The 50,951-nt window shown below is 40.3% G+C and carries 54 protein-coding genes; 27 read left to right on the top strand and 27 right to left on the bottom strand.

From position 1 onward, the window contains the following. Positions 1 to 81 precede the first annotated feature (81 nt). The gene (locus CSV64_RS17105; protein ID WP_368665181.1) at positions 82 to 342 is read right to left on the bottom strand and encodes an IS3 family transposase; all 261 of its coding nucleotides are present in this window, start codon (positions 340 to 342) and stop codon (positions 82 to 84) included. Positions 343 to 685: 343 nt separating this feature from the next. Continuing rightward, positions 686 to 955 (bottom strand): helix-turn-helix domain-containing protein, encoded by a 270-nt coding sequence (locus CSV64_RS17100; protein ID WP_099662683.1) that lies wholly within the window; start codon positions 953 to 955, stop codon positions 686 to 688. 249 nt (positions 956 to 1,204) lie between these two features. Here CSV64_RS17100 and CSV64_RS13765 point away from each other — a divergent pair, with 249 nt between their 5' ends. The 6 genes from CSV64_RS13765 to CSV64_RS13740 all read left to right on the top strand — a co-directional run bounded on the left by CSV64_RS13765 (position 1,205) and on the right by CSV64_RS13740 (position 6,985). Then, positions 1,205 to 1,957, top strand: coding sequence for an ABC transporter ATP-binding protein (locus tag CSV64_RS13765; RefSeq protein WP_099635162.1), 753 nt, complete (start codon positions 1,205 to 1,207; stop codon positions 1,955 to 1,957). Next, entirely contained in the window at positions 1,950 to 3,569 is a 1,620-nt protein-coding gene (locus tag CSV64_RS13760; protein ID WP_099635163.1) for an ABC transporter permease subunit, read from the top strand. Before CSV64_RS13765 ends, CSV64_RS13760 begins: the two co-directional genes overlap by 8 nt. Before the next feature lie 13 nt (positions 3,570 to 3,582). After that, positions 3,583 to 4,560, top strand: a complete 978-nt coding sequence (locus tag CSV64_RS13755) for an extracellular solute-binding protein (RefSeq protein WP_233190489.1) — start codon at positions 3,583 to 3,585, stop codon at positions 4,558 to 4,560. A 21-nt stretch (positions 4,561 to 4,581) separates the two neighbouring features. Next, positions 4,582 to 5,673, top strand: coding sequence for a 2-aminoethylphosphonate--pyruvate transaminase (gene phnW, locus CSV64_RS13750; protein WP_099635160.1), 1,092 nt, complete (start codon positions 4,582 to 4,584; stop codon positions 5,671 to 5,673). Further along, on the top strand, positions 5,673 to 6,488 hold the full coding sequence (phnX, locus tag CSV64_RS13745) for a phosphonoacetaldehyde hydrolase (protein ID WP_099635159.1): 816 nt from the start codon (positions 5,673 to 5,675) through the stop codon (positions 6,486 to 6,488). Before phnW ends, phnX begins: the two co-directional genes overlap by 1 nt. Before the next feature lie 152 nt (positions 6,489 to 6,640). Beyond that, on the top strand, positions 6,641 to 6,985 hold the full coding sequence (locus tag CSV64_RS13740; RefSeq protein ID WP_099635158.1) for a DUF6568 family protein: 345 nt from the start codon (positions 6,641 to 6,643) through the stop codon (positions 6,983 to 6,985). Positions 6,986 to 7,046: 61 nt separating this feature from the next. Here the strand turns inward: CSV64_RS13740 and CSV64_RS13735 are convergent, their stop codons facing one another. The 6 genes from CSV64_RS13735 to CSV64_RS13710 all read right to left on the bottom strand — a co-directional run bounded on the left by CSV64_RS13735 (position 7,047) and on the right by CSV64_RS13710 (position 11,737). After that, positions 7,047 to 7,682 carry a precorrin-2 dehydrogenase/sirohydrochlorin ferrochelatase family protein gene (locus tag CSV64_RS13735; protein WP_099635157.1) on the bottom strand — a complete coding sequence of 212 codons (636 nt, stop codon included), beginning with the start codon at positions 7,680 to 7,682 and terminating at the stop codon, positions 7,047 to 7,049. Further along, positions 7,663 to 8,424, bottom strand: coding sequence for a sirohydrochlorin chelatase (locus CSV64_RS13730; protein WP_099635156.1), 762 nt, complete (start codon positions 8,422 to 8,424; stop codon positions 7,663 to 7,665). The genes CSV64_RS13735 and CSV64_RS13730 overlap by 20 nt, the downstream gene beginning before the upstream one ends. Beyond that, the gene (cobA, locus tag CSV64_RS13725) at positions 8,421 to 9,197 is read right to left on the bottom strand and encodes a uroporphyrinogen-III C-methyltransferase (RefSeq protein WP_099635155.1); all 777 of its coding nucleotides are present in this window, start codon (positions 9,195 to 9,197) and stop codon (positions 8,421 to 8,423) included. The genes CSV64_RS13730 and cobA overlap by 4 nt, the downstream gene beginning before the upstream one ends. A 12-nt stretch (positions 9,198 to 9,209) precedes the next feature. Continuing rightward, positions 9,210 to 9,806, bottom strand: a complete 597-nt coding sequence (gene cysC, locus CSV64_RS13720) for an adenylyl-sulfate kinase (protein ID WP_099635154.1) — start codon at positions 9,804 to 9,806, stop codon at positions 9,210 to 9,212. 11 nt (positions 9,807 to 9,817) lie between these two features. Then, entirely contained in the window at positions 9,818 to 10,960 is a 1,143-nt protein-coding gene (sat, locus tag CSV64_RS13715; RefSeq protein WP_099635153.1) for a sulfate adenylyltransferase, read from the bottom strand. Between the two features lie 69 nt (positions 10,961 to 11,029). Further along, positions 11,030 to 11,737 carry a phosphoadenylyl-sulfate reductase gene (locus CSV64_RS13710; protein WP_099635152.1) on the bottom strand — a complete coding sequence of 236 codons (708 nt, stop codon included), beginning with the start codon at positions 11,735 to 11,737 and terminating at the stop codon, positions 11,030 to 11,032. 701 nt (positions 11,738 to 12,438) lie between these two features. On the opposite strand from CSV64_RS13710, the gene CSV64_RS13700 reads away from it, so the two are divergent. Then, a complete protein-coding gene (locus tag CSV64_RS13700; protein ID WP_099635150.1) occupies positions 12,439 to 13,155 on the top strand; it encodes a YebC/PmpR family DNA-binding transcriptional regulator in 717 nt (238 codons plus the stop codon). A 39-nt stretch (positions 13,156 to 13,194) separates the two neighbouring features. On the opposite strand, the gene CSV64_RS13695 is transcribed toward CSV64_RS13700, so the two are convergent. Further along, positions 13,195 to 13,569 carry an SLAP domain-containing protein gene (locus CSV64_RS13695; protein WP_099635149.1) on the bottom strand — a complete coding sequence of 125 codons (375 nt, stop codon included), beginning with the start codon at positions 13,567 to 13,569 and terminating at the stop codon, positions 13,195 to 13,197. Between the two features lie 221 nt (positions 13,570 to 13,790). Between CSV64_RS13695 and CSV64_RS13690 the strand changes: the two genes are divergently transcribed. The 3 genes from CSV64_RS13690 to CSV64_RS13680 all read left to right on the top strand — a co-directional run bounded on the left by CSV64_RS13690 (position 13,791) and on the right by CSV64_RS13680 (position 16,249). Continuing rightward, a complete protein-coding gene (locus CSV64_RS13690) occupies positions 13,791 to 14,258 on the top strand; it encodes a low molecular weight protein-tyrosine-phosphatase (protein WP_099635148.1) in 468 nt (155 codons plus the stop codon). Beyond that, the gene (locus CSV64_RS13685; protein ID WP_099635147.1) at positions 14,255 to 14,956 is read left to right on the top strand and encodes an RluA family pseudouridine synthase; all 702 of its coding nucleotides are present in this window, start codon (positions 14,255 to 14,257) and stop codon (positions 14,954 to 14,956) included. The genes CSV64_RS13690 and CSV64_RS13685 overlap by 4 nt, the downstream gene beginning before the upstream one ends. A 75-nt stretch (positions 14,957 to 15,031) precedes the next feature. Further along, on the top strand, positions 15,032 to 16,249 hold the full coding sequence (locus CSV64_RS13680) for a carboxylate--amine ligase (protein WP_099635146.1): 1,218 nt from the start codon (positions 15,032 to 15,034) through the stop codon (positions 16,247 to 16,249). Positions 16,250 to 16,297: 48 nt separating this feature from the next. Here the strand turns inward: CSV64_RS13680 and CSV64_RS13675 are convergent, their stop codons facing one another. After that, positions 16,298 to 18,031, bottom strand: coding sequence for a methyl-accepting chemotaxis protein (locus tag CSV64_RS13675; RefSeq protein WP_233190488.1), 1,734 nt, complete (start codon positions 18,029 to 18,031; stop codon positions 16,298 to 16,300). Between the two features lie 281 nt (positions 18,032 to 18,312). On the opposite strand from CSV64_RS13675, the gene CSV64_RS13670 reads away from it, so the two are divergent. Both CSV64_RS13670 and CSV64_RS13665 read left to right on the top strand, forming a co-directional pair. After that, a complete protein-coding gene (locus tag CSV64_RS13670) occupies positions 18,313 to 19,356 on the top strand; it encodes a lipid II:glycine glycyltransferase FemX (protein ID WP_099635144.1) in 1,044 nt (347 codons plus the stop codon). Between the two features lie 38 nt (positions 19,357 to 19,394). Continuing rightward, on the top strand, positions 19,395 to 20,576 hold the full coding sequence (locus tag CSV64_RS13665; protein ID WP_099635143.1) for a DEAD/DEAH box helicase: 1,182 nt from the start codon (positions 19,395 to 19,397) through the stop codon (positions 20,574 to 20,576). Positions 20,577 to 20,745: 169 nt separating this feature from the next. On the opposite strand, the gene map is transcribed toward CSV64_RS13665, so the two are convergent. The 3 genes from map to CSV64_RS13650 form a co-directional block, all read right to left on the bottom strand. Then, complete coding sequence (map, locus tag CSV64_RS13660; RefSeq protein WP_099635142.1) at positions 20,746 to 21,495, bottom strand: type I methionyl aminopeptidase; 750 nt, start codon at positions 21,493 to 21,495, stop codon at positions 20,746 to 20,748. Positions 21,496 to 21,589: 94 nt separating this feature from the next. After that, a complete protein-coding gene (locus CSV64_RS13655) occupies positions 21,590 to 21,931 on the bottom strand; it encodes a magnetosome magnetite crystal formation protein family (protein WP_099635141.1) in 342 nt (113 codons plus the stop codon). Positions 21,932 to 22,032: 101 nt separating this feature from the next. Then, complete coding sequence (locus tag CSV64_RS13650; RefSeq protein ID WP_099635140.1) at positions 22,033 to 22,770, bottom strand: hypothetical protein; 738 nt, start codon at positions 22,768 to 22,770, stop codon at positions 22,033 to 22,035. A gap of 231 nt (positions 22,771 to 23,001) precedes the next feature. Between CSV64_RS13650 and CSV64_RS13645 the strand changes: the two genes are divergently transcribed. Continuing rightward, complete coding sequence (locus CSV64_RS13645; RefSeq protein ID WP_099635139.1) at positions 23,002 to 23,547, top strand: GNAT family N-acetyltransferase; 546 nt, start codon at positions 23,002 to 23,004, stop codon at positions 23,545 to 23,547. A gap of 716 nt (positions 23,548 to 24,263) precedes the next feature. Here CSV64_RS13645 and CSV64_RS13640 read toward each other — a convergent pair. The 3 genes from CSV64_RS13640 to CSV64_RS13635 all read right to left on the bottom strand — a co-directional run bounded on the left by CSV64_RS13640 (position 24,264) and on the right by CSV64_RS13635 (position 26,431). Continuing rightward, positions 24,264 to 24,842 (bottom strand): beta-class carbonic anhydrase, encoded by a 579-nt coding sequence (locus CSV64_RS13640; protein WP_099635138.1) that lies wholly within the window; start codon positions 24,840 to 24,842, stop codon positions 24,264 to 24,266. Between the two features lie 108 nt (positions 24,843 to 24,950). Beyond that, positions 24,951 to 25,091 carry a hypothetical protein gene (locus tag CSV64_RS16770; RefSeq protein WP_199168577.1) on the bottom strand — a complete coding sequence of 47 codons (141 nt, stop codon included), beginning with the start codon at positions 25,089 to 25,091 and terminating at the stop codon, positions 24,951 to 24,953. A gap of 107 nt (positions 25,092 to 25,198) precedes the next feature. Next, positions 25,199 to 26,431, bottom strand: a complete 1,233-nt coding sequence (locus tag CSV64_RS13635; RefSeq protein WP_099635137.1) for an aminopeptidase — start codon at positions 26,429 to 26,431, stop codon at positions 25,199 to 25,201. Between the two features lie 184 nt (positions 26,432 to 26,615). On the opposite strand from CSV64_RS13635, the gene motA reads away from it, so the two are divergent. Further along, positions 26,616 to 27,425: a flagellar motor stator protein MotA gene (gene motA, locus CSV64_RS13630; protein WP_099635136.1), complete on the top strand. Its 810-nt coding sequence runs from the start codon at positions 26,616 to 26,618 to the stop codon at positions 27,423 to 27,425. After that, positions 27,409 to 28,176, top strand: coding sequence for a flagellar motor protein MotB (gene motB, locus CSV64_RS13625; protein WP_099635135.1), 768 nt, complete (start codon positions 27,409 to 27,411; stop codon positions 28,174 to 28,176). The genes motA and motB overlap by 17 nt, the downstream gene beginning before the upstream one ends. 29 nt (positions 28,177 to 28,205) lie before the next feature. On the opposite strand, the gene CSV64_RS13620 is transcribed toward motB, so the two are convergent. Both CSV64_RS13620 and CSV64_RS13615 read right to left on the bottom strand, forming a co-directional pair. Next, positions 28,206 to 28,427, bottom strand: coding sequence for a DUF1128 domain-containing protein (locus tag CSV64_RS13620; protein WP_099635134.1), 222 nt, complete (start codon positions 28,425 to 28,427; stop codon positions 28,206 to 28,208). A gap of 74 nt (positions 28,428 to 28,501) precedes the next feature. Then, complete coding sequence (locus CSV64_RS13615) at positions 28,502 to 29,857, bottom strand: alanine/glycine:cation symporter family protein (protein ID WP_099635133.1); 1,356 nt, start codon at positions 29,855 to 29,857, stop codon at positions 28,502 to 28,504. A gap of 223 nt (positions 29,858 to 30,080) precedes the next feature. Here CSV64_RS13615 and CSV64_RS13610 point away from each other — a divergent pair, with 223 nt between their 5' ends. Continuing rightward, positions 30,081 to 30,521, top strand: a complete 441-nt coding sequence (locus tag CSV64_RS13610) for a hypothetical protein (RefSeq protein WP_099635132.1) — start codon at positions 30,081 to 30,083, stop codon at positions 30,519 to 30,521. 35 nt (positions 30,522 to 30,556) lie between these two features. Beyond that, entirely contained in the window at positions 30,557 to 31,507 is a 951-nt protein-coding gene (locus tag CSV64_RS13605; protein ID WP_099635131.1) for a YihY/virulence factor BrkB family protein, read from the top strand. 41 nt (positions 31,508 to 31,548) lie between these two features. Here CSV64_RS13605 and CSV64_RS13600 read toward each other — a convergent pair whose 3' ends face one another. The 5 genes from CSV64_RS13600 to CSV64_RS13580 all read right to left on the bottom strand — a co-directional run bounded on the left by CSV64_RS13600 (position 31,549) and on the right by CSV64_RS13580 (position 38,151). Continuing rightward, entirely contained in the window at positions 31,549 to 33,453 is a 1,905-nt protein-coding gene (locus CSV64_RS13600) for a heavy metal translocating P-type ATPase (RefSeq protein ID WP_099635130.1), read from the bottom strand. Positions 33,454 to 34,264: 811 nt separating this feature from the next. Continuing rightward, the gene (locus CSV64_RS13595; RefSeq protein ID WP_099635129.1) at positions 34,265 to 35,797 is read right to left on the bottom strand and encodes a fumarate hydratase; all 1,533 of its coding nucleotides are present in this window, start codon (positions 35,795 to 35,797) and stop codon (positions 34,265 to 34,267) included. A 24-nt stretch (positions 35,798 to 35,821) separates the two neighbouring features. Further along, complete coding sequence (locus tag CSV64_RS16765) at positions 35,822 to 35,992, bottom strand: SE1561 family protein (RefSeq protein ID WP_099635128.1); 171 nt, start codon at positions 35,990 to 35,992, stop codon at positions 35,822 to 35,824. A gap of 353 nt (positions 35,993 to 36,345) precedes the next feature. Then, complete coding sequence (gene pdaA, locus CSV64_RS13585) at positions 36,346 to 37,146, bottom strand: delta-lactam-biosynthetic de-N-acetylase (RefSeq protein WP_099635127.1); 801 nt, start codon at positions 37,144 to 37,146, stop codon at positions 36,346 to 36,348. Between the two features lie 105 nt (positions 37,147 to 37,251). Then, positions 37,252 to 38,151, bottom strand: coding sequence for a TIGR01777 family oxidoreductase (locus tag CSV64_RS13580; protein WP_099635126.1), 900 nt, complete (start codon positions 38,149 to 38,151; stop codon positions 37,252 to 37,254). Positions 38,152 to 38,244: 93 nt separating this feature from the next. Here CSV64_RS13580 and recX point away from each other — a divergent pair, with 93 nt between their 5' ends. Together recX and CSV64_RS13570 are read left to right on the top strand one after the other, a co-directional pair. Continuing rightward, on the top strand, positions 38,245 to 39,057 hold the full coding sequence (gene recX, locus CSV64_RS13575) for a recombination regulator RecX (RefSeq protein WP_099635125.1): 813 nt from the start codon (positions 38,245 to 38,247) through the stop codon (positions 39,055 to 39,057). Continuing rightward, entirely contained in the window at positions 39,047 to 39,379 is a 333-nt protein-coding gene (locus CSV64_RS13570) for a YfhH family protein (RefSeq protein ID WP_099635124.1), read from the top strand. The genes recX and CSV64_RS13570 overlap by 11 nt, the downstream gene beginning before the upstream one ends. Positions 39,380 to 39,417: 38 nt before the next feature. On the opposite strand, the gene CSV64_RS13565 is transcribed toward CSV64_RS13570, so the two are convergent. Then, positions 39,418 to 40,401, bottom strand: a complete 984-nt coding sequence (locus CSV64_RS13565; protein WP_099635123.1) for a metal-dependent hydrolase — start codon at positions 40,399 to 40,401, stop codon at positions 39,418 to 39,420. Between the two features lie 97 nt (positions 40,402 to 40,498). Here CSV64_RS13565 and mutY point away from each other — a divergent pair, with 97 nt between their 5' ends. From mutY to CSV64_RS13545, 4 genes are all read left to right on the top strand, one after another. Beyond that, entirely contained in the window at positions 40,499 to 41,545 is a 1,047-nt protein-coding gene (mutY, locus tag CSV64_RS13560) for an A/G-specific adenine glycosylase (RefSeq protein ID WP_099635122.1), read from the top strand. A gap of 72 nt (positions 41,546 to 41,617) precedes the next feature. After that, entirely contained in the window at positions 41,618 to 41,932 is a 315-nt protein-coding gene (locus CSV64_RS13555) for a gamma-type small acid-soluble spore protein (protein ID WP_099635121.1), read from the top strand. A 194-nt stretch (positions 41,933 to 42,126) separates the two neighbouring features. Next, entirely contained in the window at positions 42,127 to 42,675 is a 549-nt protein-coding gene (gene ntdP / locus CSV64_RS13550) for a nucleoside tri-diphosphate phosphatase (protein WP_099635120.1), read from the top strand. Positions 42,676 to 42,723: 48 nt separating this feature from the next. Beyond that, positions 42,724 to 44,469, top strand: coding sequence for an ABC transporter ATP-binding protein (locus tag CSV64_RS13545; protein ID WP_099635119.1), 1,746 nt, complete (start codon positions 42,724 to 42,726; stop codon positions 44,467 to 44,469). Between the two features lie 129 nt (positions 44,470 to 44,598). On the opposite strand, the gene CSV64_RS13540 is transcribed toward CSV64_RS13545, so the two are convergent. After that, the gene (locus CSV64_RS13540) at positions 44,599 to 45,678 is read right to left on the bottom strand and encodes an FUSC family protein (protein WP_099635118.1); all 1,080 of its coding nucleotides are present in this window, start codon (positions 45,676 to 45,678) and stop codon (positions 44,599 to 44,601) included. A gap of 74 nt (positions 45,679 to 45,752) precedes the next feature. After that, positions 45,753 to 47,039 carry a glutamate-1-semialdehyde 2,1-aminomutase gene (locus tag CSV64_RS13535; protein ID WP_099635117.1) on the bottom strand — a complete coding sequence of 429 codons (1,287 nt, stop codon included), beginning with the start codon at positions 47,037 to 47,039 and terminating at the stop codon, positions 45,753 to 45,755. Between the two features lie 170 nt (positions 47,040 to 47,209). On the opposite strand from CSV64_RS13535, the gene bcp reads away from it, so the two are divergent. The 3 genes from bcp (at position 47,210) to perR (ending at position 49,189) form a co-directional block, all read left to right on the top strand. Next, positions 47,210 to 47,683 (top strand): thioredoxin-dependent thiol peroxidase, encoded by a 474-nt coding sequence (gene bcp / locus CSV64_RS13530; protein ID WP_099635116.1) that lies wholly within the window; start codon positions 47,210 to 47,212, stop codon positions 47,681 to 47,683. A gap of 12 nt (positions 47,684 to 47,695) precedes the next feature. Next, entirely contained in the window at positions 47,696 to 48,640 is a 945-nt protein-coding gene (locus CSV64_RS13525; protein WP_099635115.1) for a D-2-hydroxyacid dehydrogenase, read from the top strand. A gap of 102 nt (positions 48,641 to 48,742) precedes the next feature. Then, positions 48,743 to 49,189, top strand: a complete 447-nt coding sequence (gene perR, locus CSV64_RS13520) for a peroxide-responsive transcriptional repressor PerR (RefSeq protein ID WP_099635114.1) — start codon at positions 48,743 to 48,745, stop codon at positions 49,187 to 49,189. 41 nt (positions 49,190 to 49,230) lie between these two features. On the opposite strand, the gene CSV64_RS13515 is transcribed toward perR, so the two are convergent. After that, complete coding sequence (locus CSV64_RS13515; RefSeq protein WP_099635113.1) at positions 49,231 to 49,587, bottom strand: YgzB family protein; 357 nt, start codon at positions 49,585 to 49,587, stop codon at positions 49,231 to 49,233. A gap of 159 nt (positions 49,588 to 49,746) precedes the next feature. On the opposite strand from CSV64_RS13515, the gene CSV64_RS13510 reads away from it, so the two are divergent. After that, entirely contained in the window at positions 49,747 to 50,610 is an 864-nt protein-coding gene (locus CSV64_RS13510) for a nucleotidyltransferase-like protein (protein WP_368665184.1), read from the top strand. Positions 50,611 to 50,951 lie beyond the last annotated feature (341 nt).

Genomic DNA, 50,951 nt, shown 5'->3' with positions numbered 1-50,951 from the left:
TTTCTCCATTATACATATCCATAATGGGGCTAAGATAGAGTTTTCGACCATCGGAACACTTGAATTCTGTAATATCCATTATCAATTTTTGATAGGGAATCGACGTATTGAAACGACGGTGAATTCGGTTCTTTGCCACGGTTGCGATCGTTCCTTTATATGAGCGATACCCCGTGATTTACGAATGAATTTGTCATCTTTCGCTCCGAGTTTACGAATGATCCGCTGCACTTTTTTATGATTTACTATAACTCCACGATTCCTTAACTCCAATTGAATCCTGCGGTAGCCATAATTACCATCGTGTTCATCAAAAATAGATTGAATGGTTTCTTCGAGCACTTGATTTGGATTATTTCGTTTCAATTGTTTGACATGATAATGTTAGAAGACTCAGGAATGCCTAGAATTTGAAGGACATCCTTCAATCGAAATTCTTCTTTGAGTTCGAATGATACCGCTGTTTGTGCTTTTCGGGATAGCCGTCGGGATCCATCTGAAAAGCCTTTAACTTTCTACCTCTAAACGCAAGAGTTCATTCTCTCTTTCTAATTTCTGTTCACGCGTCATCTCTTCCTGTAGAGCAGGCTGTGTACTTTTAACGTTCTTCACTTTGTCTGACACGGTTGGCCGTCCTTTCGGTTGGTCCTAGGGCTTCCTCACCGCCTTCAAGGAATTTCCTTTTTCATGAAGAGATCATCGATGGATTGGTTAGCCCGAAGTGAAGTGCCGTTTCTGACCGCGAAGCGCCTGTCCTTTTCATAAAGCTTAGTACATCCAGCTTGAATTGAACAGGATAAACTTCACGGATTTTCCTTCTAAATAATCCTTCCACACCGTATCTTTTATAAGCGTTCACCCAATTCCTTATCTGTATATCCGCTTTCACGCCATACTTTTTAGCCAATGTCTTATAGCCGGATCGTCCATCGAGATATTTTTGAAAAAGCTTCAGCTTAAACTTTCGCTAAATTTAACCATAAGAATACATCCCCAAATTTAGATTGTAGCTCTAACTTTTGGGGGGCATATCATATACCTTTGGATTTATGTACTATTCAGAGTCGCGTCTTATTTATGTCATACACAAGCACCCATCTTCTAATCGAATCATTACAAAGGTTTACACAATGTTTACAAAGACTCCGTCGTGCCTTAACAATCACTAGATATACTAAGGATGTGTATAGGGGAGGTGAGTCGTTTGCTGAGATTACAAAATATAAGCAAACAGTATGAAGACAAAGTCGTTCTCGAGAATATCAATTTGGATATTCAAGCTGGAGAAATCGTCTCGTTATTAGGTCCAAGTGGAAGTGGAAAATCAACTCTACTGCATATTATTTTAGGGTTAACGACGATGGACAGTGGAAAAATCCTTTTTGCTAATAAGGATTTAAGCAATGTATCGATGAAGGATCGTGGATTCAATATCGTATTTCAGGATTATGCACTCTTTCCTAATTTGACCGCTTACGAAAACATTGTATACGGATTAAGAAATAGGAAAGATCTCGTGACTAAAGAAGAACTTCAGGAGTACATAGAATTCTTAGGCCTAGAACCTCACTTAACAAAAAAGATTGGTGAATTATCAGGCGGACAAAAGCAACGAGTGTCTATTGCACGTACATTGGTGATGAAACCTAAAATCTTATTACTAGATGAACCGTTAAGTGCGTTGGACGGTGTGATTAAAGAGTCCATTAAAAAGCGTATTCAATCAATCGCAAAAGAATTTAACTTAACGACTATCATTGTGACACATGATCCTGAAGAAGCCTTAACGATGTCCGATAAGATTTTAATCATTAACGAGGGGACAATTGCCCAGTACGGTACACCGCAGCAAATTATCAATCAGCCAAGCAATGAATTCGTTAAATCGTTTATTTTGAAACAATTACATATTAAGAGACAAAATATTTATGATTTGTTCAGTGAAAAATATGCCTAATAGAAAACCGGCAATACGGGTGATCTTTATTGCAATCTCACTCTTTTTTATCGCTTTTTTAGTCGCTCCCCTAGGTATTTTGTTTTTTCGTTCTTTTGAAACTGCTGAAGGATTTAAACTTACGAATTATCTTTCGGTCCTGTCAAATAAAGAACTAATGGAATCCTTCGGGAACAGCATTAAAATTTCAAGTTTGACTGCTGTCATTACAACCGTTTTAGCATTCACTTTAGCTTACGCGGTAAATTGTACAAGAATCTATAAGCCTTTAAAAGTTGCAATTAAAGTGGGCATACTTCTTCCTATGTTGTTGCCTACGATTACTTATGGATTCGCGATTATCTATTCATTCGGTAATGAAGGGCTGCTAACAAAAATCATCGGTCAACATCTGTTTACGATTTATGGATTTAACGGGCTGCTCATCGGCTATATCATTTACACTTTGCCTGCAGCCTTTCTATTAATCAATAACTCATTTAAATACATTGATAAAAAGTTTATCGTCGTTTCTAAGCTAATGGGCGATGGTACACTTAGAAGTTTTAAAAACACTATTGTTCGTCCGTTACTAGGTACTATAGGCGGCGCTTTTATCTTATCCTTTATTTTGAGTTTTACGGATTTTGGAATTCCGGCTTCAATCGGCGGGACGTATTCTGTTGTGGCAACGCAGTTATATCAAGTGATGCTTGGTGCAATCCCAGACTTTAATAATGGTGCTGTCATTGCAGTTCTGATGTTAGTTCCGGCAGTGTTCGGAATACTGTTTTTAAATTATCTTGAAAAACTCAACTTTCATTATGACAAGACTTCAAGCATTGAATTATTCTCGCATAAAGGCAGAGACATAGGATTTGGTTTTGTTTCAACGATTATTTTAGGAAGTATGCTTTCGGTTTTTGCCGTAATGTTCATTGCGCCGTTTTTAGTAAGTTTTCCTTATGATCTTACATTTACATCTAAGCATTTAATCGATGCATTCGAATCAAGTAGTTTACTTACAGTTTATAAAAACTCATTATTTGTTGCTTTATTCACGGCAATCATCGGAACAACGGTGGCATTTAGTTCGGCGGTACTCAATGTTCGTACAGCCGTAAAAGGGAAAGCGACGATCGACATCATTTCAATGATGACGAACACGGTTCCGGGGATGGTGCTCGGCTTATCGTATTTACTATTTTTCAATAACAGCAGTTTAAAAGGAACCTTTCTCATTATTATTATCTGTAATTTAGTCCATTATTTCACTACACCTTATTTAATGGCAAAAAATGCTTTATCGAAGATGAATCCTTCGTGGGAAACGACTGGCGCGTTATTAGGAGATAGTTGGTTGAAGACGATTTATCGAGTCATTCTTCCTAATGCATCGTCAACGGTAATTGAAATGTTTAGCTATTACTTTATCAATTCAATGGTCACGATTAGTGGGATTATCTTTTTAGTAACAGCGAAAACCTCGCTCGTTGCGAGCAAAATTAAAGAATTGCAATACTTTGCAGAGTTTAATGAGATTTTCATTTTATCTTTGTTAATATTCGCGACCAACCTATTTGTAAAATTGCTTTGCGATTATTTTCAAAAAAGGAAATTCAATCATGTGTGAGGGGGATTCGAAATTGAAAAAAATTAAAGGAATATTGCTAGTAGTCACTTCACTAATGATGTTGGCAGCATGTAGCGTTGGTAATGCAGAGGAAGGAAAAGTAGTCATTTATACGAATAGTGATGAAGCCGCTTCTGAAGCGATGAAAGCTGCGTTAGACGAGGCTGGATACGAAGAACAGTATGTACTTCAGTCATTAGGGACATCTGAAATAGGTGGAAAACTGATGGTAGAGGGCGATAAGATCGAGGCGGATATCTTAACGATGAGCTCTTATTTTGTTGAAAGTGCTCAGAAAGAACATGAGATGTTTGCAGATTTAACATTTGAGACAAATGCGTTGGAACAACATCCTAATTACTATGCACCGATTTTAGCCAATACAGGAGCAATTTTCACCAATACGGAAGTATTAAAAGCCAAGGGTTTACCAATGCCAACTTCAATTAAAGACTTAGCAAAACCAGAGTTCAAAGGGTTGGTGTCGATTCCAAATATTATGGACTCTTCAACAGGTTGGTTATTCGTCCAAGCGATTATGAGTGAATACGGGGAAGTAGAGGGGAAAACAGTTCTTCGTAATTTAATCGCCAATACGGGTCCACATCTTGAGAGTTCAGGTTCAGGTCCAATTAAAAAAGTACAGGCTGGAGAAGTTGCCGCTGGATTTGGTTTGCGGTATCAAGCAGTACTGGCCAAGGATTCTGGTTTGCCAATTGAATATATCGATCCAATCGAAGGGAATTTCTCGCTGACTGAAACAGTTGCTGTCGTCGATAAGTATGATGAAACAACAAAATTGGCGATGGAAATGGCGGAGGTCATTGTTAAAGATGCACGAAAAGAGCTTATTACGCACTATCCAGTCGCGCTATATGAAGGTGAAACTGTATTAGATACGAATAAACCAGCTTATTCAAAGCACTTTAAACAACCACTAACAGTCGAGCTTTTACAGCAACACCAAGATTTTTTTAAATCAGCCAACTAAATTTATGGGGAGTGTCCAATGATGAATACTTATAAACTATTAACGCCAGGTCCATTAACTACAACAACTACAGTGAAACAAGAAATGCTTATTGACCGTTGTACGTGGGAGCAAGACTATAAGAAAATCACCCAAGAAATTAGAGCACGGCTTTTGGAATTTGCATCAGTTTCAAATGAGGACTATACAACGGTTTTGATGCAAGGAAGCGGGACGTTCGTTGTTGAATCTGTCATGACAACTGCAATTTCACAATCGGATAAAGTATTAATCGTAACGAATGGTGCTTACGGAGAGCGTATTGTGAAAATGGCTAATTATATTGGAATAAACTATGTTCAATATAGTGTCGATTACGATGAACATCCCAAGGAGGATGAGATTAGAACGATTTTACAAATCGATCAGGAAATCACGCATATTGTGATGGTACATTGTGAAACGACAACAGGCATTTTAAATCCTTTAGAGATGATCTCAAACATCTCAGAGGAGTACGGAAAGACGTTGATAATTGACGCAATGAGTAGCTTTGGTGGCGTTGAAATTAATATGTCCAAGCTCAATATCGATTATTTAATCAGCAGCGCCAATAAGTGTATTCAAGGTGTACCCGGATTTGGATTTGTCATTGCTAAGCTAGATCATCTGCTGGCGTGTGAAGGAAATGCACGCAGTTTGTCGCTCGATTTATATGACCAATGGAAAGAGATGGACAAAGATGGGAAATGGCGTTATACATCGCCAACACACGTCGTAGCCGCATTTGCGAAAGCAATTGAGGAGTTAATTGATGAAGGCGGTATTGCAGCACGGTTTTCTCGTTATGAACATAATAATCAGTTGTTACGAGAGGGATTGAAAAAAGCAAATATACATGCTTATATTTCGGAGGAAAAACAATCACCCATCATTACAACATTTCTTTTTCCAAACGACGAATTTGAATTCGAAGACTTCTATGAATATGTGAAAACGAAAGGTTATGTTATTTATCCTGGGAAGCTGACAGATGTAGATACATTCCGCATGGGCAATATCGGTGAAGTATATGAAGAAGATATTCAAGACTTATGTACAATTATAGAAAATTATATGAAAGTGGTGGCGTAATGGCTAAAATTGACGGTGTTATTTTCGATTGGGCTGGAACAACTGTAGACTTTGGATGTTTTGCACCTGTAAATGTTTTTATATCTATTTTTAAAAATGCTGATGTTGAGGTAACGATGGAAGAGGCAAGACGCCCAATGGGAATGCTGAAAATCGATCATATTCGTACAATGCTGGAAATGCCAAGAATTTCTGCTTTATGGAAAGAAAAACATGATAGATCATTTACAGAAGAAGATGTGGAAAACTTATATGCGGAATTTGAGCCTGCATTGATGGCTTCTTTGAAGGACTATACGGATCCGATTCCAGAGGTAATAGAAACGATTGAAGTATTACGTGGAAATGGTTTGAAAATTGGCTCGACAACTGGATATACCAATACGATGATGGATGTCGTTGTGCCGAATGCTGAGAAAAAAGGCTATCGCCCGGATGTTTATGTAACAGCTGATGAGACAGATTCAGTCGGTCGACCGTACCCTTATATGGTTTATCGAGCTATGGAGAAGTTGAAATTATCAGCGGCATGGAGAACAATTAAAGTAGGTGACACGGTTTCAGATATTAAAGAAGGCGTTAACGCAGGTCTGTGGTCAGTCGGTGTTATTGTTGGAAGCTCTGAAATGGGGTTAAGTATTGAAGAATTTACTGGGCTCGCGCAAGCTGATAAAGAAGCAGAGATTACTAGAGTAGCACAAACTTTTATCGAGAACGGTGCAGATTTCACAATTAAGACAATGGGCGAACTTCCTCAGTTAATTGAGATAATTAATGAACTTATTGCAATAGGAAAAAAACCAGGTCATCAGTAAAAAAGTTGCCTGTGCATCACACTATTCTTTGCTTCAATCCCTCTCTACTTTGATGATGAACTGGATTCTCGTACAACGCATAAGCCTAATTTATTAAAGTATTTACACAATACGGTATACTAGTGAGAGTAGAGAAAGGAGATTGAACATCAATGACTTATGAAGAAAATATAGCTGGTTTTGATAAAATTGATTCGGCAAAAGCAGAGGAATTAGTAAAAGGTGACGGAGAAGCTGTAATTTATGTCGGTAAATCCGTATGTCCTTTCTGTCAAATATTCGTTGAAAAACTAAATAAAGTCGCTAAAGAAACGGACGCCCACATTTATTACGTTAACAGTGTAGAAAATGCAGATATGAAAGGTGTTTCTGCATTCCGTAATGAATATGATATTCCGACAGTTCCTGGTTTCATTTACACTAATGGTGACACAGTAAACGTGAAATGTGATTCATCAATGTCAGAAGAAGAGATTAAGTCTTTTATGAATAAGTAATTTGAGTGAAATTATAAAAAGATCATTAATTCGTAAATGAATTAATGATCTTTTTATCTTTTCAACTGATAGTCTGCTCTGCTGGGAAGGTTTGTTTAAGTTCATCGAGGAAGGTTTGACGTTCTTCTACGTTATGAAGATAAATCGGTTCAATGGCCTCTTTCAGCCAAGTTCGACGTTCTACACGATCCGTTACAAACTGCTTCACGTAGTATCTGATATCTGCTAAGAAGTCTAAGTAGTCTTCATAACGTTCGTCATACGTTTCTGCTATTTCCGTCCGAATCTTCTTGGCTAATGAAGGACTTGCGCCACTTGTAGATACGCTGATGATCAGTTTACCGCGAGTCGTAACCGCTGGAATTTGCGCGGTACCTAGTGATGGGTTGGAAGCGTGGACGACTAGTTTACCCGCATCTTTTAATTTCTTAGCGAGATAATCATTTACTGCTTCATTGTCAGTAACGAGCAATGTGAGAAAAGCGTTCGCAACATCTTCCCATTCCGCTTCTTTTGTAATGAGCGTAACCATCCCTTGCAGTTCAAGTTCCGCAAAAGATGGATGAAATTCAGGGCTGACAATTGTAGGATGAATACCGAACCGATGTAGGTTGAGTACTTTGTGATATGCGACGTGCCCGCCACCAACTAAGAATATTTTTGCTTCATCCATGTTTTCAAGCATGATGGGGAACATAGAGATCACGTTTCCTTTCTGCTGCTTCATTAACCCTTTCATTCAGAATCGCATGAATTACTGGATCATAGCCTAGTTCGGGGCAGAGATGAATAGCGGTTGTGGTTTGGGTTTTCTTTAGTGTTCGTTCAATTGATTTCATTAAAATACCGGTGAATAATAAATACGGTAAAATGTACAGATTTTTAGGTTGGTGTTCTAGTAGCCGTTTAAGTTCATTTTCATAAAAAGGCTCGCAAGCTGCTAGATAGCCGACATGAACATTTTGAAGCTTGGTTTTCTCTTGGAATATTCTTTTGATTTTCGCAAAATCTTCTTTCGTAGCCGGGTCACTACTGCCTCTTCCAATCAATAAAATGGATGCATCGTTAGGGGTTACTTCTGTCGTTTCATGCAATCGTTCGATTAGTACATCAACCATACGTTCATCCACGCCAATTGGATCACCATAGTAAACAGGAATATCAGGATAACTCATCATGACGTCTTGTAGCTCTGTAGGAATGTCCACGTTGGCATGGCCCGCGCGCAATAATAGAAAGGGGATAGCAATAATTTCTGTTGCACCCCGTTCTATACAGCGTGCGACACCTACTGCGATAGATGGATCAGCGAGTTCAAGGAAACACGCTTCTTGAATAGGGGCCACTTCGGTTTCCATCGTCTTCTCAATGAAGGCCAAAGCAGCCTGCTGTCCTTTCTTTACGCGGCTACCATGGCAAATATATAGGATCGCTCTCATACTATCGTCTCATGCAAACGACGTTCTTCGCTCGATTCCTCGAACCATTGCAATTCGTCACGTAAGCGGACCACTTCACCAATAACAATCATGCTAGGGTTTTTGACTTCTTCAAGTCGTGCCGTATCTGTCATGGTGGAAAGTGTTGCAGTAACTGTGCGCTGCGTCTCTGTAGTACCCCAATGAATGAATGCAACGGGTGTGTCTGGATCTTTGCCGTGTTGAATTAATTGTTTCTGGATATAGGGAAGATTGCTGACACCCATGTAAATGGCCAGTGTATCAATTCCTTTGGCGAGGGCCTGCCATTTCTCAGCCTCTTCGGCACCTTCCTTACGATGGCCCGTGACGATTGCAAATGATGCACTGTAATCACGGTGAGTAACGGGAATCCCTGCATAGGCAGGAGCTGCGATTCCAGACGTGATGCCCGGGATCACTTCGAATGGGATGTGATGCTTCACCACAAACGCTGCTTCTTCACCGCCGCGACCGAATATAAATGGATCGCCGCCTTTCAGACGTACGACTTGTTTACCTTGCTTCGCATGTTTAACCAATAAGAAATTGATCATATCCTGCTGGACGAAATGATGCTTCGGAAGCTTGCCTACAAAAATCAATTCCGCATCCGGCTTCGCATGAGTCAAAATTTCTTGATTGATCAGTCTGTCATAAAGAATTACATCCGCTTGCTGTATAGCTTTCACCGCTTTGACGGTCAATAAATCAGGATCTCCAGGACCCGCTCCGACTAGCCAAACTTTACCCATTCCAATCACTCCTTAATTAATCCATTTTTTATCACGTAAGTAGTCGATTAATTGCTCGACACACTCTTCCACAGTATATTGATCCGTTTTTAATGTAAGTTCAGGTTTTACTGGTACTTCATAAGGTGATGAAATTCCGGTGAATTCAGGAATGACACCGGCACGTGCTTTTTCATATAATCCCTTTGGATCACGTTCTTCACAAGCACCAAGAGGGCAACTAATATATACTTCAACAAATTCATCCTCTTCTACCAAACGTCTGACGCTGTCTCGATCTTCTTGGAAAGGAGAGATGAATGCGGTGAATACGAGCTGACCACTATCTATGAATAATTTCGAAACTTCGCCAATGCGACGAATGTTTTCTTTACGTGCTTCATCAGAGAAGCCGAGGTCCTTATTTAAGCCATGACGGACATTATCGCCGTCAAGTACATAAGTGTTAGCACCAAGATCATGCAATCGGCGCGCGGCTGCATTGGCAATTGTAGATTTCCCTGAACCGGATAGGCCGGTGAAGTAGAGTACTGCGCTATGATGTTTGTTTTTTATACGCTGTTCTTCTTTTGAAATTAATTGATCATGCCATACAATGTTCTTTGCCATATCGTTTCCCCTCACTTCGCCAGTTCTTTTTCTTGTAAACCATTAATCAGTACATCAACTACTTCTTTACGACTGAATTCTGGTGGAGGCAAGATGCCGTTTTTCAACATCTCACGTACCTTAGTTCCCGAAAGGATTACATGGTTTTCACTAGTGTGCGGGCAAGTTTTAGGCGTTGCCATATTGCCGCAAGTTTTACAGAAGAAGCTATGTTCAAAGAACAGTAATGTGATGCCGATTTCTTCCGCTGTGAAGTTCGAGAAGATTTCTTGTGCCTCGTATGTGCCGTAATAATCCCCAACACCTGCATGGTCACGCCCAACGATGAAGTGTGTGCAACCGTAATTTTTACGTACAAGTGCATGGAAGATGGCTTCGCGTGGTCCTGCATAACGCATGGCAGCAGGGAAGACAGCCAGTTTCACACGATCTTTAGGATAGTAGTCACGTAGTAATACTTGATAACTTTCCATCCGGACATCGGCGGGAATATCGTCTGACTTAGTTTCGCCGACTAGCGGGTTGAGCAAAAGTGCATCAACAATCTCAAGTGCAGTTTTTTGGATATACTCATGTGCACGATGCACAGGATTACGCGTTTGGAATCCGACAATGGTCTTCCATCCATTATTTTCAAATGCTTGACGAGTTTCGGAAGGATCGAAATAAAATTCAGCGAAATCTTTCTGTTCTATTCGTCTGATTAGTTTAATCGGTCCGCCAAGATAGATATGGCCACGATCGAGTAACTTCGCAACACCAGGGTGTGTACGGTCAGCTGTCTTATAAACTTTCTCAGCTTCGATTTGTTGATCAGGTTCGAAGATATCGGTAATTTCAAGTGTACCGTAGATATCGCCTTGATAATCGAGTAAAACCGTATCGCCTACGGAGTAAGCCGAACTGTCTTTAACGGGTAGTGTAATTGGTAAACTCCATATTGTACCATCTGCTAAACGAATATCATTGACGACTGCATGATAATCTTTAGAAGTTAAAAAACCAGTTAACGGGCTGTATGCACCCGTTGCTATTAATTCCAAATCACTTACTGATGTAGCATCAATTGAGACTGTTTTATGCAGTCCCTCAATGGAGAGAGCGGGATCGTATAAATTAACTAAATTACCGCCATGTGGTTGTATTGTTGTCATTATTTGAACACCTATCCTTTTCATTTTAATAAGCCATATAGAAATACTTGGTTTTAAGGTTAAAAAAAATCATGTGTGCAATCCGCATTCTGTCTTGCCGCTACCAGTCCAACGTCCAGAGCGCATGTCTTCTTCAGTAAATGCTGGTTTTGTACAGTTTGCGCACCCAATACTCGGGTATCCTTGATCATGAAGTATATTATAATCCAGTTCATGGGTGTGGGCGAAACGCCAAACATCTTTCCATGTCCAATGAATAAGCGGACACACTTTAATCTTTTTAAAACGGTTATCTAAATTCAAGTACTCGGTAGATTTTCTTAATTCAGATTGTTCACGCCTTAATCCTGATATCCAAGCAGTGGAAGGGGCAATTGCTTCTTCCAGTGGTTTAATCTTGCGCAAATCACAACATTGGTTTGGATTGGTTTTCCAGAGATCCAGGCCATATTGATCTGTCTGTTCTTCAATAGTCAAACCAGGCTGTTGCAAATGAATTTGAAGCTGAGGATAACGCGTCTTCACTTTTTCTATCGTGTCATATGTCTCTTTAAAATGATAATTGGTGTCTAAAAATACAATCTTGGCATCGGGTTTCACGCGTGAAATCAGTTCGATCAATACAATTCCTTCGATACCAAAGCTACAAGCATAGACTAGCTGTTCTCCATAGTGATCATAAGCCCATTGCAGTACTTCAGAAGCTCCTTTTGTCTCGGAGTCTGCCGGAAACTCTGGTAAGACCGGTGCATCTTTTAACGATTCAAATGTGATCATTCCATCCCCCCGTTAACTGTTATATTATTAACAGTTTAACAGACAATTAAAAATAGTCAATGCAAATTAGAATAGTAGGGATTGAATTTTTATACGTGTAAATAATGGCGGTTTGTTAGTTGGATTACGTTTCTGTAAAGGGGGCGTAATAAGCGGCGAGTTCATTGCTCCCACTTCGGCGCTGGTGGTAGGCGCCTTCGTTGGATTGGGTGTAGGGCAGTTCGTAAACTTCTTTTTAAAAAGTACAAAATCAGTAACACCAAATCACTGATCTTCTTCCTATAAGAACCACAACCAAAATAACTACCACTCAGCAGCGCAGGCACAACTGCGGGGTAGGCCGTGGCCAGGAGCCAACTGGCAGCACTACCGCCAGCTGGCTTCTGGCTGTAGGCAATCCCCCACGTGCCTGCGCGAGTCCAGAAAGCAGACACTCGATGACTTCGGTATCCAACAACCAGTCGAGCAACGACCCCCAACAAAAGTGCCAAAGACCCGCAGACGCCTAGTGTTCCAGTCAAACGCATTTCACAATCGGGTAACATACTGTTGCCCCAAGCGAATAAAACGTAGGACGACAGTACTATTTCATCTCTATTTATCTCACAACATTATTCTTTTTACTTTTCATGTCAAAATGCAATTGGTATACTAAATAGTAGTAGTAAATCATTATAACTAAAGGAAAGAGTGTGCACCCAATGGGCCGTAAATGGAATAACATTAAAGAAAAGAAAGCGTCTAAAGATGCGAACACAAGTAGAATCTATGCAAAGTTTGGCCGTGAAATATATGTAGCAGCAAAATCAGGGGATCCAAGTCCTGAGTCCAACCAAGCACTGAAATTCGTACTCGAGCGTGCAAAAACCTACAGCATACCGAAAGCGATCATCGACCGTGCAATCGAAAAGGCGAAAGGTGGCGGCGAGGAAAACTTCGACGAACTTCGTTATGAAGGATTTGGTCCGAATGGCTCTATGGTCATCGTGGACGCTTTGACAAATAACGTCAATCGGACAGTTTCCGAAGTGCGTGCGGCATTTGGTAAAAATGGTGGCAACATGGGAGTGAGTGGTTCTGTAGCTTACATGTTTGATCCAGCTGCAATTATCGGTGTTGAAGGCAAAACGGAAGATGAAGTATTAGAGTTATTGATGGAAGCGGACGTTGATGTAAATGATATTGAGGAGGAAGATGGGCAAGTAGTAGTTTACGCTGACCCTACCCATTTCCATGAAGTACAAGAGGCATTCCGTCAAGCGGGTGTTACGGACTTTACCGTAGCCGAGTTATCCATGATTGCTCAGAACGAGATTTCATTAGATGAAGAAACTCAGGATCAGTTTGAAAAAATGATTGATGCGCTTGATGATTTAGAAGATGTACAACAAGTTCATCATAACGTTGAATTAGCATAATAAAACAGCTGTTCCATAAATGGAGCGGCTGTTTTTATATTACTTTATGATGACTTTCCATCCGTCAGAAGGTTCTTCAATTGAATGTACATAAGTAGGTAAGAAGATGAAAGACCAGGGTGTTGCGGCAAAAGGTGGAATATCGAGGGATAATGAAAAAGTCTCCTCAGCTACTACATCACTGTGTTCATTCACTACACATACTATAGCTTCACGAATAGATAATAATTCATTACGATTATTTTGCAAGAATACAGTAGCGACTAATCCTCCGTTGCGTTTTCGTTTCAACAGTATAGGTGTAGCTGTAAATTCTTCATGTACTGACTTTTTAGTTTCATATTGAAGAATAAAAGCCTGTTTTTGTTTGTCCGATAAAGTAGCTTCCCACGTTGCTTCAAAAACAATTTGCATAGCGTAGACCTCCTTTTTCCTGTATCATTCCCTGATAAATGATATTTAAGTCCTATTATAACATGAAATACTAAAAGATATTAACTACGACTTAATTCTCTTGTGTAAGATAAGAATTTCAGTATGACTGGAATTATCGCTGATTATTATACATAGAATGAATGAATTTATCGAATGATGTATACTAGAGTAGAAATATACTAGTAAAGGGAGAGAGTCGTATGATACGTGTATTATTCGTTTGTCTCGGGAATATTTGTCGCTCACCTATGGCTGAAGGAGTATTTCGTAAGATGATTCATGATGAACGATTGGAAGGGCGCATCAAAGTAGACTCGGCAGGAACAAGTGATTGGCATGTCGGGAAAGCGCCCCATGAAGGAACTTTGGCCAAACTGGCAGAATATCACGTTTCGGCAGATGGGATGGCGGGACGTCAATTAAACGTGGAAGATGCAGCGGATTTTGATTATATAATCGGAATGGACGCAGAAAACATCCGAAATATTCATAACATATTTGGTGATCATAATCATCAACGTGTGCTTCGTTTTTTGGATTTGACAAGTCATCAAAAAGACGTTCCAGACCCGTATTTCACTGGTGATTTCCAAGAAACATACGACTTGGTGCTCGAAGGGTGTCAGGCGTTATTGGATTTAATTAAAAAAGAGGGATCCATAAAATGAAGATTCCTATATTATATGAAGATAACCATCTCTTAGTCGTTGAAAAGCCGGTCAATGTACCGGTGCAAAAAGATGAGAGCGGGGACTTGGACGTATTAACTATTTTAAAGCAAGATATTAAGAGACGTTATCAAAAGCCAGGAAAGGTATACCTTGGCTTAGTACATCGTCTTGATCGTCCCGTTGGTGGCGTAATGGTATTTGCTAAAACTTCCAAGGCGGCATCTCGTCTATCCGATCAGCTTCGTCGCGGCATCATCGAACGGAGATATTTAGCGGTTCTCCGTGGTGTGCCTCGGAAAAAACAATCTACTCTTCAGCATTATTTATACAAGAATCGTCAAAAAAATCAAGTGTACAGCGTGAAGCCGAACCATCCGGAGGGGAAGATGGCTAGTTTGGATTATCAAGTACTTGATAGTAAAATTGATCAAAGCTTAGTAAGTGTACGTCTACATACAGGACGATCACACCAGATTCGAGTACAAATGGCAACAGAAGGGCTTCCGCTCTATGGTGATCAGAAATACGGTGGTACTATCAATAGGCGTGGCGAACAAATTGCGTTATGGTCACACGAGTTGGAGTTCGAACATCCGACAACAAAGGAAAAGCTACAATTTACATCAGAAGCACCACGAGTTTATCCTTGGGAATTATATACTACGCACGATCAAGTTTATAAAACATATGGTTAGTGAAGAACCGTCCATTCTTGACTTACGAATTCGGTGCCACTACACTAAATGGAAAAACGTCTGTTGGAGGAATATATGAGTAAGCATTCTTTTATCCCGATTATTGTCGGAACTAATATTAACGCCTATAATATGGCAATTTCATTTCATGAAGAATATGGCATTAAACCTGTAATTGTAGGCAGAGAGCCATTGCCATTCACAAGCTATAGTACGATTACGGACATCCAAGAATTAAATCCTGGTTTGCATGATCCAGAAATATTCGTCCAGTTTTTACGTGAAATTGCTAAAAAATATAGGACAGCTGATCAAAAATTAGTGCTTGTCGGTACAGACGACTTATATGTACGTCTGATTATTGAGCAGCGGGAAGCTTTGCAAGAAGATTTCTTGTTCAATTATATCAATGAAGAAATTATGAATGCCGTGTATATTAAGAAGAATTTCTATGAATTATGTGCTGAACATGGGATAGATACACCTTCTACCTACTTTCATTCATGTTTATCCGATGAACCATTTACGGAAGAAGTGCTGTTCCCGGTCATCATCAAGCCAAGCGACGGAGTTCAATACTACCGCCATCCGTTTGAAGGGTTGCAGAAGATCTATAAGGTCGATACATATGAGGAAATCAATCGAATTATTCAAATGGTAAAGGCTAGTGGATATACAGAAGATCTGATTATCCAAGATTTCATTCCTGGTGATGATACGTATATGTGGGATGCTGTGTATTATGCAGATCAGCATGGTAAAGCACAGTTAATCACATTGGCGCAGGTGGTATTACAAGAACGTGCGATGACAGCGATCGGAAACTATACAGCGCTGATTACGCGGTATGATAAAGAAATTATGACAAAATTAGCTAACTTCCTTGAAGCAATTGGCTATGTCGGTTACGGAAACTTCGATTTGAAATACGACGAACGCGATGGTAAATTCAAAGCGTTTGAAGTGAATATCCGCCAAGGGCGTTCAAGTTATTACATTACGCAGTGCGGTGAGAATATGGCGAAGTATTTGGTCGATGACTTAGTATATGGTAAGGAAAAGCCGTTAACATATCTAGATGACCATTTCCTATTCACTGTCGTACCGAAAGCGGTATTGAAAAAATTTGTGGATAATCCGCCTATGGAAAAAGAGATTCGATCTTTAATCAAAGCAGGAAAATACGGAAATCCTTTATTTTACAATAAAGATAAGCATATGAAACGTAAGTTATATTTACTTATGCGTCAAATCAACTACTACAAGAAGTATAAAAACGCTGTTGAAGAATAAACTAATCCCTGCGCATCTGCGCAGGGATATTTTATTCTTATTAAGTTATTAGCTGAATCGGTCTACTAAGTCGTGCATATTCTCCGCTTCTGTATGAAGGTCGAGGGAAGCATGCATAATCGTGCTAATCGCAGCTTTTTGTTCATCAATAGATGCATTGACTTGTTCGGTAGCTGCTGCGGATTCAGTCGCAACAGCGGCAATGTGATCAATTGCCTGAACAACATGTTGTCGATTTTCATCCATACTGTTCATATCATTTTCCATAGTCTTCAACAGTGATGTGATGTTGAGAATGGAATCGGATAGTTGTTCGAAAGCATGTTTAGTTTCCATAATGGTGACTTCTTGATTACTCGTCAATTCTAATGTGTGTTTCATTTGGTTTTCAGCAGTCGTCGTATCTTTTCGAATATGCACGAGGAGGTCGCGAACTCTCGTAGTTGCCTCGTTCGTGTCTTCAGATAAATGACGCACTTCGTTGGCTACTACAGCGAATCCTTTACCATGTTCCCCTGCACGAGCAGCTTCAATACTAGCGTTTAACGCAAGTAAATTCGTTTGCTCTGAAATGGATGAAATGGTTTGGACGATGGCTTGGATCTCATTCATTCTAGATACAAGTTGTGAGAAGTTACCTTGTAAATCATTAATGACGATGTTGAAATTCTGAGAGTTTTCTTCTAAGTTCTCGGCCTTTTGCATACCAGAACTTTGTAGATCGTTCATGCTGCGCATCTCTGTCACAACGTTTTCATATTGCGCTGCTGCATTGGAAATCAGTGTAGATAATTGCCCCACTTTTGTGATCGCAACATCTGCTTCTTCTGATTGCAATACAGCCCCTGAAGATACCTCAGCAATAGCGCTGTGGATCTCGTCAGCAGATGCTGTTGCTTCTTCCGTGATTGCGCTCAATGTTTCGGATGATGTTCGCATGCGGTCTGAAGAAAGTCTTGTGTGACCGACCATCTCATTCAGATTATTTTTCATCGTATTCACATTTTCAGCTAAATGGCCAAGCTCATCACGTGAACGGATTGGAATATCTTCACCTGACAATTGACCTTGCGCAATTTCAGCTGTAATGAGGCGGATATTTTTAATGTATGATGTCAGACGTCCTGAGAAAATCGAAAATAATGTAACGCCTACAATTATAGAAATAATTACTGAAATTAAGGTGTACCATAAAACATTTTTTGCTCCAGCATTAAAGTCTACTAAATAGGTTCCGGCCACTACGATCCATCCCCAATTAGGATCTTCTAAGCCGTACGTGATTTTTGGTGCTTCTACATTTAAGTTACTTGGTAGTGGCCAGTCATATTGTACATAACCGCCTCCGTTTTTAGCTTCTGAAATTACTTCGCGAATGAAGTAACGTCCATCTTTTGTTTTGGTTTCATAGAGACTTTCTCCTTCTTTCTGTGGATGTACTAGCAAAGTACCTTCCTCATCCACTACATAAAAGTAGAAGTTCTCCCCGTATTTCGCTGGATTGTCTAAAGATCTAGTACCATCTGTGGCCATAGGTCCCATGATTTTTTCTTTAGCCCGTTCTTGGGCATCTTCTAAACTAATTGTACCGTTCTCTACTTGAACATTGAGCTCATCGATCAAATCTAGGACAGCGTATGTCCCGTTCTGTAATCCCATTTCCCCAACAGTCTCAAGCTCTTGCTTCGCCACAAAGTAATTGACGACACCAACAGCTACTAATGGAATTAAAATAACTAGTGCTGCAAGCGCTATCAACTTGTTGCGTACTGAACCTTTCAATATGTAATCCCCCTTTTGCATTTCTATGTGAACCTTTCTACCCTGTTTATAGTATAGGCTATTCCGATTGATAACGGAATAGCCTGTCTCATTTTCTAGTAAATTATTACTTATTATTCAAGCAACGTTGTTAAATGGCAGGTGTATACCCTTCGATTCTTGACTTGAAAAATGCAGTAGGATACACTTAATAGAGCTGTGGCTATACGGTTCTTAAAGATTTTCAAAAGTTTAAAACGGAAATTGTATGGAGCTATAGTAACGTAAGGAGTGTTCGAGCAGTGCCGATTTTAGATAAAAGTAATGCAAAAGATGTTGAAAGATATGAAACGTTTATGAGAAATTCTCCGTTTCGTTCGATTACACAAGATCCCAATTGGGCGCATGTAAAAGATGACTGGGGTAACGAGCAAGTATATGTAGAACGGGACGGAGAAATTGTAGCCGCTATGTCCTTATTGATACGTAAGGTACCAGGCGGTTTTTCATTACTATATGCACCACGTGGACCTATTTGCGATTTACATGATCAGAAGCTGGTTGAAGAATTGATTCAAGAGGCAGAAGTGCTTGTGAAAAAACATAAAGCTTTTGCATTAAAAATGGATCCTGAACAGCTTTATACAGATGAATTGGACAAGTTATACCGTGATGCAGGTTACATAGTACGCAACGAAGGCGCGGGTAAAGAAGATTTAATCCAGCCTCGCTATAATATGATTGTTAAATTGACGGACGAAGATGAAGATTCTTTAATGCTTAAGTTCCGTAGCAGAACGAGAAGTAAAATCCGAAGTTCAGCACGTAAAGGTGTGGAAGTATCTTATTCACGCAGTGATGAATATTTAAAGAAATTCTTTGAAATCCATGAAGAAATGTCTGTTCGAAATCAAATCTCTATTCGTTCATATGATTATTTCGTTAAAATGCGAGAAGCATTCGATGATTTACGTATTTATATAGCGAAGCACGAAGACGACTATTTAGCTGGTGCTGTAACTATTAACTATAACGGAAAATTATATTACTTATATGCGGGTAGCTCCAACACGAAGCGTAATCTAAATCCTAGTTATCTAATGAACTATGAAATGATGAAGTGGGGATTGGAAATAGGTGCAGAACAGTATGATCTTGGTGGAGTATTCGTACTCGACAGTGAGCAAGATGGATTATATAATTTTAAAAACAGTTTTTGTCAGGTAGACGGAGTGACAGAATTTATCGGTGAAATTGATAAAGTGTACAAACCGTTCATTTATAATATGTTTGTGAAAGTAGTGCCTAAAATTCAGAAGTTGAAAAAGAAGCTTCAAAAAAAATAACCGGTTGAAGTCCTCAACTACAGAAAAGAGTGAACCGAATGAATTTTTTAGACGAGCTGAATGAATCTTTACGCACAAAATGGAAATTTAAACAGCCTATGCCGATTCAGTCTCAAATGATACCCGAGATGTTGTCTGGTAAAGACATAGTAGCTGAATCACCAACAGGGACAGGTAAAACACTAGCCTACGCATTACCTGTGATTCAAATGGTCGACGGCAATCTACCGAAGACACAAGCGTTAATTATTACACCATCACAAGAGTTATCCATGCAAATCGTTAATGTGATACGTGAATTGGTTGAAGGAACTTCCGTAACGGTAACTCAACTAATTGGCGGTGCAAACATGCAACGTCAAGTCGAAAAGCTAAAGAAAAAACCGACAATCGTAGTCGGCACTCCAGGAAGATTAAATGAACTAGTAAGAGAAAGAAAACTGAAAATGTATGATATTCAATACTTAGTCATTGACGAAGGGGATCAGCTTTTGTCGCGCGAATATCGCGTACTGGTGAAAAGCTTGATTGAAGCAGCAAACCCCGAACGTCAGTTAGCGGTTGTGTCTGCCACAATTACGGATGAAATCGAACTCGTTGCCAAGCAGCTGATGAAAGATCCAATCCGACTGCAAGTCAATTCAGATGAAATTCCAAATAGTGGTCAAGTGGTTCATTCATACGTAAAAGTAGATGAGCGCAGAAAGACGGATATACTTCGAGGGATTTCTGCATTATCAGGAGTACGAGCGCTAACATTCATGAATAATGTGGATCAATTGCGCATGAAAGAACTAAAACTACTCTACAATGATGCACCGATCGCAGTCCTCTATTCTGACATGAAAAAACTCGACCGTCAGAAAACATTGGAAGACTTTAGAAAAGGGACTATTCGCATCCTTATCGCTACAGACTTAGCGGCACGAGGACTGGACATCGAAGGACTAACGCACGTCATCCATGTCGACGTACCTCATACAGCCGAACAATACGTGCATAGATCAGGAAGAACTGGCCGTGCGGGGGCAGACGGAGAAGTCCTCACACTTCTATCCTACCCAGAAGAACGCGACTACCGTAAAGTTTCCAAGGGTATCAAAACAGTCCAAAAAGTTTGGTACAATGGACAACTGATCGAAGGAAATTCCAAGACAATCGACGACATGAAAAAAGCAGCACCAAAGAAATCAAAGCCGAAAGTTAAGAAAAAGAAATAACCAAAAACGTATCTTCCAAACGATAATACAAAAAGACTGAAGACTACTCTCCTATCAGGGAGGTGGCCTTCAGTTTTTTCTTTTACTATAGCAGGTTAGATCTCAAAACGCTTCGTAAGTATAAAAAATGAGCATGCACGGAAACATCCGTACATACTCATTTCTATCATCAATCAAGCTGAGTCAAAATAATAGGCTGACCTTTCGTCACGACTATCGTATGCTCAATCTGTGCAACGAGCGACTTGTCGGGCGTAACAAATGTCCAACCGTCATCCAACTCAACTACTTGCTCAGCCGTTTGTGAAATGAAAGGCTCCACTGCCAGAACCATACCATCCTTCAATAACGTTTTATCCCAAGGGTCATAATAATTCAGAACATGTTGAGGCTCTTCGTGAAGGGCCGTACCAATTCCATGACCGGTTAAGTTTTTGATCACATGTAAGCCATTATCTTTTGCTTCACGCTCTACAGCTTTACCGATTTGATTCAGACTAGAACCTGCTTTTACTTTCAATAACGCGCGGTCCAAAGCGGACTTTGCTACGTCGCATAATTTCTGCTTTTTCTCATCAGGTGTACCTGCCACGAATGAAATCCCAGTGTCTGCAAAGTAGCCGCCAGCTGATCCAGAAACATCTATATTCACGAGATCACCGTCTTTTATCTCGTAGCTTCCTGGAATGCCATGCGCTACCTGATGGTTGACGCTGATACATGTATAGCCAGGGAAGTCATACTGGTCGATAGGAGCAGAAACTGCACCTTTTTCAGTGAACAGACGACCTGCCATATCATCAAGTTCTTTCGTTGTGATGCCAGGTACTGTAGCATCTTTCAACGTTTCACGAATTTCCGCAACAATTTTACCTATTGCCCGTAACCCCTCTAATTCTTCATCATTTTTCACAATCATGTTCACAAGTCCTTTCTTCCGTACAATTTATTCAATTCTACTATATCATACTTTATCGATGTTTTTTTAATGATTATCTTGTTCTTTCAATTACTTACTTCAAGACTTTTACACCTTGATACACATTCCAAATCAAGACGCTTACAAACAATAAACTATATAGAATGATGAATAGCATAGGAACGAATCCCCAGAACATCATATTGCTGTTTGTATTGGTTATGGTATCGACATTAAAGGAAAATATCGAAAAGGACATGATGATAAACCCAGCAATTAGTAATGCCATAGGGACGATATGTGAAATGAGTGCCTTTTTTGCATGGCGGCGAACTTCGAATTCATCTGCAACGAAGTAAATGATAATCGGCAATAGAAGGGGAGCGAAAAATACACTGAAATAACTAAGTGAAGACAATAATTTTGAATTTGACATAGCGTAACCTCCACTCTCTAGCATGATAGTCCATACTCTAACCTATACCCTATTTTACGGTATAATCATAAAAAAAACACGGTTGCCCAATTGGCACCGTGTTATAATTGTGTGGGCTTTGAAAAACGCTGTCCCATAAATAGTATAAAACCGATAACTGCGGAAAGAAATAAAGCGGCTGTTGAAACAAATAGTTCATCAGTTCCATTTTTTATTGCAATACCGATGAAAGACCAAATGATAATTAAATTAAACATAGAGTCGTGGTAATGATACATAAAATGTAGAGCGATCGCTGCAGTCAGAGTTAAGAACAATACTGTCCATAGTGGATCACTCAAACCCCATCCTGTCCAATCGTGAAATTTGAAAGCATAGGTAGAATTTGCAATGACAGCGATGAAGATCCATGCCATGTAAGCCGAAATCGGAAGTCGTTCCCGGTTCGTTCCCTCTATTTTGGCGTAACTGAAATACAGCACGAGTAAACTAATTAACAAAGCAATTACGCTGACGATGGCCCAGTAATAATAACTATAATGCCATAATAAAAGCCATGCGATATTTAAAAAGCAGCTGACTGAGAAAGAAATTGCACGTAGATTGGCAACGGATGAAGAAAGTCTAACTGATGTTTTGAAAAACATGTATAGCCAACTGACAAGTAACAGATCTAGCACTATCCAAATTGAAAAAACGTACTCTGCAGGCATGAATAGAACCGGTACTCGATTAGCAATTTCCCAAGTAGTCAGTCCGTTAAGTGGAATTAAATTTGCAGCGATATGTGTTCCAATCATGATGAGTAGCGAAAGTACCATCAAAATAATTCTTAGCATGATAAAATCCTCCTGAACAACAGTATACAGAGATTACGGATCGATGGAGGGGAAAAGTATGAATTTTCCTTTACAAATGAGAAAATGTGGCGTTCTATTGTCTTGTAGATGTAAAAAATCTATAATAAGAACTAATGAATTCAGGTAACTGGTACTGAATCTCCATTTCATTCATATCGTTTGGATAAAGTAGAAGGCAAGAACAGAATGCTTCGAAAAGGATGAGGACAAATGATTTTACTCGAAGGGGAGCAGTGCTACCTACGGATACTCACAGAAGATGATGCGTATCAATTCACCCAGCTGCTAATTGCCAATAAGGAGTACTGGACGGAATTTGAACCAAGGCACGATAATACGTATTATACAGTAGCAATGCAACGAGATAAAATTCGAGAATCTCTCTATCAAATGCGTGATCGACGGGAGTATAATTTCGGTATTTTTGATTCAGCAACAAGTTTAATCATCGGTCAGATTTCATTGTACAGCATCAAACGGTTACCGTTTTCCAGTGGTTTTGTGGGGTATTCCATTGATCAGCGGCAAACAGGAAGAGGCATCGGCACAGAAGCGGTCTCGCTTATTAATCAGTTTGCATTTGAAAAAGTGAATCTACACAGGGTAGAAGCATATGTATCTCCTCGTAATGTAGGTTCAGTCAAAGTGTTGGAAAAAGCACAATTCCAGCGTGAGGGATTGTTACGCCAATTACTATTTATTAATGGTGTGTGGGAAGATCATTATATGTATGCCATTGTGGAAGAGGATTATTGAAAGGGTAAGACCCTTTTGGAAAAGTGGATAACTATATGGAAAAGCCGGCTCTTCGAATAGAAGTTGCTGGTTTTTCGTTTTTATTGCGGTAGTACGCAGTGCAGATGTGTTCGTTGCCGCTCATAGTTTCGCGTGAAGCGCTCATAGTTCTTGCTGATCCGCTCTATCACACGGGATAACCGCTCTATGCCACCTCATAACCGATCATACATTCAGTCCAAGCGATCATAGTCGACTCCTAACCGCTCTATCACCCCGCACGCCCACGTTATCCTGAAAGTGGTAGGGCAGTGCAGACACATTGCCGCTCATAGTTTCGCGTGAAGCGCTCATAGATCATGCTGATCCGCTCTATCACACGGGATAACCGCTCTATGCCACCTCATAACCGCCCATACATTCAGTCCAAGCGATCATAGTCGACTCCTAAACGCTCTATCACCCCGCACAGCTACGTTATCCTGAAAGTGGTAGGGCAGTGCAGACGCATTGCCGCTCATAGTTTCGCGTGAAGCGCTCATAGATCATGCTGATCCGCTCTATCACAAAGGATAACCGCTCTATGCCACCTCATAACCGATCATACATTCAGTCCAAGCGATCATAGTCGACTCCTAACCGCTCTATCACCCCGCACAGCCACTTCAACAAGTACACCATAAAAACACAAAAAAACGACCCTTCAATAGAAGAGGTCGATTTTTCATAAAGTTATTTTACTGAGAGACTTCCTTTACTTTGTAACCATCTTCAATAATGTCCAGCTTGCCGTTTCCGGGATCGATAACAAGTCCATGTACATTTACGTCGGTTGGGATGAGAGGGTGATTACGGATCGCGTCCACACTCTTTTTCACGCTTTCTGTTACATCACTGAAACCGTGCAACCATTTCTCCATATCGATTCCGGAGTACTTCAATGTTTTAAACATGTTTGGATCTACACCGCGCTCAATCATATTGCCTATAATGTGATCGGTGTTGATGGAGCTCATGCCACAATCATGATGGCCAACTACGTATATTTCATCAGCTTGTAATTCATAAACTGCCACTAAAATACTTCGCATCAAACCGCCAAAAGGAGACGTGATGATTGCGCCGGCACTCTTAATGATTTTAGCATCGCCATTTTTCAAATTCATCGCTTTAGGGAGGAGCTCGATTAATCTTGTATCCATACATGTTAGGATGACAATTCGTTTATTCGGAAATTTCGTAGTGGAAAACTCTTCATACTTTTTTTCTTCGACGAACGTTTTGTTATAAATCATAATTTCGGATAATGATGTCATGGTTATGATCTCCCCCGTACTGTTTATAGTATGTAAAAGAAAAGAGTCGCCTTGTTAGGCAACTCTAATCATTAAATCCATGTCTATTAAGACTGGAATAAAAGCAAATTAGTTTCTGCCTTCTGGTTTTGGATCAACTGTAATGGAATCGTTTGAGTCCATTGATCCAGATAAGAAGTGCATCGTAAACAAGGATGCAAGTCCAAGAACAACCATGTAACCGATAACTGTTGTATACATTAAAGCCATTTGAAAGCCCCTCTTTCTGAAATGTATTATGTTCTCTTATCTATTATACACGATTTTCAAGAAAAAATTAAGAGCTACTGTAAACTTTGAATGAAAAGTGACGGAATTTAGAATGCCCAATTGCCATTACGGAAGACAGGCTCTACTGTTCCGTCTTCAAGTATCCCATCAATATCCATCTTTTCAGATCCAATCATGAAGTCGACATGTGTCAAGCTTTGATTCAACCCGTTAGCTTGAAGTTGTTCGGAATCCATTTCTTTCCCACCGTCAAGACAGAATGCATAGGCACTTCCAATAGCCAAGTGATTCGAAGCATTTTCATCGAACAATGTATTATAGAATAACACATTTGAATTGGAAATAGGTGAGTCATGCGGTACTAATGCCACTTCGCCAAGGAATTGTGAGCCTTCATCCGTATCGACAAGTTGTTTCAGTATTTCCTCGCCTTGATCAGCTGTAACGTTTGTGATTTTACCTTCTTTAAATTGAATCGTGAAGTTATCAATGATTGTTCCTGCATAGCTAAGTGGTTTAGTGCTAGTAACAGAGCCATTCACTCCAGTTTTTAATGGTGCCGTAAAGACTTCTTCGGTCGGCATATTCGCCATGAACTCATGCCCAGCTTGGTTGACACTACCAGCTCCACACCATAAATGCTTTTCTGGTAATTCTATTGTTAAGTCAGTGCCTGGAGCTGTATACTGAAGTTTGCGGTAATGTTTACCATTCAAATAATCTACTTTTTCATGCAAGTTTTCATTGTGCTTTTTCCATGCTTGCACTGGATCAGGCTGATCAGCCCTTACAGCACGTATAATAGAATCCCAAAGAGCAGGAACTTGTTCTTCCGTAGATAGTTCTGGGAAGATTTTAGCTGCCCATGCTGCTGAAGGTGCCGCAATGACTGTCCAACTGAATTTATCTGCCTGCATAGCTTGGCGGAACTTGCTGAGAGCAGTACTGGCAGCTTTTTGATTATCACGTATTCTACTAGATTCGATACCGTTTAATAAATCAGGGTCTTGCGATACGATTGACATGAAAGCGGCACCTTTTTCAGCTAGCTGTTCACGTTCCATCTGTTTCCACGTAGGGAACTCGGAAAACGAATCCGCTGGTGCTTTTTCATAACGCAGACGTGTGACTACATCATCAGCCCAGTCTACGAAGACTTGTCGTGCACCTGCTTCATACGCTTTTTCAACGATCAATCGAACAAATGAAGTATTTTCTGTAGAAGCGCTGATGAATAGATATTGGTCCTGTTGAATATTTACACCCACCTTAACGGCTAAGTCGGCATAATTAGAAAGTTGATCTTGAAATTGATTCATCATGACATCTCCTTTTACGTATTGTGACAATTCTAACAAGTGAAGATCACAGTTCGCAACGATAAAGCAATTGAAATAGGATGAAATACTCGTAACTGCCTAAGAATAGTCGTCAGTATTCCCTAAACAACGTCATGAAATGACCGAAATAATAAGAAGAATGCAGTATTTGGAGGCTTTATACATGGATTTGTCCACAATTATAGGTTTAGTATTAGGATTTGCAGCACTCCTCATTGGAATGACGCTTAAAGGAGTTACACCCGATGCGTTACTTAACCCGGCTGCGATCCTAATCATCATAGCAGGAACGATTGCCGCTGTAGTCATCGCATTTCCGATGAATGAATTAAAAAAGATACCCAAATTATTTAAAATTATTTTTACGCAGCAAAAGCTTGCATCCGATGCAGAATTAATTCGTCTATTTTCTTCTTGGGCTGATATTGCTCGTCGGGAAGGGTTACTAGCTTTGGAAGCGAAAACAGATGAAATTGATGATCCGTTTTTGAAAAATGGATTGAGTTTGGCAATCGACGGACAGAATGCTGATTACATTCGTGATGTATTAAGTGAAGAAGTTGAGGCTATGCAAGAGCGGCATTCAGTCGGAGCACTCATTTTCTCACAAGCGGGTACATATGCCCCTACACTTGGAGTTCTAGGAGCTGTTGTAGGTCTGATTGCCGCACTGAAAGATATGAATAATATCGATGCGTTAGGACATGCGATTTCTGCTGCATTTATTGCGACATTGCTTGGTATTTTCACAGGATACGTTTTATGGCATCCGTTTTCCAATAAACTTGTACGTAAGTCAAAAGAAGAAGTCCGCCAGAGGACCATGGTAATCGAAGGAATTCTTTCCGTATTGGAAGGGGAAGCACCGCGTGTCATCGAACAAAAATTGGCATCTTATCTTTCTGTAGAAGACCGGAAGAAGCTAGCTATTGATGGCAGCGAAGGAGCTGGTAAAGTTGGCGAAGAAGCGTAAGAAAAAGAAACATGAAATAGAACATATTAATGAGTCCTGGCTATTACCTTACGCCGATCTACTGACATTATTACTGGCATTATTCATCGTATTATTTGCTACTAGTTCAGTAGACGAGGGACGATTTGCAGAAGTCTCTAAAGTATTTAGTGAAATATTTGAAAGTGGTAGTGGAATCATGAGTGAGAGCGCGCCAACCACTACCCCAGTCCCAGATGACTCGGTAGGGGAGCAAGATGAAAACTCCTCCTATATGGAAGATCAGCAATCCTTGGGGGAAACGCAAGATGATTTGGACGAGTATATTGCCGTGAATGAACTAGAAAATCAATTTGATACTGAAATGACAAATGAAGGCTTGTTGTTGACGATTCGAGACAGTGTACTGTTTAAATCCGGGAAATCAACGATCAATCCTGAGTATAAAAAACTTGCGAATGATATTTCTCAGTTGCTGACACTTGATAGACCACGTCAAGTGGTCATTACGGGTCATACAGACGACATTCCGATCAACAATGCAGAGTATTCATCTAACTGGGAATTAAGCGTTATGCGTGCTGTAGAGTTCCTAAAAATCATTGTCGCGGACAATGAAGTCGATCCGAATCTTTTCAGTGCGAAAGGATACGGAGAATATAAGCCGATTGTTCCGAATGATACGATAGAAAATCGCAGTAAAAACCGAAGAGTAGAAGTGCTCATTCAACCACTTGTTTTAAAAGATGGCACGCAGATCACAGCGCAATAAAAAAAGCGACTCCACGTGGAGTCGCTTTTTTAATTGCGCATAGAACCAAGTTCTGTGGCAATTGCTTGCATTTCATTCGGTGTGATATTTTCACGTTTCATAACCATTTCGTACATATAGTGCAAATCATCATACTGTTCTGTACTAAAGTTTTCAGGTTTCATCGCATCGACATTTACCATGCGTAGTTTTTCTTTAATCTTTTCAATCATGTATGAGACATTCTCAGGTGATTTTGCAGACAAATCCATATTCTTACCGCCTTTCCTCTTATGAAATCTATCATTTCATGAAAGCGGTAAGCTGTCAACTGCACTGCGAAGTGTTACTTGCGAGCTTCTTCGCGTTCTTCGTCAATTTTCTTCTTAAAACGTTTAGTTTCCATAATAACTACTCCGGATAAGCCTAGCAATCCAATTAAGTTTGGAATCGCCATTAATCCATTCAATACATCTGCTAAGATCCATACTAGATCAAGTGATGCAGTGGCCCCCACATAAATAAATGCTACAAATACTACACGATATGCTAGTACAGCCACACGATTAGGGAATAGATACTGGAAGCATTTCTCGCCGTAATAACTCCATCCTAAAATAGTGGAAGTGGCAAAGAATACTAATCCAATAGAGACTAAAATGGGTCCTGTATTACCGAGGAAGGAGCCAAATGCTTGGGCTGTCAAAGCACCCGCGTCAATTGACTTATCTTGCCATTGATTACTCATAACAATAGTAACACCTGTAATTGAACAAATGATCAACGTATCGAATAATACTTGCGTCATCGAAACAAGAGCCTGACGTCCGGGCATATCTGTACGTGCAGCTGCTGCAGCGATTGGTGCAGAACCGAGACCCGCTTCGTTGGAGAAGAGTCCACGTGCAACACCAAATCGAATCACTGTACCGATAGCACCACCTGCAACTGCCTGGCCAGTGAATGCATCTGTGAAGATGAGGCCGAATGCAGCTGGAACTTGTTCAAAGTTCAATACCATAACGATCGCTCCGGCAATGAAATAGAATAATGCCATGATCGGTACGAAAAATGCCGTTACACGACCGATTGATTTGATACCTCCAAGAATAACGAGTGCGCCGAATAAAACCAAAGCGATCCCTGTAATATAATGGGGTACTTCAAATGTGCTTTTCATTACGTCTGCTACTGCTTTAGATTGTGTTCCGTTACCGATTCCGAACGCAGCTAGTGCGCCAAATATCGCAAATAGTACACCAAGCCACTTTTGCTTCAGACCATGTTCAAGATAGTACATCGGTCCACCGGCCATTAAGCCATTGGAATCTTTAACGCGGTATTTAACGGCAAGGATTGCCTCACTGTATTTTGTAGCCATACCGAAGAATCCAGCTAGCCACATCCAGAAAATCGCACCCGGTCCACCAGCTACAACAGCGGATGCAACTCCGACGATATTACCAACACCAACTGTGGCGGCCATCGCGGTCATTAGAGCCTGGAATTGTGAAATGTCACCATCTGCTTTTTTATCATGCTTCCGTGAAAAAACTTGTTTCAGTGAATAGGGCAGTAATCGTAATTGAATGAATGTTAAACGCAGTGTTAAATAAATTCCGGTACCAATTAATAAAATGAGCAACGGTGGTCCCCATATTAAATCGGACGCGGTAGTCAAGAACTTCTCGATATTCTCCATTTCATCCCCCCAATTTCTCTGTGATGTTTGTATACGTTCCCAAGATTACGAGGACCAACCCCTTTCAGTAGATTCTGATATTAACATGTTATTGTTAATAATCTAAAAAATAGAACGATTCGTCAAGCTTTTTTTGAATAAAGTGTAACAAAGATTGTTTGGTAAGTTGCAATATGGGTATAATGAAGTGAGACGTAATCGTGAATAAGGAGGCGAAACATGTATGGGTTCTAGTAAATTTGGAAGATATGTATTAGGCGGGGCGCTACTTGGAGCTGCAGTGAGTATGTTGGATAGAGCAACAAGACAGCAGACGATCACTACGGCAAGATCCTCGTATGAAAAAGCATTGTATTACAAAGAAAATCCGGATATCGTGAAAAATGAGTTCCAACAGAAAAAAGAAAAAGTACAAACTCTTGTTGATCAAGTGAAAGGTGATGTAAATTACATCAAGTCACAGGTCGATGAAATCAAGACTTTGACTCCGCAAGTTAAAGAAATGTTTGCGGATACAAAAGAAGCAATTGCTGATTCCAAATCAGATTATCAGCATATTATCGAGGACGATTCTACAGCTGCGTCTTCTGTTTCAACAGAAGGAGACGCTTCGTTGCCTCCGATGGTTCAAAAAAAAAACATAATATCATTAGAGAAAGCATAACAGTAGAATCAGTAAATGAAAGGGGGACACATCAGTTGGATAAACAAAAAAGTGCCCCTTCTTCTGATGCTGAAAATGAAGAGGAATCACAAAGAGAAAGAGTAAAAGGATTCATTAAGGATGTTAAAGACGGAGAAGAAGATGATTTTGATCCGACTACTACGAGTGGTTTTTTCAAACAATTGATTATCCGAGTGAAAGAATTGGATATTTCAGCAGCTGGTTCGCAGTTAGCGTTCTTTTTCCTATTGTCATTATTCCCTCTATTAATCTTTCTTTTCACATTACTACCTTACTTACAGTTAGACCAAAGCCAAATCTTTTTGTTTATCCGTGAGTACGCGCCGGAAAGTACAGCTTCTTTAATTGAAGGGACACTCTCTGAAGTACTAGATAATAAAAGTGGAGGATTACTGTCAGTCGGAATCTTGGCTACTATCTGGTCGGCATCTAAAGGTATGGGTGCAGTAACAAAAGGCTTGAACGATGCATATGAAGTGGAAGATGATAGAAACTTTTTCGTATCTAAAGGGTTATCGATTGCGTTTACTATTATGTTAGTGGCGACGGTAATCATCGCATTAGTCCTACCTATATTTGGCCAACCAATCGGGCAAGTGATTTTCACATTCTTAGGATTGGAAGAAACGTTCTTGACTGTATGGAACTTGATACGATTCCTCATTCCACCATTCCTGATCTTTGCAGTATTCTCTTTACTATACTGGCTAGTGCCAAGTGTGAAGTTGCATTTTAAAAGTATACTTCCGGGTGCTATTTTTGCAACAATAGGATGGATCATTACGTCACTAGGATTCTCGTTCTATATTAGTAATTTTGGAAGCTACGCCAATACGTACGGGAGTATCGCTGGAATTATCGTATTAATCATGTGGTTATACCTGTCAGCTATCATTTTGATACTCGGAGGTACAATCAATTCAGTCGTGAAAAATCGTCAAGAACATAACCAACAAATTGTATAAATAAAAAAGTGAAGAAAGGGATTGCCTTTCTTCACTTTTTTTTATTCTATTTTATTAAGCATCCGTAAACCATTTAATATGACCAATATTGTACTTCCTTCGTGTCCAATGACACCAAGAGGTAAATCCACTACTTGCATGAAGTTTGCGATAATGAGGATCGAGATGACCGCTATCGAGAAGAATACATTTTGTTTAACGATTCGTTGCATTTTTCTTGAAAGCTTAATAGCATATGATAAGCGATTCAAGTCGTTTTGCATGAGAACAACATCAGCTGTCTCTAATGCCACATCTGTACCTTCACCCATCGCGATACCGGAAGTAGCGGTAGCAAGGGCTGGGGCATCATTGATTCCATCTCCCACCATACCGACCATACCGTACTTCTTCAATAGTTGCTTAAGCTGAATCACTTTCTCCTCAGGTAGACATTCCGCTACGTAAGAATCCATACCTACTTCGTTTGCGATGGCTTGTGCTGTCTTTTCATTATCACCAGTCAACATGACGGTATGGAGACCTAAAGACTGCAGCGATTTAATCGCAGAAATAGCTTCTTTTCGCAAAGTATCTTGTAAAGCTGCTAGAGCTACAATTCCTTGTTCATCTCTCATGAAAATGACCGTTTTTCCTTCATTCGCAAGTGATACTGCCACATTGTCCTGAAATTCTTCTACTAACTCTTCGCCAACAAATTTCGGTTTACCGATTAACATGTACCCTTGATCAGTTTCTGCTTTAATACCAAATCCAGGAACGTCTTCAATATGAAGATTACGTTTAGGTTCTACACCATGCTCTGTCGCGTAATTGATGATGGCCTTTGCCAACGGGTGATTGGAAAGTGACTCCGCACCTGCAAATAAAGCAAGCGTCTCTTCCACGTCTGCACCTTCACGAACGATAAAATCCATCACAATAGGTTTTCCATTAGTCAAAGTACCTGTTTTATCAAAAGCAAATGCTTGCAAAGTACTTAAGTGTTCTAAATGGACTCCGCCTTTAAATAATACCCCTTTTCTGGCACCGTTAGAAACAGCTGCTAGTGTAGCGGGCATAATGGAAGCCATCAATGCACAAGGGGAGGCGACTACTAGCAAAACAATCGCACGGTAGAAGGTTGTAGTCCAGTCCCAGTTAAATAAGAAGTGGGGGAGGAACATCATGATGACAACTGCTGCGAGCACAATCTTTACATAAGACCCTTCAAAGCGCTCGATAAATTGTTGTGATGGAGACTTCTCGCTTTGTGCATTTTGCACCATCGTAATAATTTTTTGGAATAATGTCTCAGAACTAGGTTTCGTCATCGTCATGCGAATCGCACCGCTAATATTAACTGTCCCTGCAAATAATTCATCATTTTCCTGTTTCGTCACGGGAATAGATTCTCCGTTGATGGCTGACATATCGATCGAAGTGATGCCGCTCAAGATTTCACCATCAACGGGAATTCGTTCACCAGGTTTAACGAGCAATATAGCTCCAATGGATAGAGAATCTGTAGATACTTTTTTCTCGCTACCATCTTCAAGGATTAACCAAGCTTCCTCAGGCTGCAATTCCATCAAAGAAGATATTTCATTATGGCTTTTATTAAGTGTATAGGTTTCTAGTGCTCCACTTATTGCGAAGATGAATATCAGGATTGCACCTTCAGCCCAGTATCCAATAATACCTGAACCAATGGCCGCGAAAATCATTAGCATCTCGACATTCAGTTCTTTGTTTTTTATCGTCTCTTCAATACCTTCCTTCGCTTTAGCGTAACCGCCGATCAGAAAGGCTATGATATACAGCGTGACAGAAAAGGATTCTGTACCGTTCTTTCCTAAAATCCATGCTGCAAGAATAATGATTCCAGATAATATAGCCGCAATTAGTTCAAGACGTGCAGACCAATCAATCGTCTGTTGCGGTTGTTCTTTTGCAAGTGTAGTCATGTGATTTCCTCCTAATTGATAATGAGTTTCAATTTCAAAGCTCTTATTAAAGCAGTAAAGTCGACTCTACAGTAGTAGAATCGACTTTTCGGGCATCTAAATAGAATGAATATGAAGTTGTAATAGTTATTATCTACAGTATATCATTTCTCAATGAGAAGTGTTACTTAAATGGCTAATTAATGCAAATTGGGTTAAAAGTTATAAGGGTAAGGCTATCATTAGTGTTGAGGAGGGGATTTCTAGTACAAAGATGTGCTCCCAACGCTCCGCTTATGCTCGCAAAAGTCGTCCTACGCTACGGCTCTCGCTCTAGGCGGACGCTTTCCCATGGGCCCGCGGTGAGCCAACTAGTTCGTTGCACTCTCTTCGGTTGTCTCACCTAATCGGGCTGATCCATCGGGAGTCGCCGTCTGCCGCTCCAATCCCTTGCAATGTAAATAGATGATACTTATTGTTGTGTATTGAAGTTAGATTTGTAATTTGATCACACTTCTAAATAAGTTAAGCTCAAGTGCAAATACAATTTGAGTTCAAAATCAAGTACAAGAATAGATTTGAACTACACTTTCCAATTTAAAAACGAGTCAAAAGTGAAGCGGAGTGGAAGGCGGCGACTCGGGGAGGATCAGCTCGACAGGTGAGACAACTAAAGGAACGTAGTGACTAGTTGGCTCACCGCGAGCCCTCCCGAACGCGTCCGCCTTGAACGCAGCGTAACGATGGATAACCGCACCATCACTTATCCATGCCAATCTATTTATTTACATAAAAAAACAGCGAATGATAGTTCTCATTCGCTGCTTGCTTATTAGTTAAATACTTTTTCTTTGAACTGAGAAAGCTTTTCTAATGATGACTTGTCAATATCAGCATGTAAACTGTTACCGTGAGAGTCCATCGTGACAACTGCAGTGAAGTCCTCTACGCGTAAATGCCATAGTGCTTCTGGAATACCGAACTCCAGTAAGTCGACGCCTTCTACCTCTTTAATACAGTCAGCATAATACTGCGCCGCACCGCCTATACCATTCAAGTACACACCGCCATGCTCTTTAAGAGCCGCAAGTGTTCTAGGTCCCATTCCGCCTTTACCAATGACCGCACGGATACCGAACTTTTTCATGATATCACCCTGGTACGGTTCTTCACGCATAGAAGTCGTGGGTCCCGCAGCTTTAATCTCATACTTACCTTCATCATTCTTTAGAACAACTGGTCCACAGTGATAGATGACTTGTCCATTCAAATCAACTGGTGCGTCATTGTCCATTAAGTGCTTGTGGATTGCGTCACGGCCTGTGTACATACGGCCCGAAATTTTCACCACATCGCCAACATGAAGGTCACGAACGTCTTCTTCTGAAATGGGTGCTTGCAAGTGTACGATACGTGCAGTGGATTTTGCTTCTTCAGCTGGCTGTTCGAATGCAATTTTCTCGCCTTCATTATAGTGCCAATCCATGATTTCGCCAGTTGTTGCATTGATGTTCACTGCCATACGGCGATATGCCCAGCAGTTATACGCTACAGATACATAGAAGCTTGCGGGAATGCGGTGCATGACACCGATTTTACATCCTAATAATGTAGCTTCGCCGCCGAAGCCCATTGTTCCGATTCCAAGAAGATTGGCTTTTTCTAATACGTACTCTTCCAACTGTGCAAGCTCAGGAACTGGATTCACGTCCGTTACATCGCGGAAAAGTTGTTCTTTCGCCAAGTCATATCCAGATGAACGGTCGCCACCGATTCCGACACCGATAAATCCAGCAGAACACCCTTGTCCTTGTGCCTGGTAAACCGAGTGAAGGATACATTTGCGAATACCGTCTAAATCGCGTCCTGCACGGCCAAGGCCCTCTAATTCAGTAGGGAGGCTGTATTGAATGTTTTTGTTCTCACATCCGCCGCCCTTTAAGATTAACTTCACTTCTATATAATCTTCTTCCCATTGTTCAAACTTAACAACCGGTAGACCGATTCCTAAGTTATTGCCGCTATTATCGCCAGTTAATGAATCTACAGCGTTCGGACGGAGCTTTCCTTTTTCAGTTGCTAACTCCAAAGCGCGTACAATAGCCGCTTTGATTTCCAATTGGTTTACCCCGATTGGAGTTTTAATCTTGAATGTAGGAAGGCCTGTATCCTGACAAATTGGAGATAGTTTATCATCTGCCATATTGATATTATTTGCGATCGTATCCAAACTCATTGCAGCACTTGTGCCTTTATTTTCATTTTCTTTTGCAGAAAGGATTGCGCGTCTAACGTCTTTTGGCAAGTTTGTGGACGTTTCACAAACCAGTTCATAAATACTCTTCTCAATTGTCTCTATGTACATCTCAAAATCCCCCGTTAGTATATGTTATTTTTTCGAACTATCCATTTGTTCTTCTAATTCATCGAGTAACATGATTAGACGATCTATATCTTGGAGGTCCGTGTGTTCAGGTTCAATCGCTTCTAATGTTTCAATAAATTGATTGAATCGATTCTTCAGTTCGACGACTTGTTCGTTATTTTGTGAGTTATCCATACGTACACCTCTTTCTATCATTGATATCGTATACGAAAACACTGTCTTTTTCAATCTGATTTTGTTGGGCATACTACAAACGGCAAAAGAAAAAGAAAATAATAGAATTTTCATTAAAACACTTTACAATTAACAGAATAGTTGTTATAGTAAGTCTAATCAAAAGAAAAGGAGGTCGTAGTTATAGAGACGAATCGAATCCTAGACACATAACAACGAAGGAGGGGATCCGTAACAATCCAACATTGGTGAACACGTTGGATAACTACGAATGTAAACATGCAAACTGAAGATGCATCAAATAATTAGAGACCTTATCTGTTGGTAGTGAACATACAGATAAGGTCTCTCATTTATTGTGTAATCGCATTTCCTTTCTCATATTCCTTCACTAACTGATCCAGTGAATGAAATTCATAGCCTTGTTTCTTTGCATCTCGAATGAAATCGGGGAGTGCCTCTGCATTATCAGGAGATACGGTATGCATGAGAATGATAGCACCCGGGTGTAATTGATTCATCAATTCGTTATAGGCATACGCTTTTCCTTTTCGTTGATCGCGGTGCCAGTCAATGAATGCAACAGACCAGAAAATATGCCTGTACCCAAGGTCATTTCCTTTCTGCAGTAACTTCGCATTAAATGTTCCCTCTGGCGGCCTCGCGTAGATTGTTCTCTTTTGTCCAGTAGTAGCATAGACAACTTCATCCAACCTCTTCCATTCATTTTCCATCTGTTGCTCAGTTATATTGGCCATGTTCGGATGGTCATATGAATGATTTCCAATGCCATGACCATCTTTCGCCATGCGTTTGACTAGATCACTGGCGCTTTTTACATAATGACCAGTCAAGAAAAATGTGGCGGGTGCTTTCTCTTTCTTTAGTGTATCTAAAATGCTTTCCGTGTAGCCGTTCTCATATCCGTTATCGAATGTTAGATAGACGACTTTTTTATCATCTTTCCCTTTATAGATTGCACCGTAATCATCAAGCAATTGATCCAGTTCGGCTCCTGCAGAAGGGGGAACTCCTTCAGTAGCCTTCTTGAAACCCCAATGTAAAGCTTCTGCTTGGACAGTAAAGGGATTCATCACCACTCCAACTATGAGCAAACAAGATGCCAGTAAAATTCCTGACAAATGATGAGTCATTAAGCGTCACTCCTTTTTACTAAGCATGTGTCAATCCGCTTTTTGTATGTATGTAATGAAAAAATGTTTGTCAAAACGTAAAAACGTCTCAACAAACATTTGAAATTATATTAATAGGTTTTCAAGCGCCGGTCGTAAGGAAGGATAATCAAATATAAATCCATTAGCCAACAACTTTTCCGGTAATACATGTTGACCTTGCAGTACGACAATACTCTTTTCTCCCAATGTAGCTTCCATCGCAAAACTTGGTACCGGGAACCAATGCGGACGGTGCAACACTTTTCCAATCGTTTTTCCGAATGCATTCATATGCATTGGGCTCGGTGCCACTACGTTAACAGGCCCTTCCACGTCTTCATTCTCTATGGAGAAGAGAATGGCATTGGCTACGTCTTCCACGTGAACCCAAGAGAACCACTGATTGCCTGAACCAATTTTTCCACCTGCAAATAATTGATAAGGAAGCTTAATAAGTGGAAGTGCTCCGCCATCTTTCCCTAATACAATACCGAATCGGGTGTATACAGTACGTACGCCCATTTCATTTGCCTGTCCCGCAAGTTGTTCCCAGTCATAGACGGTTTTGGCTAGAAAATCATCGCCTACTGCAGTGGAGTTTTCGGTATATTCAGCGGTCAGTGATGTAGGATAAATGCCGATCGCACTCGCATTCACTAGGACACGAGGTTTCTTTGGGAGTGTTCGTATCATACGCAACACTTCTTGTGTAGCTGTTATTCGGCTATCATAAATCTGCTTTTTTCGTTCTTCAGACCACCGGCCGTCATCTATAGACACTCCTGCTAAATTAACGAATGCATCTGCTTGCCCGATTTCATTCTCAGGTGAGGCATCATCCGTCAACCATTGGACATAGTGAACTCCATTAAGCTGCGATGAAGGCTTACGTGTTAAGATCACTACTTCATGACCATTATCTTTCAGTTTCTTCGTTAAGATGCTGCCAATGAATCCAGTTCCCCCTGTAATAACCACTTTCATAATGGTTTCCCTCCATTCTCTTGAAAATTAATACACTATTGCTGACCAGCACCACTAGAAGCGGTATACTAAGATAAAGTAGGTGATGGAAACGTGCCGCTTATTACCAAAATATCACAACAAAAACGAGATAGCGAACGTTATAATATTTTCCTTGATGATCAATATGCATTTAGTGTCCATGAAACAGTCCTAGTGAAATTTGAACTTACGAAAGGCATGGAATTGGACGATTGGTCAACGGATGAGATTGTATATTCAGACCAAATTGAAAAAGCATTTAACCGAGCATTACATTTTTTGTCGTTTCGTATGCGGAGTGAAATGGAAGTTAAAAAGAAATTGCTTGAAAAAGAATATGGAGAAGCTGTTGTTCTAGAAGCTATCGTGAAATTAAAACGACTCGGCTTTTTGAATGATGAAGCATTTTCGGAAGCGCTTGTACGTACGGAAAAAAATAGTACGTTAAAGGGTCCAAGAGCTATTCAGCAATCTCTCTATAAAAAAGGTATACCCAAAGAACTGCAAACTCAAGCATTGGAGGAATATACAATGGAAGACCAAATGGCTAATGCCATGAAACTGGCTGAAAAAACGATGCGATCGAATAGTTCACAGCCGCCAGCACAAGTTAAGCAAAAAATACAGAATTCATTGGCTAGAAAAGGTTTTTCTTATCAGCAAATTTCGGAAGTTCTCAGCAATTTAACAATCGAGCGGGACGAAGAAGAATGGTCCGACATTACGTCTGCATTCGGTGAGAAAGCATGGAGACGATACCAAAGTAAATACTCAGGATCCGACCTTAGACAACGCGTGAAGCAATCAATGTATCAAAAAGGCATTCCACTCAGTCAAATTGATCAATTTATTGAACAGAAAAGGAATGAAGAAGATGGATACTGAAAAACGTTATAGTGATATGAATGAAAACGAGCTGCGTAGTGAAATTGCTAACCTAATGGAAAAAGCGCGTAAAGCCGAACAGATGGGGATGATTAGCGAATATGCAGTTCACCAAAGAAAGGCAGTTCTTGTACAATCATATCTTGTAGACCCGGCTAGTATTAAGCCAGGCGAGATGTACCGTATTGAAGGAGACGATGGGGTCTTCTTCCAAGTAGATTACCTTAAAGGATTGTTCGCATGGGGATATCGCTTAGGCGGCGAGAGAGCTGAAGAAGCATTACCGCTTGCTATGTTGAAAGATATAAAAAGCGGAAAATAAACAAAAAAGAGCGCTCGTGCATTATGCACGAACGTTCTTTAGTTATTTGGGGCGAAATTAAGCTTTTTACGAAGTTTTTCTTCTGAAAAGATCCATCCTGTATAAGAATTGACTACTTCTAAGTCTTCATTGACGTGTGCGACTGCAACGAATGGGTAGTACCCTTTGCTTCGATAACGCAAATCAATTAAACGGACTTCGTAAATATGTCCTTTTTCCGAAATGGACCAACGATAAAGAGGCGAAAATGAAGTGAAAGCTTGCATGTTCGGATCTTCTAGTGCCGCTTCAACTTGAGGTGACATCGGCATGACTTCGCGCTCGAATCGTTCGTAAATAGTAATGGAACGTCCGTATGCTCGTCCTACATAATGGTCAACATCTGTCGTGGCAGCAACTCGCCACTGGAAGAAATTCATCGTAGGCGCGGTAAATATATGCGTCGCGTTAGGAATCGTCTTCTTGACTGCATTCTTCACTGCGCTCTTCACAGCGAAGCGCAATAGGTAATAGAAGAAGATGACGACATATAATGTGGACATTGTAAAGACGGGATCTGCGCCGAACACCCATGCCATGATCGCAATTACATGGAGGCCAAATATAATGGGGTCAAATGTATTAATGACTCCTATGGCTACCCACTTATGAGAAAATGGACGAAGGGCTTGTGTTCCATATGAGTTGAAAATATCAACAAATACATGTGTGAACACGGCTAAAAATGTCCAAGCCCAGACATGAAAGAATATGGCTCCGGGAACAAAGAATGTCAGCAGTATGGAAATCATCAACGGCCACAGCATAACAGCCGGAACTGAATGCGTGATACCACGATGATTACGTAAATAGACAGCATTGTTTCGAAGTTTCAATACCGTATCTATATCGGGAATTAGAGATCCGACCATAATTCCTGCAAAAACAGCGCCCATTGTGGCAGGCTCAGTTGCTACGACTGAATCGGCAAGAGCTAATCCACTGATCGCAACACCCATAGCGATATGTGTACCTGTATCCAAATTATCACTCCTTAATCGAAAGAGTTATATGCTACTTATAATTATATACCCTTTATTATTATAACTAAAAGTATTTACATGAAGAAGCGAGGTCCATATGCAAATTATTGAACAAAAGAAAGCATTCCAAGATGCGTTATTGACTTGGTATGAAGCTGAAAAACGAGACTTGCCTTGGAGAAGAACAGACAATCCATACTATATCTGGATTTCTGAAGTTATGTTACAACAGACACGAGTGGATACTGTCATACCGTATTATGAGCGTTTTATTAAAAAGTTTCCTACGATGCAAGATCTTTCAAATGCACCAGAAGAAGAGATTTTGAAAATGTGGGAAGGACTTGGCTATTACTCCAGGGTGCGTAACCTACAGTCAGGTGTAAGAGAAGTCGTTGAAACCTATGGTGGGAAAGTTCCTAATAACCGAAAAGAAATTTCTACATTAAAAGGAGTCGGGCCATACACGGCAGGTGCTATATTGAGTATTGCCTATGGAGTACCCGAACATGCAGTAGACGGAAATGTTATGCGGGTGTTGTCGAGAATTTTATTAATTGAAGAAGATATCGCTTTGCCCCGTAATAAAAAGTTATTTGAGCAAGCCGTGATGGAATTAATTTCGGAAGAAGATCCATCATCCTTCAACCAAGCGCTTATGGAACTGGGTGCAACGATATGTACGCCGAATCCACACTGTTTATTGTGCCCTGTTAGGGAGTTTTGTATCGCCTTTGAAGAGGGAAAACAACAGCAATTGCCAATTAAAATAAAAAAACAGAAAATGAAGCATGTTTCGCTAGCTGCCTTTGCCATTCAAAATGAAGACGGCAATTGGTTGTTGCAAAAACGTCCCAGCACTGGGCTTCTCGCCAGTCTGTGGGAATTTCCAATGATTGAACTTCAAGAAGCTTCTGCGGTGGAAGCATTTGAAAAAGAGAATGGAATAAAACTAAAAAAAATTCAAGAATTACCGCATGTGCTCCATGTGTTTTCACATATAACATGGGATATTCATGTATATCGTGCACAATTGGATGAAGAACATACAAAAGGCGATTTGCAGTTCTTCACTACACAAGAAGTTCTGGCACTACCGAAGTCAAAGCCTGTTCTAAAAATAATCGATTTGCTTGAATGGTAAAAACTTTATAACCTCCCGTGAATAAAACTCCGACTAACAGGACATCATAGTGAGTACGGAGGTGAATAAAACATGCCAAATCAATCAAAACGTAATTCACAGCAAGATCCATCTATAACAGATGCGAACCAAGTGAAAAAACAGAATGCGCAACAATCGATGAATGAAGAGTTCGCTTCCGAGACGGACGTCAATCAAGTACGTCAGCAAAACGCGCAATCTGCGATGAACATGCAGTCTTCTTCATCCGCGATGCAGTCCTCTATGAATGAGGAGTTCGGATCTGAAACAGATGTCAATGAAGTGAAGAAACAAATTAACAAAGCAGAAGCAAACAAACAAAATGCTTCAGGAGCACGTGCGAACCAAAATAAAGGTTCAAACTAAGCAGGAACATCACCGACCGGTAGAAAAGGCTAGTATAAGCCATTTCTACCGGTTTTTTTGTGTGAAAAAGCATGCTGTGGACCTACTGTATTGAATGAATTACGAAATAGATGGTTGAATCGTTTTAAATTTAGGAAAGCTGTTGGTATAATGAACAGATAGCAAGAGCGGCAAGGCTCAAAGGTGGTATAAAAATGGCGATTCCAAAAGAAGGAGAAACAGTACAGATACACAGCTACAAACATAACGGCAAAATTCACCGTGTCTGGCAAGAGACACTCGTTTTAAAAGGTACACGCAATATTATCATCGGTGGCAATGAACGCACGCTCGTGACTGAGTCAGATGGTCGCACGTGGCTGACACGTGAACCATCCATCTGCTATTTTCATGCGGAAAACTGGTTTAACATCATTTGTATGTTGCGTGAAGATGGTGTCTACTATTACGTTAATATGAGTTCACCATTCGTTTACGATGAAAAGTACTTGAAGTATATCGATTATGACTTGGACGTTAAAGTGTTTCCTGATATGAGCTATTTGATTCTCGATGAAGATGAATATTCAGATCATAAACGTCAAATGAATTATCCAGAAGTCATCGATTTAATCTTGCAGGATAACTTAAAGAAGCTTCTTGGCTGGATCAAGCAAAGGAAGGGTCCATTTGCTCCTGATTTCATTGATGTTTGGACATCACGTTTTGAATTTTATAAGCAAATCCAAGAAGAGCAAATCTAGACCTGCTTGCACTCGTGCAAGTCAGGTTTTTTTAGTAGGAGGAACACGATGGGCGAAAGCATTAAACGTTATCTTCAATTTGTAAAGCCTTATAACTGGCAAATTGTCTTCACTGTTCTCATTGGTGTTGTGAAGTTTGCGATTCCACTATTTTTACCATTACTAATTAAAATTGTGATTGATGATATTATCGGTTCCCCGACGTTAAGTGATTCGGATAAAACACAGCAATTATTTTATTGGCTTGGCGGGACGATCATTGTGTTCTTCTTGATCCGTCCGCCTGTGGAATATTATCGTCAATACTACGCGCAATTAGTAAGTAATAAAATTTTGTTCGATATCCGTAAATCACTGTATAGTCATTTACAAAAGCTTGGACTGCGCTTTTATTCAAATACACGTGCGGGTGAAGTGATTTCGCGGGTGATCAATGACGTAGAGCAAACAAAAAACTTCGTCATGATTGGTTTGATGAATGTCTGGCTTGACTTGGCAACTATTATTATTGCAATTGCTATTATGTTGACTTTGGATGTGGAGCTAACGCTTGTCACATTGCTGGCATTTCCGTTTTATGCATTCAGTGTCAAACATTTCTTCGGTAAATTGCGTCAGTTAACACGTAAACGATCTCAGGCGCTCGCTGATGTACAAAGTTATTTGCATGAGCGTGTGGCGGGAGTAAGTATTATTAAAAGTTTTGCAATCGAAGACAAAGAGCAGGAACGTTTTGATGAAGTGAACAATAAATTCCTTGACCGGGCAATTGAACATACACGTTGGAATGCCAAAGCGTTTGCAGTCGTTAATACGATTACCGATGTGGCTCCATTACTCGTCATTGGCTATGCAGGTTACCAAGTAATCAACGGTTCATTAACTGTCGGAACGATGGTCGCTTTCATCGCATTTATAGAAAGACTATACTCACCTTTACGTCGACTAGTTAATTCATCCACTTCATTGACGCAATCATTTGCTTCGATGGATAGAGTACTAGAATTAATGAATGAAAAGTATGACGTTGTTGATAAAGAGGATGCAAAAGCATTACCATCGATTGCTGGGGAGATCGAGTTTGATCGTGTCAGCTTTGCATATGAAGAAGAGGAAGTACTGTCAAATATTAGTTTGAAGATCCGCCCTGGTGAAACAGCTGCACTTGTTGGTATGAGTGGGGGTGGGAAATCAACCATTATCAGTTTGATCCCAAGATTTTACGACGTGACGTCTGGTGCTATTCGCATCGACGGCCATGATATCCGCGACGTAAAGGTTAAATCGCTTCGTGATCAGACCGGTATGGTACTTCAAGATTCAATTTTGTTCAGTGATTCTGTCAAAAGTAATATTTTGATGGGGAAGCCAGATGCCACTGACGAAGAAGTCATCGCTGCAGCAAAAGCCGCAAATGCGCATGATTTTATTGAAACATTGAGCGAAGGATACGATACGAGGGTAGGGGAACGGGGCGTGAAGTTGTCAGGTGGACAGAAGCAACGTATATCCATTGCTCGCGTCTTCCTAAAGAACCCGGCATTGCTCATCTTGGATGAAGCAACTTCCGCCTTGGATTTAGAAAGCGAAGCGCTTATCCAGGATTCATTAGAACGCTTAGCACACGATCGCACTACACTAATCGTCGCTCATCGACTATCTACCATTACGCATGCGGATTGTATTTATGTAATAGATCACGGTGATTTAAAAGAATCAGGTACCCATAAGGAATTGATGAAACTAAACGGTACCTACGCTGGCTTATACAATCGTCAAGAGCTTGGGGGATAAGTAGAAAGGTGGACATGGGCAGGATCAGCGTGTGTACTGTAACGAAAATGCGAACCATTCGGCAAATGAACTTCAACTATTTATACAAATAAAAACGGCACAAGACTAGTATAGTCTTGTGCCGTTTTATTAATAGAATTCATCTTCTAAAATGTTCTCTTCATCTTCATACCGTGTTTGATAAGAAGTGATCAGCGTATCCAGATGTTCTAGCTGTTCCTCGTAATTCAGGATGGACGAGAGGACATGAAGTAAATGATAAGAAGAAAACTCTTCTTCTTCATTGGTGATTGCAATTTCCTTCACGAAAATATTCATTACTTCTTGTCGTTGCATAAACTCACTATGTGTTTCATCGTCGTCGAAATCCGCTTTTAGCTTACCAACGAATTTCAGATGAAGTTGTTCATGATAGACGAGTAATGACTCTAGACGCTCCTGAATCATCATTCGGAAATGCTCCGGAAGATTGATGAGTTCATTTTCATACATATGCATCCTTTTAAGAACGTCATAACTACTCCTAGTTGTAGCGATCAATTGTCGATAGACAACAAGCCGTCTCGCTTTTGCGGCAGTAGTTTTCTTGAAATAGCTGCGCTCTTCTTTAAATAATAAGTACAGCTGATCAATTTGTATCAGACGTTCCTTTAACTTACTCAACGATTTCTTCATAGCAGTATGTTCAGACACTTGACGACCTGCTAGACGCGTCCAACGAATAATTTCGTCCTGTGCCTGATGAATCGCCTGAAACAGTTTCGTTTCATATTTCGGTGGCATGAACACTAGATTCACAATGAACGCCGCTAGTACACCTACCAAAATTGTACCTACACGAAGAAGGGCAAATGTTAAGAAGGCATCATCTTTAACCTCCATCACTGCAATCATCGTAACGAGTGCAAGTGACATAGATTTTTCGAGGCCGAGTTTCAACATAATGGTCATGACGATGACAGCCGCCAAACCGACAATTATTAGTTGAGGCCCGAAGATGAGAGTGAATAAGACTGCTATAGTGGCACCGATTAAATTACCTTGCAATTGTTCTACTATTGTTAAGTATGATCTGTAAATAGAGGGTTGGATTGCGAAAATAGCTGCAATACCTGCGAACACTGCTGTAGGTAATTCTAATAAATTTGCGAGAAACAGAGCAAATACAATCGCAATACCCGTCTTAAAGACGCGGGCACCAAGTTTCATTGGGTAATTCCTTTCCTAAAAGCTCTTTTATGCTTACTTTACAATATACGCATAAAACGGTCAATTGTTCTATTTCAAAGCGCCTTAAATGCGTGATCTACTGCTTCAAGAGTTTCGTTTATATCGGATTCTGTATGAGCAGAAGTTAAGAACCATGCTTCATACTTAGATGGTGCCAAGTTGACACCGTTTTTCAGCATCCCTTTAAAGAAACGACCGAAAATTTCACCGTCTGTTGCTTCAGCTTGCTTGTAGTTTTCCACTTTGACGTCTGTGAAGAACAATGTAAGTGCGCCTCCGAGACGATTGATCGTCAATTGGACACTGTGTTTTTTAGCTAGTTCTAGAATACCATCTTCAAGTAACCCGCCTAAGCGATCCATTTCTTCATAGATGCCCGGTTCTTGAAGCACTTCCAGACAAGCAATTCCAGAAAGCATAGATGCAGGATTTCCAGCCATTGTTCCAGCTTGATAAGCCGGCCCTAGTGGGGCAACTTGTTCCATAATTTCTTTTTTACCGCCGTATGCGCCAATAGGTAAGCCGCCGCCGATAATCTTCCCGAACGCTGTTAAATCCGGCTGAAGGCCAAGTAATGTCTGTGCTGCACCATAATGAAAACGGAATGCTGTAATGACCTCATCATAGACAGTCAAAACGCCTTGTTCTTTAGCTAACTCATGAACAAGTTCCAAGAAACCTTCATTTGGCTCGACGATTCCAAAGTTCCCGACAATCGGTTCGATGAGAATACAAGCAAGTTCATCGCCCCATTGCTTCATCGCTTCTTTATAGCTTTCGGGATCATTGAACGGAATCGTAATGACCTCTTTCGCGATAGAAGAAGGGACGCCTGCAGAATCTGGCGTGCCTAAAGTAGCGGGACCAGATCCAGCAGCTACTAATACAAGATCCGAGTGACCGTGATAGCAACCAGCGAACTTCATAATCTTTGTACGACCAGTATAAGCTCTTGCTACACGAATTGTTGTCATAACAGCTTCTGTACCGGAGTTAACGAAACGAACTTTGTCCATTCCTGGAATAGCTTCTTTTAACATTTTTGCAAATTGTACTTCGTGGCGTGTAGGCGTTCCATAGAGTACACCTGTTTCCGCTGCCTTCGTAATGGCTTTTGTTATGTGAGGATGCGCGTGTCCTGTAATAATCGGGCCGTATGCTCCTAAGTAGTCAATATAACGATTACCATCTACATCATAGAAATAAGCGCCTTCTGCACGTTCCATAACAGTAGGTGCACCTCCGCCAACCGCTCCGTAAGCTCGGGCTGGGCTATTGACACCACCCACAATATGTTCACATGCTTCTGCGTAGATTGCTTCTGAATTTTTTCGGTTCATTAGTTAATTCCTCCAAATCAATTATACGTTATCCATTTTAGCATTAATGGGAGTGAAGTCTCTACCTTCAGAGTGAAGTATAGGTAAATTGTAAAATTCAAAAACTTCCTATACGATAAGTAAAGAGAGATCGAAGTGTACTATTCATTTTTATTAGAGGAGGATTCTTAATGGAAAAATTAGAAGGAAAACAAGCACCTGCATTTTCGCTAGCAAATGAAAATGGCGAAATGATTTCATTGAATCAATTCAGAGGGAAAAGTTATGTAGTATTGTATTTTTATCCGAAAGACTCCACACCTGGTTGTACAACAGAGGCTTGTGATTTTCGTGATGCGCAATCAGATTTTGAAGGGCTAAATGCGGTAATACTTGGTGTCAGTCCAGATCATGAAGCGTCTCACCAAAAGTTTATCGCGAAGCACAGCTTGCCATTTTCTTTGCTTGTGGATGAAGATCATGCGGTAGCTGAACAGTATGGTGTTTGGAAGCTAAAGAAGAACTTCGGAAAAGAGTATATGGGAATAGAACGATCTACATTCTTGATTGATCCAACAGGTACCGTAGTGAAAGAATGGCGGAAAGTTCGTGTGAAAGGTCATGTGGAAGATGCACTTGCGACACTTGAGCAACTGACGAACTAGGAGGCAATCACTATGAAGATATTATTTACATTTAAGATCAAAACTTCATTTAAAGAGCAATTAAAAGAGAAGTATTCAAATGTGGAATTCCTGTATACAACCAATATTGATGAAGTGTCGTTAGAAGATATAGAAGTAATCGTGACAGATGGTGGAGATTTGAAAGCAGAACATGTCGAAAAAGCTACTGAACTGAAATGGGTCATGGTTGCGGCTGTAGGAGTCGATACATTGCCGATCGAAGCACTTCAGGCGCAAGATGTTCTAGTCACCAATTCTCATGGTGTTCATAAAATGCCGTTAGCCGAATCTGTATTAGCTCATTTATTATCACTTGAAAGGGGTTTACCAGGTATTTATAAGAGAGAAGCTGAAAAAGAGTGGGAGCTAGACTCTTTACCAGGTGAAGTGAATCACTCCACTGCATTAATAGTAGGAACTGGAGCGATTGGCGAAGAAATCGGAAGACTTTTGCAAGCATTTCATGTACATACAATCGGATGTAACCGTTCAGGGCATTCAAATCCTTATATGAACGAAACGATTTCCTTGAATGAAATTCTTGAAAAGCTTCCTCATGTCGATTATGTGATTTCCATATTGCCAAGCACTCCTCAAACGCGATGGATTTATCAGCCAGAGCATTTCCGCGCAATGAAGGAGACAGCTGTCTTTATGAACGTGGGTAGGGGGGACGCAGTAAGAGAGCAGTATGTGTTAGACGCGTTAAAACAACAGGAAATCCGCCATGCGGTACTGGATGTCTTTGAAACAGAGCCATTACCTAAAGATAGCCCTTTTTGGGAGTTGCCGAACTGTACGGTATCCCCGCATATGTCCAGTCTTTCCGATCAATACATTAAACGTTCCTTAGATATTATGGATACTAATCTTGAGAAATGGGTGGCGGGAAACAGAGATCTCATCAACCAAGTGGATTTAGCAAAAGGCTATTAATATAGCGTTATCGGCAGAATAGTTGACAATACACCTCATAGTTGAGTAAACTAATTATAATGATTATAAAGAAGTAATCCTTATGAAGTGAGGTGCATTACGATGCCTGGAGTATTCTTAAAAGATGCGTTAGTGACATTGAAAGAAAGTGGTGTGAGAATTACTCCGCAACGACATGCGATTCTCGAGTATTTAATCACATCTCATTCACATCCAACTGCTGATGAAATCTATAAAGCGCTAGAAGAAGACTTTCCTAATATGAGTGTGGCGACAGTTTATAACAACTTGCGTGTATTCCAAAACTCTGGATTAGTAAAGGAGTTAACATATGGAGATGCGTCAAGTCGTTTTGATTTCGTGACACATGATCATTACCATATTATTTGTGACGATTGCGGAAAGATTGTAGATTTCTACCATCCTGGTCTAGAAGAAGTAGAACGTCTAGCAGCGCATGTAACGGGTTTTCAAGTAAATTCACATCGTTTAGAAGTGTATGGAACTTGTCCTGACTGCGCAGTAGCACAACAGACTCAAGCGAAATAAAAGAGTGTAACCCATTGTGGGTTACACTCTTTTATTTTGTATTATTTTTCTTGCTTCACTTTTTTATTATACGTGATATCGAATTCTTTACCTTCAAGGTTTGGATCGAGTGTTAATGGCTCACGGCAATGTCCACACATATCAACTCGTCCAAGCACTTTAGTATGCTTACCGCAATTCGGACATTGTACTCGTACAGCCCGCGTTGACAAGGTACCAATCCACGCGTACACCACTGTACTACCGATAATTGCAAGCATTCCCAAGAACATAAAGATCAACATGACAATTTCATTGGAACGGAAAAAGATCCCGACATACATAATGACAACACCAATGAAAATAAGTGCTAAGGCAAATGATCGAATACGATTTATTTTATTTTTGTAAGGCTTCATCTTAAGTTTCCTCCTAACGCTATCCTCACCTAATATATCATATTATTATTTAATTGCAGTATAAACTCCCTTTAAAATAAAGGATTTTGTGTGAAATTCGTCGAAATAGAGTATTCGAGATGATCTTATAGAAAGCTAGGAGGCGAGATAGTGGAACAAATGCTACGGCCAGTGTACCAAGAGAGAGCTAGTTTACCTGAGACATTAAGTGTGCTCCTCATTGGCAATCAAAGAGAAGACGACCCGATCACTGATACCTTTGATGAAATCTTATTTATAATTACCTCAAACAATGAGATACCCATTCAGACCAAACACTATACAGATGGTAAACGTAAGGCGGCTATGCACATCATTAGCGAAAGACAACTAACACATTGGTTGCTTGTAGGAACAAACAAGAAAATCATTGATTGGCTTATCCTCGGAAAAGTATTCTTTGACCGTGATGAATATGCGGAACGACTGAAAGAACGTTTATCCGAAGAACCGCTGTTTGGTAGGGGCATTAAGATGGGGATGGAAATGGCTAAAATGATTCGCGCTTATAATGAAGGGAAAATTCATTTCGAAAGAAAACAACATATGGATTCTTATCTTTACGCGATCAATACATTACATCACCTAGCAAGGTTCGTGGCCGTTAAACGCAACGTATTACCTGAAAATACCGTCTGGGCACAAATGAAGAAAATAGATCCAGCTGTTTTTAAGTTATATGAAGAATTGATTGGCAGTGAAGAGGAACTAGGGAAACGTTTGGATTTGGTGTTCTTGGCAAGTGAGTTCTTCATCCATAACTATACAAATGAAGCTGCGGTACATTTGCTGACTATCATGAGTGAAAAGGAATCATGGACCGTCCAGCAATTGCATGAACAGGAAGAGTTAGCGTTGTATTCCTCGGACCTAGAGTTCTTTATCGAGTATTTGGTAGATAAACATTTAATTGAAACTACGCAAGTACCATCTAAAAATGAGTTGCTATTCCATAGAGAGTACCGTATTATAAGGGCTCGGTAGCTGTCGTAGAGCGATTCCGAGATCGCTCTATAACTTTTATTGAAATAGTTGTTGACTTATTCTTTGACGTCATGTTATTATAGTAAATGTCGCTTGGGAGAAACGTTCTAACAACGCGTACAACACATTCGAAAAAAGAATTTTAAAAAAGACTTGACGAATGAAAGCAAGATGAGCTATATTAGAGAAGTCGCTTTTACAAGAAGCGCAAAACATGAACCTTGAAAACTGAACAGCAAAACGTTAACGAAATACAGTTTGTGCACCTAACGGTGACACAAACAAAATGAGTATCTTAATTGATGCCAGCAAATGAAACTCGAGCTAATCGAATTTCTCTT

The organism is Sporosarcina sp. P32b (genome assembly GCF_002743335.1).
Taxonomy (GTDB): Bacteria; Bacillota; Bacilli; order Bacillales_A; family Planococcaceae; genus Sporosarcina.
The sequence above is the reverse complement of the archived record's forward strand: the minus strand, read 5'-3'. Positions and strand labels throughout refer to the sequence as shown.

Coding starts and splice junctions, on each gene's coding strand:
- CSV64_RS13760 (WP_099635163.1), top strand. CDS start 1,950: ATGCCTAATAGAAAACCGGCAATACGGGTGATCTTTATTGCAATCTCA.
- phnW (WP_099635160.1), top strand. CDS start 4,582: ATGAATACTTATAAACTATTAACGCCAGGTCCATTAACTACAACAACT.
- phnX (WP_099635159.1), top strand. CDS start 5,673: ATGGCTAAAATTGACGGTGTTATTTTCGATTGGGCTGGAACAACTGTA.
- CSV64_RS13740 (WP_099635158.1), top strand. CDS start 6,641: ATGACTTATGAAGAAAATATAGCTGGTTTTGATAAAATTGATTCGGCA.
- CSV64_RS13735 (WP_099635157.1), bottom strand. CDS start 7,682: ATGTTCCCCATCATGCTTGAAAACATGGATGAAGCAAAAATATTCTTA.
- CSV64_RS13730 (WP_099635156.1), bottom strand. CDS start 8,424: ATGAGAGCGATCCTATATATTTGCCATGGTAGCCGCGTAAAGAAAGGA.
- cobA (WP_099635155.1), bottom strand. CDS start 9,197: ATGGGTAAAGTTTGGCTAGTCGGAGCGGGTCCTGGAGATCCTGATTTA.
- cysC (WP_099635154.1), bottom strand. CDS start 9,806: ATGGCAAAGAACATTGTATGGCATGATCAATTAATTTCAAAAGAAGAA.
- sat (WP_099635153.1), bottom strand. CDS start 10,960: ATGACAACAATACAACCACATGGCGGTAATTTAGTTAATTTATACGAT.
- CSV64_RS13710 (WP_099635152.1), bottom strand. CDS start 11,737: ATGATCACATTTGAATCGTTAAAAGATGCACCGGTCTTACCAGAGTTT.
- CSV64_RS13700 (WP_099635150.1), top strand. CDS start 12,439: ATGGGCCGTAAATGGAATAACATTAAAGAAAAGAAAGCGTCTAAAGAT.
- CSV64_RS13695 (WP_099635149.1), bottom strand. CDS start 13,569: ATGCAAATTGTTTTTGAAGCAACGTGGGAAGCTACTTTATCGGACAAA.
- CSV64_RS13690 (WP_099635148.1), top strand. CDS start 13,791: ATGATACGTGTATTATTCGTTTGTCTCGGGAATATTTGTCGCTCACCT.
- CSV64_RS13685 (WP_099635147.1), top strand. CDS start 14,255: ATGAAGATTCCTATATTATATGAAGATAACCATCTCTTAGTCGTTGAA.
- CSV64_RS13680 (WP_099635146.1), top strand. CDS start 15,032: ATGAGTAAGCATTCTTTTATCCCGATTATTGTCGGAACTAATATTAAC.
- CSV64_RS13665 (WP_099635143.1), top strand. CDS start 19,395: ATGAATTTTTTAGACGAGCTGAATGAATCTTTACGCACAAAATGGAAA.
- map (WP_099635142.1), bottom strand. CDS start 21,495: ATGATTGTGAAAAATGATGAAGAATTAGAGGGGTTACGGGCAATAGGT.
- CSV64_RS13655 (WP_099635141.1), bottom strand. CDS start 21,931: ATGTCAAATTCAAAATTATTGTCTTCACTTAGTTATTTCAGTGTATTT.
- CSV64_RS13650 (WP_099635140.1), bottom strand. CDS start 22,770: ATGCTAAGAATTATTTTGATGGTACTTTCGCTACTCATCATGATTGGA.
- CSV64_RS13645 (WP_099635139.1), top strand. CDS start 23,002: ATGATTTTACTCGAAGGGGAGCAGTGCTACCTACGGATACTCACAGAA.
- CSV64_RS13640 (WP_099635138.1), bottom strand. CDS start 24,842: ATGACATCATTATCCGAAATTATGATTTATAACAAAACGTTCGTCGAA.
- CSV64_RS16770 (WP_199168577.1), bottom strand. CDS start 25,091: ATGGCTTTAATGTATACAACAGTTATCGGTTACATGGTTGTTCTTGGA.
- CSV64_RS13635 (WP_099635137.1), bottom strand. CDS start 26,431: ATGAATCAATTTCAAGATCAACTTTCTAATTATGCCGACTTAGCCGTT.
- motA (WP_099635136.1), top strand. CDS start 26,616: ATGGATTTGTCCACAATTATAGGTTTAGTATTAGGATTTGCAGCACTC.
- CSV64_RS13620 (WP_099635134.1), bottom strand. CDS start 28,427: ATGGATTTGTCTGCAAAATCACCTGAGAATGTCTCATACATGATTGAA.
- CSV64_RS13615 (WP_099635133.1), bottom strand. CDS start 29,857: ATGGAGAATATCGAGAAGTTCTTGACTACCGCGTCCGATTTAATATGG.
- CSV64_RS13610 (WP_099635132.1), top strand. CDS start 30,081: ATGGGTTCTAGTAAATTTGGAAGATATGTATTAGGCGGGGCGCTACTT.
- CSV64_RS13600 (WP_099635130.1), bottom strand. CDS start 33,453: ATGACTACACTTGCAAAAGAACAACCGCAACAGACGATTGATTGGTCT.
- CSV64_RS13595 (WP_099635129.1), bottom strand. CDS start 35,797: ATGTACATAGAGACAATTGAGAAGAGTATTTATGAACTGGTTTGTGAA.
- CSV64_RS16765 (WP_099635128.1), bottom strand. CDS start 35,992: ATGGATAACTCACAAAATAACGAACAAGTCGTCGAACTGAAGAATCGA.
- pdaA (WP_099635127.1), bottom strand. CDS start 37,146: ATGACTCATCATTTGTCAGGAATTTTACTGGCATCTTGTTTGCTCATA.
- CSV64_RS13580 (WP_099635126.1), bottom strand. CDS start 38,151: ATGAAAGTGGTTATTACAGGGGGAACTGGATTCATTGGCAGCATCTTA.
- CSV64_RS13570 (WP_099635124.1), top strand. CDS start 39,047: ATGGATACTGAAAAACGTTATAGTGATATGAATGAAAACGAGCTGCGT.
- mutY (WP_099635122.1), top strand. CDS start 40,499: ATGCAAATTATTGAACAAAAGAAAGCATTCCAAGATGCGTTATTGACT.
- CSV64_RS13555 (WP_099635121.1), top strand. CDS start 41,618: ATGCCAAATCAATCAAAACGTAATTCACAGCAAGATCCATCTATAACA.
- ntdP (WP_099635120.1), top strand. CDS start 42,127: ATGGCGATTCCAAAAGAAGGAGAAACAGTACAGATACACAGCTACAAA.
- CSV64_RS13545 (WP_099635119.1), top strand. CDS start 42,724: ATGGGCGAAAGCATTAAACGTTATCTTCAATTTGTAAAGCCTTATAAC.
- CSV64_RS13540 (WP_099635118.1), bottom strand. CDS start 45,678: ATGAAACTTGGTGCCCGCGTCTTTAAGACGGGTATTGCGATTGTATTT.
- CSV64_RS13535 (WP_099635117.1), bottom strand. CDS start 47,039: ATGAACCGAAAAAATTCAGAAGCAATCTACGCAGAAGCATGTGAACAT.
- bcp (WP_099635116.1), top strand. CDS start 47,210: ATGGAAAAATTAGAAGGAAAACAAGCACCTGCATTTTCGCTAGCAAAT.
- CSV64_RS13525 (WP_099635115.1), top strand. CDS start 47,696: ATGAAGATATTATTTACATTTAAGATCAAAACTTCATTTAAAGAGCAA.
- perR (WP_099635114.1), top strand. CDS start 48,743: ATGCCTGGAGTATTCTTAAAAGATGCGTTAGTGACATTGAAAGAAAGT.
- CSV64_RS13515 (WP_099635113.1), bottom strand. CDS start 49,587: ATGAAGCCTTACAAAAATAAAATAAATCGTATTCGATCATTTGCCTTA.
- CSV64_RS13510 (WP_368665184.1), top strand. CDS start 49,747: ATGCTACGGCCAGTGTACCAAGAGAGAGCTAGTTTACCTGAGACATTA.